Annotated in this window: 59 protein-coding genes (1 of these 59 running past the window's edge); 37 read left to right on the plus strand and 22 right to left on the minus strand. The window is 30.7% G+C overall.

Annotated elements, in window-relative coordinates:
* Nucleotides 1–435: 435 nt before the first annotated feature.
* From FHG05_RS00005 to FHG05_RS00110, 22 genes are all read left to right on the plus strand, one after another.
* Nucleotides 436–891 carry a hypothetical protein gene (locus FHG05_RS00005; protein ID WP_140995965.1) on the plus strand — a complete coding sequence of 152 codons (456 nt, stop codon included), beginning with the start codon at nt 436–438 and terminating at the stop codon, nt 889–891.
* Between the two features lie 191 nt (nt 892–1,082).
* Nucleotides 1,083–1,484 carry an immunity 22 family protein gene (locus tag FHG05_RS00010; protein ID WP_140995966.1) on the plus strand — a complete coding sequence of 134 codons (402 nt, stop codon included), beginning with the start codon at nt 1,083–1,085 and terminating at the stop codon, nt 1,482–1,484.
* Between the two features lie 171 nt (nt 1,485–1,655).
* The gene (locus FHG05_RS00015; protein ID WP_140995967.1) at nt 1,656–1,973 is read left to right on the plus strand and encodes a hypothetical protein; all 318 of its coding nucleotides are present in this window, start codon (nt 1,656–1,658) and stop codon (nt 1,971–1,973) included.
* Between the two features lie 8 nt (nt 1,974–1,981).
* Nucleotides 1,982–2,305, plus strand: a complete 324-nt coding sequence (locus FHG05_RS00020; protein ID WP_140995968.1) for a hypothetical protein — start codon at nt 1,982–1,984, stop codon at nt 2,303–2,305.
* 793 nt (nt 2,306–3,098) lie between these two features.
* Nucleotides 3,099–3,449 carry a hypothetical protein gene (locus FHG05_RS00025; protein WP_140995969.1) on the plus strand — a complete coding sequence of 117 codons (351 nt, stop codon included), beginning with the start codon at nt 3,099–3,101 and terminating at the stop codon, nt 3,447–3,449.
* Between the two features lie 219 nt (nt 3,450–3,668).
* A complete protein-coding gene (locus FHG05_RS00030) occupies nt 3,669–4,619 on the plus strand; it encodes a two-component regulator propeller domain-containing protein (protein WP_140995970.1) in 951 nt (316 codons plus the stop codon).
* Nucleotides 4,620–4,807: 188 nt separating this feature from the next.
* Nucleotides 4,808–5,287, plus strand: coding sequence for a hypothetical protein (locus FHG05_RS00035; RefSeq protein WP_140995971.1), 480 nt, complete (start codon nt 4,808–4,810; stop codon nt 5,285–5,287).
* A gap of 196 nt (nt 5,288–5,483) precedes the next feature.
* Complete coding sequence (locus tag FHG05_RS00040) at nt 5,484–5,948, plus strand: hypothetical protein (protein ID WP_140995972.1); 465 nt, start codon at nt 5,484–5,486, stop codon at nt 5,946–5,948.
* 69 nt (nt 5,949–6,017) lie between these two features.
* On the plus strand, nt 6,018–6,629 hold the full coding sequence (locus FHG05_RS00045; RefSeq protein WP_140995973.1) for a hypothetical protein: 612 nt from the start codon (nt 6,018–6,020) through the stop codon (nt 6,627–6,629).
* A 204-nt stretch (nt 6,630–6,833) separates the two neighbouring features.
* Nucleotides 6,834–7,373, plus strand: coding sequence for a helix-turn-helix domain-containing protein (locus FHG05_RS00050; protein WP_140995974.1), 540 nt, complete (start codon nt 6,834–6,836; stop codon nt 7,371–7,373).
* A gap of 86 nt (nt 7,374–7,459) precedes the next feature.
* Nucleotides 7,460–8,374, plus strand: a complete 915-nt coding sequence (locus tag FHG05_RS00055; protein ID WP_140995975.1) for a hypothetical protein — start codon at nt 7,460–7,462, stop codon at nt 8,372–8,374.
* A 151-nt stretch (nt 8,375–8,525) separates the two neighbouring features.
* Entirely contained in the window at nt 8,526–8,774 is a 249-nt protein-coding gene (locus FHG05_RS00060; protein WP_140995976.1) for a hypothetical protein, read from the plus strand.
* 360 nt (nt 8,775–9,134) lie between these two features.
* A complete protein-coding gene (locus tag FHG05_RS00065; RefSeq protein WP_140995977.1) occupies nt 9,135–9,959 on the plus strand; it encodes a hypothetical protein in 825 nt (274 codons plus the stop codon).
* A 36-nt stretch (nt 9,960–9,995) separates the two neighbouring features.
* The gene (locus FHG05_RS00070; RefSeq protein ID WP_140995978.1) at nt 9,996–10,793 is read left to right on the plus strand and encodes a leucine-rich repeat domain-containing protein; all 798 of its coding nucleotides are present in this window, start codon (nt 9,996–9,998) and stop codon (nt 10,791–10,793) included.
* Nucleotides 10,794–11,122: 329 nt separating this feature from the next.
* Nucleotides 11,123–11,986 (plus strand): DUF5694 domain-containing protein, encoded by an 864-nt coding sequence (locus FHG05_RS00075; protein WP_198172256.1) that lies wholly within the window; start codon nt 11,123–11,125, stop codon nt 11,984–11,986.
* Nucleotides 11,987–12,038: 52 nt separating this feature from the next.
* Nucleotides 12,039–12,737 carry a hypothetical protein gene (locus FHG05_RS00080; protein ID WP_140995979.1) on the plus strand — a complete coding sequence of 233 codons (699 nt, stop codon included), beginning with the start codon at nt 12,039–12,041 and terminating at the stop codon, nt 12,735–12,737.
* A 221-nt stretch (nt 12,738–12,958) separates the two neighbouring features.
* Nucleotides 12,959–13,597, plus strand: coding sequence for a hypothetical protein (locus FHG05_RS00085; protein WP_140995980.1), 639 nt, complete (start codon nt 12,959–12,961; stop codon nt 13,595–13,597).
* Between the two features lie 9 nt (nt 13,598–13,606).
* Complete coding sequence (locus FHG05_RS00090) at nt 13,607–14,137, plus strand: MepB family protein (protein WP_140995981.1); 531 nt, start codon at nt 13,607–13,609, stop codon at nt 14,135–14,137.
* A 53-nt stretch (nt 14,138–14,190) separates the two neighbouring features.
* Complete coding sequence (locus FHG05_RS00095) at nt 14,191–14,679, plus strand: hypothetical protein (protein WP_140995982.1); 489 nt, start codon at nt 14,191–14,193, stop codon at nt 14,677–14,679.
* Between the two features lie 59 nt (nt 14,680–14,738).
* Nucleotides 14,739–16,313, plus strand: a complete 1,575-nt coding sequence (locus FHG05_RS00100) for a hypothetical protein (RefSeq protein ID WP_140995983.1) — start codon at nt 14,739–14,741, stop codon at nt 16,311–16,313.
* A gap of 71 nt (nt 16,314–16,384) precedes the next feature.
* Entirely contained in the window at nt 16,385–17,017 is a 633-nt protein-coding gene (locus tag FHG05_RS00105) for a class I SAM-dependent methyltransferase (protein WP_140995984.1), read from the plus strand.
* Between the two features lie 16 nt (nt 17,018–17,033).
* Complete coding sequence (locus FHG05_RS00110) at nt 17,034–17,585, plus strand: dihydrofolate reductase family protein (protein WP_140995985.1); 552 nt, start codon at nt 17,034–17,036, stop codon at nt 17,583–17,585.
* 29 nt (nt 17,586–17,614) lie between these two features.
* Here FHG05_RS00110 and FHG05_RS00115 read toward each other — a convergent pair whose 3' ends face one another.
* Nucleotides 17,615–18,604, minus strand: a complete 990-nt coding sequence (locus tag FHG05_RS00115) for a GlxA family transcriptional regulator (protein WP_140995986.1) — start codon at nt 18,602–18,604, stop codon at nt 17,615–17,617.
* A gap of 201 nt (nt 18,605–18,805) precedes the next feature.
* Here FHG05_RS00115 and FHG05_RS00120 point away from each other — a divergent pair, with 201 nt between their 5' ends.
* The 6 genes from FHG05_RS00120 (at nt 18,806) to FHG05_RS00145 (ending at nt 22,754) form a co-directional block, all read left to right on the plus strand.
* On the plus strand, nt 18,806–19,294 hold the full coding sequence (locus FHG05_RS00120; RefSeq protein ID WP_140995987.1) for an SRPBCC family protein: 489 nt from the start codon (nt 18,806–18,808) through the stop codon (nt 19,292–19,294).
* 4 nt (nt 19,295–19,298) lie between these two features.
* Nucleotides 19,299–19,727 carry an SRPBCC family protein gene (locus FHG05_RS00125; protein ID WP_140995988.1) on the plus strand — a complete coding sequence of 143 codons (429 nt, stop codon included), beginning with the start codon at nt 19,299–19,301 and terminating at the stop codon, nt 19,725–19,727.
* A 92-nt stretch (nt 19,728–19,819) separates the two neighbouring features.
* A complete protein-coding gene (locus tag FHG05_RS00130) occupies nt 19,820–20,569 on the plus strand; it encodes a class I SAM-dependent methyltransferase (RefSeq protein WP_140995989.1) in 750 nt (249 codons plus the stop codon).
* Between the two features lies 1 nt (nt 20,570).
* Nucleotides 20,571–21,020, plus strand: a complete 450-nt coding sequence (locus FHG05_RS00135) for a hypothetical protein (RefSeq protein ID WP_140995990.1) — start codon at nt 20,571–20,573, stop codon at nt 21,018–21,020.
* Nucleotides 21,021–21,136: 116 nt separating this feature from the next.
* Complete coding sequence (locus FHG05_RS00140) at nt 21,137–21,916, plus strand: ABC transporter ATP-binding protein (RefSeq protein ID WP_140995991.1); 780 nt, start codon at nt 21,137–21,139, stop codon at nt 21,914–21,916.
* A gap of 73 nt (nt 21,917–21,989) precedes the next feature.
* Entirely contained in the window at nt 21,990–22,754 is a 765-nt protein-coding gene (locus FHG05_RS00145; protein WP_140995992.1) for a dienelactone hydrolase family protein, read from the plus strand.
* Nucleotides 22,755–22,817: 63 nt separating this feature from the next.
* On the opposite strand, the gene FHG05_RS00150 is transcribed toward FHG05_RS00145, so the two are convergent.
* Together FHG05_RS00150 and FHG05_RS00155 are read right to left on the minus strand one after the other, a co-directional pair.
* Complete coding sequence (locus FHG05_RS00150; protein WP_140995993.1) at nt 22,818–24,056, minus strand: T9SS-dependent choice-of-anchor J family protein; 1,239 nt, start codon at nt 24,054–24,056, stop codon at nt 22,818–22,820.
* A gap of 151 nt (nt 24,057–24,207) precedes the next feature.
* Nucleotides 24,208–24,777: a pseudouridine synthase gene (locus FHG05_RS00155; RefSeq protein WP_140995994.1), complete on the minus strand. Its 570-nt coding sequence runs from the start codon at nt 24,775–24,777 to the stop codon at nt 24,208–24,210.
* Nucleotides 24,778–24,881: 104 nt separating this feature from the next.
* Between FHG05_RS00155 and rmuC the strand changes: the two genes are divergently transcribed.
* The 3 genes from rmuC to FHG05_RS00170 all read left to right on the plus strand — a co-directional run bounded on the left by rmuC (nt 24,882) and on the right by FHG05_RS00170 (nt 27,279).
* The gene (gene rmuC, locus FHG05_RS00160) at nt 24,882–26,261 is read left to right on the plus strand and encodes a DNA recombination protein RmuC (protein ID WP_140995995.1); all 1,380 of its coding nucleotides are present in this window, start codon (nt 24,882–24,884) and stop codon (nt 26,259–26,261) included.
* Nucleotides 26,262–26,264: 3 nt separating this feature from the next.
* Nucleotides 26,265–26,645 (plus strand): 6-phosphogluconate dehydrogenase, encoded by a 381-nt coding sequence (locus FHG05_RS00165; protein ID WP_235889669.1) that lies wholly within the window; start codon nt 26,265–26,267, stop codon nt 26,643–26,645.
* Nucleotides 26,646–26,724: 79 nt separating this feature from the next.
* Nucleotides 26,725–27,279: an acyl-CoA thioesterase gene (locus tag FHG05_RS00170; protein WP_140995996.1), complete on the plus strand. Its 555-nt coding sequence runs from the start codon at nt 26,725–26,727 to the stop codon at nt 27,277–27,279.
* 4 nt (nt 27,280–27,283) lie between these two features.
* Here FHG05_RS00170 and FHG05_RS00175 read toward each other — a convergent pair whose 3' ends face one another.
* From FHG05_RS00175 to FHG05_RS00200, 7 genes are all read right to left on the minus strand, one after another.
* Nucleotides 27,284–27,952, minus strand: coding sequence for a Crp/Fnr family transcriptional regulator (locus FHG05_RS00175; RefSeq protein WP_140995997.1), 669 nt, complete (start codon nt 27,950–27,952; stop codon nt 27,284–27,286).
* Between the two features lie 119 nt (nt 27,953–28,071).
* Nucleotides 28,072–28,746 (minus strand): hypothetical protein, encoded by a 675-nt coding sequence (locus FHG05_RS00180; protein ID WP_140995998.1) that lies wholly within the window; start codon nt 28,744–28,746, stop codon nt 28,072–28,074.
* 134 nt (nt 28,747–28,880) lie between these two features.
* A complete protein-coding gene (locus FHG05_RS18620; protein WP_262710424.1) occupies nt 28,881–29,003 on the minus strand; it encodes a hypothetical protein in 123 nt (40 codons plus the stop codon).
* Nucleotides 29,004–29,217: 214 nt separating this feature from the next.
* Entirely contained in the window at nt 29,218–31,638 is a 2,421-nt protein-coding gene (locus tag FHG05_RS00185; protein ID WP_140995999.1) for a glycoside hydrolase family 31 protein, read from the minus strand.
* Between the two features lie 48 nt (nt 31,639–31,686).
* Entirely contained in the window at nt 31,687–33,594 is a 1,908-nt protein-coding gene (gene glgB, locus FHG05_RS00190; RefSeq protein WP_140996000.1) for a 1,4-alpha-glucan branching protein GlgB, read from the minus strand.
* A 1-nt stretch (nt 33,595) separates the two neighbouring features.
* Nucleotides 33,596–34,858: a glucose-1-phosphate adenylyltransferase gene (locus FHG05_RS00195; protein WP_140996001.1), complete on the minus strand. Its 1,263-nt coding sequence runs from the start codon at nt 34,856–34,858 to the stop codon at nt 33,596–33,598.
* A 3-nt stretch (nt 34,859–34,861) separates the two neighbouring features.
* Nucleotides 34,862–36,268: a glycogen synthase gene (locus FHG05_RS00200; protein WP_140996002.1), complete on the minus strand. Its 1,407-nt coding sequence runs from the start codon at nt 36,266–36,268 to the stop codon at nt 34,862–34,864.
* Nucleotides 36,269–36,567: 299 nt separating this feature from the next.
* Here FHG05_RS00200 and FHG05_RS00205 point away from each other — a divergent pair, with 299 nt between their 5' ends.
* Entirely contained in the window at nt 36,568–37,233 is a 666-nt protein-coding gene (locus FHG05_RS00205; protein WP_140996003.1) for a C1q-like domain-containing protein, read from the plus strand.
* A gap of 52 nt (nt 37,234–37,285) precedes the next feature.
* Here the strand turns inward: FHG05_RS00205 and FHG05_RS00210 are convergent, their stop codons facing one another.
* Both FHG05_RS00210 and FHG05_RS00215 read right to left on the minus strand, forming a co-directional pair.
* Complete coding sequence (locus FHG05_RS00210; RefSeq protein ID WP_140996004.1) at nt 37,286–39,550, minus strand: aconitate hydratase; 2,265 nt, start codon at nt 39,548–39,550, stop codon at nt 37,286–37,288.
* 315 nt (nt 39,551–39,865) lie between these two features.
* Entirely contained in the window at nt 39,866–40,975 is a 1,110-nt protein-coding gene (locus FHG05_RS00215) for an acyltransferase family protein (protein WP_140996005.1), read from the minus strand.
* A 32-nt stretch (nt 40,976–41,007) separates the two neighbouring features.
* Here FHG05_RS00215 and FHG05_RS00220 point away from each other — a divergent pair, with 32 nt between their 5' ends.
* Complete coding sequence (locus FHG05_RS00220; RefSeq protein ID WP_140996006.1) at nt 41,008–42,153, plus strand: hypothetical protein; 1,146 nt, start codon at nt 41,008–41,010, stop codon at nt 42,151–42,153.
* An 18-nt stretch (nt 42,154–42,171) separates the two neighbouring features.
* Here the strand turns inward: FHG05_RS00220 and FHG05_RS18290 are convergent, their stop codons facing one another.
* The 7 genes from FHG05_RS18290 to FHG05_RS00255 all read right to left on the minus strand — a co-directional run bounded on the left by FHG05_RS18290 (nt 42,172) and on the right by FHG05_RS00255 (nt 50,987).
* Nucleotides 42,172–42,381, minus strand: coding sequence for a DUF4177 domain-containing protein (locus tag FHG05_RS18290; protein WP_181369117.1), 210 nt, complete (start codon nt 42,379–42,381; stop codon nt 42,172–42,174).
* A gap of 88 nt (nt 42,382–42,469) precedes the next feature.
* Complete coding sequence (locus FHG05_RS00230; protein ID WP_140996008.1) at nt 42,470–44,734, minus strand: acyl-CoA dehydrogenase family protein; 2,265 nt, start codon at nt 44,732–44,734, stop codon at nt 42,470–42,472.
* A gap of 149 nt (nt 44,735–44,883) precedes the next feature.
* Nucleotides 44,884–45,573, minus strand: coding sequence for a hypothetical protein (locus FHG05_RS00235; RefSeq protein ID WP_140996009.1), 690 nt, complete (start codon nt 45,571–45,573; stop codon nt 44,884–44,886).
* Nucleotides 45,574–45,710: 137 nt separating this feature from the next.
* Nucleotides 45,711–46,664: an AAA family ATPase gene (locus FHG05_RS00240; RefSeq protein ID WP_140996010.1), complete on the minus strand. Its 954-nt coding sequence runs from the start codon at nt 46,662–46,664 to the stop codon at nt 45,711–45,713.
* A gap of 168 nt (nt 46,665–46,832) precedes the next feature.
* Nucleotides 46,833–48,188, minus strand: a complete 1,356-nt coding sequence (locus tag FHG05_RS00245; RefSeq protein ID WP_140996011.1) for a peptidylprolyl isomerase — start codon at nt 48,186–48,188, stop codon at nt 46,833–46,835.
* Nucleotides 48,172–49,023, minus strand: a complete 852-nt coding sequence (locus FHG05_RS00250) for a hypothetical protein (RefSeq protein ID WP_140996012.1) — start codon at nt 49,021–49,023, stop codon at nt 48,172–48,174. The genes FHG05_RS00245 and FHG05_RS00250 overlap by 17 nt, the downstream gene beginning before the upstream one ends.
* Nucleotides 49,023–50,987 carry a peptidylprolyl isomerase gene (locus FHG05_RS00255; RefSeq protein ID WP_140996013.1) on the minus strand — a complete coding sequence of 655 codons (1,965 nt, stop codon included), beginning with the start codon at nt 50,985–50,987 and terminating at the stop codon, nt 49,023–49,025. Before FHG05_RS00255 ends, FHG05_RS00250 begins: the two co-directional genes overlap by 1 nt.
* Nucleotides 50,988–51,333: 346 nt before the next feature.
* On the opposite strand from FHG05_RS00255, the gene FHG05_RS00260 reads away from it, so the two are divergent.
* Both FHG05_RS00260 and FHG05_RS00265 read left to right on the plus strand, forming a co-directional pair.
* Complete coding sequence (locus FHG05_RS00260) at nt 51,334–52,929, plus strand: peptide chain release factor 3 (protein WP_140996014.1); 1,596 nt, start codon at nt 51,334–51,336, stop codon at nt 52,927–52,929.
* 69 nt (nt 52,930–52,998) lie between these two features.
* Nucleotides 52,999–53,205 carry a hypothetical protein gene (locus FHG05_RS00265; RefSeq protein WP_140996015.1) on the plus strand — a complete coding sequence of 69 codons (207 nt, stop codon included), beginning with the start codon at nt 52,999–53,001 and terminating at the stop codon, nt 53,203–53,205.
* Nucleotides 53,206–53,256: 51 nt separating this feature from the next.
* On the opposite strand, the gene FHG05_RS00270 is transcribed toward FHG05_RS00265, so the two are convergent.
* The 3 genes from FHG05_RS00270 to FHG05_RS00280 form a co-directional block, all read right to left on the minus strand.
* Nucleotides 53,257–54,138, minus strand: a complete 882-nt coding sequence (locus FHG05_RS00270) for a bifunctional 5,10-methylenetetrahydrofolate dehydrogenase/5,10-methenyltetrahydrofolate cyclohydrolase (protein ID WP_140996016.1) — start codon at nt 54,136–54,138, stop codon at nt 53,257–53,259.
* A 62-nt stretch (nt 54,139–54,200) separates the two neighbouring features.
* Entirely contained in the window at nt 54,201–55,538 is a 1,338-nt protein-coding gene (gene ffh / locus FHG05_RS00275) for a signal recognition particle protein (RefSeq protein ID WP_140996017.1), read from the minus strand.
* Between the two features lie 177 nt (nt 55,539–55,715).
* Nucleotides 55,716–56,735: a hypothetical protein gene (locus tag FHG05_RS00280; protein WP_140996018.1), complete on the minus strand. Its 1,020-nt coding sequence runs from the start codon at nt 56,733–56,735 to the stop codon at nt 55,716–55,718.
* A 248-nt stretch (nt 56,736–56,983) separates the two neighbouring features.
* On the opposite strand from FHG05_RS00280, the gene FHG05_RS00285 reads away from it, so the two are divergent.
* Nucleotides 56,984–57,499 (plus strand): RNA polymerase sigma factor, encoded by a 516-nt coding sequence (locus FHG05_RS00285; protein WP_140996019.1) that lies wholly within the window; start codon nt 56,984–56,986, stop codon nt 57,497–57,499.
* A gap of 42 nt (nt 57,500–57,541) precedes the next feature.
* A protein-coding gene (locus FHG05_RS00290) for a FecR family protein (RefSeq protein WP_140996020.1) crosses the window boundary here: on the plus strand, nt 57,542–57,671 show its beginning. It continues 782 nt past the right edge of the window; only the first 130 of its 912 coding nucleotides appear in the window; it begins with the start codon at nt 57,542–57,544; its stop codon lies off the right edge, out of view.

Raw genomic sequence — 57,671 nt, forward strand, 5'->3', positions numbered from 1 at the left:
TACTTCATCAGTTCGCACTCTGTGCTCGGGTCTCCGAAAATTCCACAAGGAGTTTTGTACTTGTAAACTTTTGGTTTAAATTTACGCAACTGCTACAAGCGGCAAACCGTTATATGCTATGGTAGGACAACACACAACAATTAAACGACAATGACGAAAATCTTAACATATTTCTTCGACAAATGGTGGCGACCTGTTCTTGTTTTCGGGTTGACAGCTTTAATTATGGTTTTGTGTGAGTTGACATATATCCGCAAACTACAAGACTACTCTTTTCTGCTATTTGTTCTTGGTTTTTTAGGACTAATCATTTCGACAATATATCAGTTAGTAAAAAAACGCTGGCGTTTTGCAATTTTGACGACAACAATTATTGGAGTTTCATTGGTTGCATTTTTCTTTTACTCAATAGCCTTGTTTTGGAAAGACCAATCAATGCCGGACACATACGCTGACAATTTAAAAATTTCGACAAATCTAAAAATCAATGAGCCACTTGACCAAACTGAACCAACTGACATTGCAGACATTGACTTTTACATTTACAACTCATTTCAACCAGGACTTTATTCATACGCTGTTTGGACAAAAAAAATTGAGAGTGGTTATTGTTATTTAAAAGCATTTGAAGTTACACACAACGACCCTTTATCAGCAGACAGACTTAAAGAAAGAAGCAGAATAAAAGTTTTTAATTCAAGTGATACGACAGCAAAGTTTGAAATGACTGCAAGAGAAGGTTATAGTACAGAAGGTATTTTTACAATTTATGAAGGAGATTGGGGTAAACCTTATGCCGCAAGATTTGAAGTTTGGTTTGTTCCCGACAATGGTAGAAAAGAACGAAAACTAATTGAAAAAAACTTTAAAATTGAAGGATGGCAACGGTGACGGACAAAAGAACCACTGCATATAACAATGTATAACCGCAATTACGGCGGATTCGACTACGTCCGAATCCACTCGGAATTGCTAAAGCCTGTGCTAAACCGAAAATTTTCGTATATTTATCCGTAACTGACGGTTATACTAGTCCGTTAGCGGTAATTCGCCAAACTTGTGCTAAAAATTAACTACAAAATATGAAAAATAAAGTTGTTTGTGTTTGGATTGGAGAGTTTGATTCAAAAGAGAATTTCTATAATAAATACTTTTCATTCAACTACGAAGACGATGATATATCGCAGTTTGTAAAAGATTCAGAACTTGAATATTATGACGAAGATTTTATAGAAAGTTGGTGGTTTGAAAAACTTTCGATTTCTGAACTTAAAGAAAATAAAGAAGTTGTCTTAGATTCTGAATATTTCTTTGACGATTTGATTGTCGAACTTTCGAAGCAGAATATTTCAACTTACAATACGATAACTTTTTTATTTGGAGAAAAGGGAGAAAACGCGTCGAACCAAGATTTGTTTGATTATGAAAGCAGCAACGATCAAAAAACTATAAGGTTTGTTTTCAAGAAAGAATATCAAAAGTAATCATGAACTGCTGCCAACAGCGGTTAGTAGCCATTGCTGGTTTTTCGTAGTTTCACGTTTGTTTTTCACGTAAAAATTCTATCTTAGCTGACAGTACGCAGTTCGCTGGTTTCGCAAAAAGCCACTAGCCGCAAACCGTTGGCAAACAATAGTAGAAACAGTAAATAATTAATGGAATATGTAATCAAAACTTTATTAGCGGATAAAGATTTACTAGTTGAAAAACTAAAAAGTAAAGAAAATACAGATGCTAATATTGAAAGAATAGCACAAATTAAGAAGGCAATAAACTGGTTAAATAAAATCTCTGAATTAAAACTCGAAGAGGTTAACAAATATGAGATGGTAAAACTACCTGATATGAATACTGGTTATTCTGAATATAGACTTATGAATGATTGTGAAACTGATGATAGAATGCAATGGATTGAATTCAAAGATCACATTGGATTGACTACTGGGGATTTTATTATTGGTAAAAAACCTTAATAATAAAAATGAGCAAGTTGCATATAGAAAAAATAAAATCTGAATTAGAAAATTCTAAATGGATTATTAGAACGGATTTATCTACAAATGAGTTTTTGAATATTTGGGAAATTTCAAGACCTAATGGAGATGGAGATTGTTTATTAAAAATAAATTTTTCAATATTCGGAAATGGAAAATATGGTGATTTAATAGGCAATGAAACAATGGATAATGCTAATGGGTGCTCAATCATTGGTCATTCAGAAATTGATATTTATTTTGGAAAGTACTCTGGGCAATTTCAAAAAGATTTGTTTGATTTCATTTCGAAACTTAATAAATTGAAATAACGATTTGCCAACACAGTGTATAAAACATAGCTAATAAATGCTTAATCGAAAGGTTTGTGCATATTTAGATAGTCCGCCAAATTTTTAATTTGGCTTTTAAAAAGTAAAAAATTAAAAACAAAATATAAAAATTTGGCTCACTGTTAATCCGAAAAGTTAGTGTCTTTTTGTACGCTACGTTTCATACACAAGACCGTAAGCAACTAGTACGCGACCAACAATAATTAGATAAAAATGAAAAATACTTTTTTTTGTATTTGCATTAATTTCCGTAAAAAAATTATGGTTAAGATTAATCTTTAATTCATAAAGTTAGATAAAAATTGAGGAGAGAAAATATGAAAAAGTAGAAAGACTACTAAATAGAGTGAAAAAGCAGATTATGGATTTTGAGGAACAGCTCGTATGCAAACAGATATAGAAATTCAAGAGTTGCTATTTTTGTTATATAAAGAAACAAATAACACTACTAAGATAAAACAATTATTAGATTCGATTGAACCAATTTTTGAAGGCTCTAAATACAGTTTAGAAAGAATTAACATTTTATTAAAAAAAAACCAATAGATTCTTTGAAAATCAAAATTGAGAATGCAATCAAAATTATGATTGTAAAAAATAAATTATTGGAATACTTACAATTTAGAAATTGGCAAAAACGAATATTTAAATTTATATATTGATTCAAATAAAGTTTTTAAATTAATGAATGATGGTTTTAATCGCTCAGAAGCTTTTAAAAAATATTATTTTGAATCAGAATATTATAAACTTTTACCAATAAATTAAATTTATGAAAAGTCTTTTAAACAAAAAAAAAATCGTAATTGTAATAATCTTTATTGCACTTTCTTCCAAGTTGTTTTCTCAAAAAAAAAGCAACGAGCAAAACGTTTACTATGAACTTCAAAAAGATAGTATACTTGAAAAAATAACAAAAATAACAGATGGAAAACATATTTTTTATAATAAAAATAGGCAAATTTTAATCCAAGGCACTTTTATAAATGGTATTTTAATAGATGGCTTGGTTTATATTCGAAATAAAAATGGCTTTCTATATTCCATTAGATTTTATGAAAATGGAAAATATTTAAGAAATGTTCATGCAGTAGAAATTCAAGATACACTTTCTCAAAGATAGTAACAATATGAGTATATCAAAAGTTTAACTAACTGCTTATAACAGCAGTTTGTAGCAATTGCTAGGCTTAGCTTTTTTTCGGAATTTTACTTCGTCAGTTCGCACTTTGTGCTCGTGTCTCCGAAAATTCCATAAGGAGTTTTGTACTTGTAATCTTTTGGCTTAAATTTACGCAACTGCTACAAGCGGCCTAACGTTGTAACACATACGAGAAAACGAATGAAATTAAAATTTACTACCATATTTTTTTGTCTAATAGCAATGACTTCTTTCAGTCAAACTGCTGAACTTTTTGACACAGATAATTCCGAGATAACAGATAATGACCTTTGGGAAGTAACGGTTGACAATAACGGAAAGTTATATTTAGGAACTGTGAAATTCGGACTTATAACTTATGAAAACGGAGAATTTAAGAATAACAATAAAGAAAATTCAGCAATCAAAGGAGATGCAGTAACACCAATCTTTAAAGATTCAAAAGGAAACATTTGGCTGAATTATTCTAAACCGAACTCTGAAATTGCCAAATTTGATGGAACTGAATGGACAATTTATACAACTAAAGAAATTCCCGTTTCAAATATTTCAGTTATTGATTTTGCAGAAGATAAAGATGGGAATATATATTTCGGAGGAGGCAACGGAATTTTCAAATTTAATGGAGTTTCTTGGTCTGAAATTGATATTCCAAAAAAAGGAATTACGGTAAGAGCAATGGATATCAATGAAAACGGAGATATCGCTATAGGACACAATAGTGGCTTGATAATTCGCTCAAACGGAGAATGGAAAATTCTTGATGATGAAAACTCTGAATTACAGCTATCAGTTGTTAGAGCAGTAAAGTATATAGATAATAAGCTGTATGTTGGTTATGGTGGAGGATTTGGAAATGGTGGCTTATCAATAATGGAAAATGGAAAATGGACTCATTTCAATAAATCAAACTCGAAAATTCCTGACCATATGGTCAGAGACATTGAAGTGGATAAAAATGGGACAATTTGGATGGCAACAAACAACGGAATGATAAAAATGACTGGGAATGAAATTGAGCCAATATACTTTAGAGAAGGAATGTATAAGAATACAATATTGGATATCGCTACTCAAGAAAATATAGTTTGGGTCGCAACGAATTTTGGACTGATTAAAATAACGCTATAAAAAAAGTACGTGTTACAACAATGGCTATAAGTAATTGCTTGTTCTCGTCTACTTCTGAAAATCCTTGCGGATTTTGCTTACGCCAATTCGCTGAGCTCTTGTCAGTTTGGCGTGTACTTGCAAAGTTACATGCTAAACCACGCAACTACTCATAGCCCAACCGTTAGCTACAATTAAAACATCATCAAGTGAAAAAGACAATTTATTTGATAATTATAATACTTTCGATTTCTTGTAAAAACAATAATTCTGATAATAATTTTAGGAATGAAATTGACCGAATTAAAAATGAAGAACTTCCGAATAAAGAATACGCAGTGACAACTTTTGAATTTGATACTCTAAATGGGAAAAAGTTCTTCAGCGAAATAAAAAATATATCGAATTCTGGAATTAAATCAATTAGAATATCAACTGAATATTTTGAAAATGATAGCCTAATAGGACAAATTGAAATCGGACCATTTAACAACTCTGAATTCTTAAATCAGAAAATAATAAAAGACAGGAACGGAAATGAAAACTTGTATTTCTTACTTGAGAATGAAAATGGAGCCTTTATTTATGAAATAAAATATGAGAAAAGTAATCTGAAGAAAAGCCGAATTGAATCAAATTATTTGAATTGGAATGAGCTAATTGTTGAAATGAATAAAGAAGATGAATAAAATAACTGTAGCCAATAGCCGTTTGTAGCAATTGCTAGGCTTGGCTTGTGTTCGGAATTTTACTTCGTCAGTTCGCACTCTGTGCTCGGGTCTCCGAAAATTCCACGAGGAGTTTTGTACTTGTAAACTTTTAGGCTAAATTTACGCAACTGATACAAGCTGCAAACCGTTGTTTGCAATTTGACAAAACAATCGGATGAACATCAAAAAGTACATAAGAACAGAATATAAGGGTTGGATAATTGCAATCTTTCTGTTTTTGATTTTACTCGCTTTTGGAAAATCATTTGAATACGTAAAATCAATTACGGAACTAAATCCGATTTTTAAAATTGGACAAATAATCTTGATATTAACTTTCGGATTTTCATTTGTTTTTTATGCAATTTATGTAAGCGGACTTGAGCATAACATGGAACTTGAATTTAGAGAATATGAGCCTGAAAACGTGGAAAGATTAATGCGGAATTCAAAAAAGATGCTGATTATCTTTTCTATAAGTTCTGTAATATGGATAATCGGAAACTTAATTATCGGAATTGAATACGGAAATGCTGAAAATTTTAAGTATTTTATTGTAATAATTTCACTTCCAATAATTGTAAACGGAATTATGATTTATATAAAAAACGCAATAAAAACTGCTTACAACAATGTATAATCACAATTACGGCGGATTCGACTACGTCCGAATCTACTATACGAGAACGTTGTACATAATGCTAATAAAATGACAAGCGAAGAAAAAATTGATTTTTTAAAAGCCAATATAGAACCATTATTTGACCAAATCTATGGTAATGGATTCAGAGCTTCTGTTTACTTAACTGATGGAACTTATATTCCTTGTGTTAGATTTCGAAATCCTGAATTAATAACTCAACTTGCCATAAAAAGATTTGAACAAGAAAAAAAAGGAATTAGCATTTTCAAGAGCAGTTCAAAAAATCGTTATAAAGAAATAGTTGAATTATTTGTAACTAATGGAAATAATTTAAATGAATATGATATTGACAGAATTGAAATTAGTCCGTTTGCATTTTCAAAAAACATTCTTGACCAAATAGAAGGAGAAACAACAATGTCTTGGACTGGATTTTGTGTAAAAATGAAAGATGAAAAAGTATTTGCTTTTGGAAGTAGATTTTTATTTGATTTTTTTCAAATGCCAAAAGGTTACAAATCAAATGATATTAAAGAAATAATTAATCACAGTTATATTTCTAAATCCGGAGAAATAAAAAAACATAAAGTCCCATTTCTTGAATGGCCAACTGATTATGACGAAAATGCAGTATATCGTGAAAGACCTTTTTTTGACTGTTATATTAAAGGACTATAAAATAAGAAGTACTATATACAACATTGGTTAGCTGTTATTGTGGTTTCTCGCCTACTTCAGAATTTTACTTTGTCAGTTCGAATACTGACAGGTATCTCCGAAAATATACTAGGAATTTTGTACTTGTAAACATTTAGGCTAAATTTACACAACTGCCAAAGGTGGCAAAACATTATGTGCAATTTGAAAAGTAATCCGTGATCAATGAATAAGGTTAAAATTTTGAGAGAACAAAAAAAACTAACTCAAACTGAACTTGCTGAAAAATCAGGCATTTCTTTAAGAACAATTCAACGCATTGAATCTGGAAGTCGTTTAAAAGGTTATACCCTAAATGTAATAGCAAACGCACTAGAAACTGAACCCCAAAATTTATTTTTCACATCTGAAAAAGAAATATCTATTGAAAGAGCAAAAGAAATTAATCTTTCTGCATTGGCTGGTTTAATAATTCCATTTGGTGGAATAATTCTTCCCTTTATTTTAACTTATAACACTAAAGATGTATACAATAAACAATTAGGAAAAAACATTGTAAGCATTGAAATAATTATTACTACACTTTTTTCAATTGCGCTTATTTTATGTCCGTTTATTCAAAAATATTTTTCTATAAAAACACCATTTTTTCTTTACGTTATTATAATTTTTCTTGTTCTTAAACTCATCATTGTTATTATAAACGGAAAAAGTTTAAACACCAAAAAAAAATTAAATATAAAACTGAAAACCAACTTCTTATAATTAATGACAGTAAATTGACGTAAAAATGTCGCATTGATTTTTAGAAAACACAACAATTATTTTCGGAAAATTGCAGAAAAAAATCAATGAAAATATTTAAAAGAATTATCATCTCATTTTTTATATTAGTTGCATTATCTATTCTAATTGGATATATATACTTTGACAGAAAATTTACACCTGAAAAAAATTACTTGATTGTAAAAAATGAAAGTGGAAACATCAAAATAAAATGGGAAGATGAAAATAAAAGTGCAATACTTTTGCCAATTCATTTTGAAAATGACACGATAAAATATTTTATACAATTTGACACTGGAAGTCCCTATACTTTATTTTATAAAAAAGCCATCGAAAATATTGCATCAATAAAACAAAACAACGAAAAAGGAAAAGCCTCATTTAAAATCGGAAATACAGAAATCGAATCCGAAAATTTCAAAATAATTGACTACGGTAAAAAAGTAAAAAATAATGAGCCAAAAATTATTGGAACATTAGGTTCAGACATTTTAGAGAATAGAAAAACAATCATAAATTTTAAAGAAAATTGGTTGAAATTAAATTTATCCGAAACACCTACTCTTTTTAATGGAAACTTATTTGATTTTAATTTCAAGAAAAGAAAAATCATAATTCCTGCAAAACTGAATAATGAAAATATGAAATTTTTATATGATACAGGAACAAGTGCATACGAACTTTTAACAAGTAAAGAAAATTGGAATCAACTCAAATTACCTAACTCAAAAGTAACTCTTGAAAAATCAAATTCTTGGGGAAGAACTTTGACAACTTTTACGACAAATACAATTTCAAAAATAGATTTTGGAAGCACAAAAATTCCTCTTAATCAAATAACTTATGTGGAAGGATATTCAAAAACCCAATATTATTTGATGAAATTTTCGGGAATGTCTGGAGGAATGCTTGGGAATAAAACATTTTTGAATAACGCTATTTTTATTGACTGTAAAGAATTGAAAATGTGTATTTACTAAAAAACTACAGGTAACATCATATTACCTAAATGAGGGAAAAAGTGCTGGTTTCTTGTAATTTTCAAAAACATCTCTATATTTGGTTTGACTTGGTATTGGTTTAACACCACTACATATAGTCGTAAAACGTTAACTACAGTTAACCAAACGAATGAAGCAATATTCTATAAACAATAGATCCTTAACTCTAAAAGTCAAAAAATCATCTTTCGTAATTAGAGGTCTACTATTTTTCCTTTCATTTACTTCATTACTTTTACCTTTAACTGGAATGATATTTGGAGTTTCCTCTGGAAAAGGATTTCATATCGGATATCATAGGACTGTTTCTATTTGGATATATGGGATTCTATCTGTTGCGTGTTTTATTATGGAATACATACGGAGAAGAAACAATTAAATTAAATATATCAAATATTGAATACGAAGCTAATTATGGCTGGTTTAGGGGCGAAAAAAAAGTATAGAACATAAAAAATTGACTTTCTCAGTTAATCAGATAGGCCTTCAAGAGGATTATACTGGAACTTTAATCATCGAAAATGAAGATAATAGAATTGAATCTGTAGTCAAAATCCCCATAAGCGAACTTGAGCAACTAATTAATGAAATAAAGCTTGGTGGGAACTATTCCGTAAAATGTTTCATTCGCTCTCCTTTTCTGCTCTTGTCTCCAAAAATCCAAAAGTATTTGTATATTTGATAGGACTTGTAATAAAATACCTTAACAGCTGCTAGCCCAAAAAAGTTACCTCAAATTATGAAAAAAACAGTACTGATATTGATAATTTTGTTCTCAAGTCATTTTTTTGCTCAAGAAAATCTTAACAAAAAAATTGATGAAGGTATTGAACTTTATAAAAAGGGAGAAGAAAAAAAAGCTCTAAAAGTTTGGAAAGAGATTGAGAACAAAGCAGAAAAAACTTCATCTACATACGGTGTGACTCTTGGGAATATTCTGCATTACTACATTGAAAATGATGATGAAAAGAATATACTGAAATACTACCAAAAAATCATCGATTCTGACTTAAATGATAAAGATGAAAACCATGAAAATGGAAAACCATATAAAAATTATCGCTATCATGCTACAATGAGACTAGCAAGTTACTATGGTAAAAAAAGAAAATTTGAGAAAGGCTTGAGTTACGTAGAAAAGGCTGATAATGAAATGACATTTGAAACTACTTCGCTAACCTCTTTTATTTATCAAAAAGTGGATTTGGCATTTTGGAAATACCGATTTTTAAATGATTTGGGACAAAAAGAAAAAGCAGTATCGAAATTAATTGAGAGAGCTTTTGAATATGATTATAAATCCATGTATTCCAATTGGACAACTGTTTCACCAAGTAATGATGAAGACGAATTAGCCGAAACCATTTGTTCTGAATTTGAAGATTTGGAAAAACTTAAATTGAACATTGATAACGGAATTGCTAATCTGATTTTTGACAAAGAAAAAAACACAATCAAATTAAATATTAACGGAACTGAATATGATATCAACTTATATTCTAATTTAGAAAATCATGAGCAATGTAAAAAGTATTTACAGAATTCATTTTCTATCAATATTTAACAGAAAAAGCAAAAGTACGTTAGTTAGTTTTTAAATATGGAAAACATAAAAAATAAAACAGACAGATTTAAATTAAGTGAGTTTTACAAAGGAAGTGAATCTGATCCAACATATGTATTTGTCCAACAATTTAACGATAAAAAATTAAATTCAGAAAATATACATATTCATAGTTTATCGTTTTTATACCATACTTTAAATTCCAAAGGGAAGTTAGAAATCGAAAAAAAATGGATGGATATTTTTCCTACACTAAATGAAGTAAAAAGAATGAAAATCACTTTTGGAATTAAACAAGAACTATTTGATTCATTGAGTAAAATACCAAATTTAGAAGAATTAATAATTGATTCATCAAAAATTACTGATTTGTCTCAATTACCCAAACTAAAAAGATTGAAGCGATTTGAAATCGAAAGTTTTACTCAACTTAAAGATATTTCAATTTTAGAAAAAACAAAATTATTTCAACTTAGAATTGAAAACTGTTTCAAAATAGAAAATTATGAAGTAATTGGAAATATTAATAGTTTAATAGGAGTTGCTTTACATGGCTACGTTGTTGGACCAAAAAATTTAAAAATTGAAAGCTTGAAAATTTTTAAAAACCTTAAAAAATTAAAACACTTAGATTTAGGCTGTACTTCACTAGTAGATAAAAATTCTTTTAATTATCTTTTAGAAATTGAAAACTTGGAAAGATTTGATTATTCAGGAAACATAAAGTTTGAAATAGTTGAAAAAATAAAAAAGAATCATCCAAAATTAAAAGCTGGATTTTTTGTTGATTGGGATTATAAAAACGAACAACTATTTGAAGGGAAATTTTGGTAAACTCTTATACAGTTGCCTAATAACGATTTACTTTATTGACTATCTTTTGGATTATCCATACAAAATCTCCAACTAAACAGAATGTTTGTGATATTTACAAGGACATAATTTTGATACAACATCACTAAAATTATGCAGTTGGATAATACTAAAAAAGTTAAATTGGAAATTACATAAAACTGCCTATTAACAACTTTTTAATTTTTTAATTAATCTTTACAATAACTTTCATTTTCCCTCTGAAAAATCTTATCTTAGCAAGAAATCATTCTTCCACGCAGTCACTAACCCATTTTTTAGAGTGTAGTGCTCCATGCAAAAAAAACAAAATGAAAGTAAAAACAGTAATTACCACTTTAATTGTAACGATTCTAATTCATTGTCAAATTTCAGCTCAAAATAAATCTAAAACAGAAATTCTTTTAGTTGGATTTGATCATTTAGGCCAAATGGACAACGGAACTCCTTCTTCCAATATTTTCAGTAAAAAAAAGCAACAAGAAATTAGTAAAATAACTGAAAAACTAAAAGCCTTTTCACCAGACATCATACTAGTTGAAAAAGAACCCAGCGAACAAAATCAGTTGGATAGTTTATATAATGCATACAAAAACAATAATTTAAAACTTTCTGATATCGATTATGGAGCTTCAGAAACCTATCAAGTGGGTTTCCGATTAGCAAAAATTTTAAACTTAAAAAGTGTCTATGGAATTGACCATTATGAATCCACTTCGCAATCCTTATTACAATCTGGAGATAATATAGAGGTCTTTAAAAATGGACTAAAAGAACTAATGCAAACAGCGAGACCGTTGAAACAAAAAGTACAACAAGACAGTTTATCAATTTATGAATATATAAAAATAATGAATCAAGATAAACTTATCGACTTAACCCATAACCTGATTTTTAATGTACCTGCTTATGTGGTAAATGGTGAATTTTCTAAAAATGGAACCAATACAGTAGACATTGGTGCAATTGATACAAAATATATAGGTGCTGAATACATCACTTTATTTTACAACAGAAACCTCAAAATATACTCGAATATTTTAAATACACAGTTAAAACATAATTCTAATAAAATGATACTTATTATGGGACAATTGCATATAGGCGTACTCAAAGGTTTGTTTGAGCATAATCCAAATTATAAAATAGTTGATATATCGGAATATCTAAATTAATAAACACCAAATACAGTACTAGTCCCATTATTAAAACAATCACGATTATTTTATGAAACATTCCGTTTTTATAGCATTCAGTTTTTTTGTTTCATCTTGTGTTACCAAAGAAAATGATCTAGAACTTATTATTTTGAATGAAGAAATCATTTCATGCAATTATAACGAAAAATATAATGAAGATATGAATGCTTCTAATTCAATAAATATCATTAAATACAAACTTATCAATCATTCTGATAACACCTATTATTTCAATAAAAATTATCATGAAATATATAAAAAAGATAGTTATTTAGTAGGCTTATTAGCGAATCAAAACACTGTGTTTATAGATGAAAACAACAATATAGCACAACCTTATTTTTCTTCAATATATTCAACAGACAGTATGGGTACTTACATTAGATTTCGTGATAAACTTCAAAAACAAGAAGCAAAAAACTTAGGTTATAAATCAGGAATACTACCGCTGCAAAATAATTTTGCAATTCATCCAGGTGAAACTTTATATTTTGAATATTTTGTAAATTTATCCAACGACAAATTTGGCAGAAATGAATCAAGAATAACTTTCGATAAAGAAAAAAAATACAAGATGAAAATTCAAATCTATAGCGATTCAAAAAATTATGACCAAACTATTAGTCATTCCGATTTAAAAACAATTGAAATGAATAACTATAAAATTTTTAATGGATTTATAAATTCAAAAAATGAAGTGCCTTTGAAATTTATAAAATGCAACTAAATTCAATTACTAATCTCATCAATAAATTTTAGTATAACTTATGTTTGATTTTTACTGCTTCAATTGCCACTTTGTACTCGAGTCTCTGAAAATTCAATACTTAATGAAATATTTGATTACTTAATAATATCTAATTCTCATGAAGGTAAGTAATGTAGCAAAATGGAATTAGATAAATTGCTATAATTGAAAGTAAAATTCAAAAAAACATACAAAAAACAATGCTTTTATTAATATCTAAAATAAAAATAATAATACTTCTTTTTGTTGTAGTTTCACAATCATTGTATTGCCAAGATACTACAAGAACAAATCCAATCCTCTTTACTGAGTTAGTTTTCGGAGGTGGCGGAAGTTTTGGTGAGTATGGCGGATTTTTATACGGTGGAACAGCAAACTATCAATTCGAAAATAACTTATTTACCATACGTTATATTGAAAACCCTGAATTCAAGTTTAACGCTACTCTTTTAGCACCCACTGTACAATTTCCATATGTAGCATCAAAAATGGGAAATACTGAAATTGCAATTTTGTACGGAAAAAGAATTATCAGAGACTTTGTTTCATACAGTTTTTCAGCAGGATTAGCACATAATAACTTTCAATCAAAATATAGAGATGAAAACAATCAAATCTACAAATATAATAAGGTGCACTATGGATTTTCTTATGAAATCAATATAAAATGGTTCAACTCAAAAAAAGAAAGGTATCGAATTTATATGTTAGTGCCTGTTGGTAAACCAACTTCATTCGGTAGAAGCATCGGATTTAAATTATTAGGTAATATATCAAATCATAGCTATTTAGGTTTTGCAGTAACGTATGGATTTGGATACCACAAAAATTATAATTAATAATCACAAATGATTGATACTAAAACTTTAAACAATAACCTTATTGAGGTTAAAACCAAAGTCTATGACCAATTAGCACTCAATATTTCTAAATTGTACATTGAAATTGAAGGAACCGAATATGATGCTTGTCAATTCGAACTCAACGGAATGAAAATTATTTCGAGAAGTTCAAAAATAACTCCTAAAAAAGTAGGCCAATTTGTAACGTTTTGGAAACGCAATCAAAACGGAGAAACGGCACCTTATTCAGAAAATGATTCATTTGATTTTTATGTAATTCATGCAAAATCAGAAAAGCGTTTTGGACAATTTGTATTTCCAAAATCTGAACTTATAAAAAAAGGGCTTATAACAAATGCAAAAAAAGAAGGAAAACGAGGTTTTAGAGTGTATCCTATTTGGGACAAAACATTAAATAAACAAGCAGAGAAAACTCAAAAATGGCAACTGAATTATTTTTTTGAAATTAATGAAACCCTAGATTTAAAGAAAATAAGTGAGCTGTACAATGTAAATAATTTACATTTGTTTGCATAAACTTTACTCATAAAATAACTGTTAAATCAAATAAGAAGTATCCTAATTTTAAAATGGGAAATAAAAGAAAAGGACAATTAACCTTTGATAAAGAGTGGCACAAGCATCTAAGAAAAATGGGGAAACGTTTTTTTTGGAAAGGAGAACGCTTGGCTGAAAAGAAAATGATTCAAGAAGACGTAATTGAAAGAAAAGAATTAAACGAACTACCTATGCTTACTTTTGAAAAATTATTTGATTTAGTAGAAGAAAATCATTTTAAAAATGAAATCGATCAAAAAATAGCTACTAAAATACTAGAGGCAGAAAATGATTGGCCAACGCCTATTCAAAGTCTTAATGATTTTATATTGATTTTGGAAAAAGAAATTGGAGGTAAGGTGACACAAACTAGTTTAAACTACCTCATTTCAAAATACAACCAAAACCTTAAATATAGTTGGGAAGGAGAAAGTGTATGTACACTTTTAGAGATATTTGAATTAACAGACGCAGTAGAATTGAAAAAAATCTTTAATAACTTGATCGAAAAATCAAAATAAAATTTGAACCTTTTAAATACTTTACATTCCTAATTAAGCCGAAAACACATTCTATTCTAATGAAAAAAATAGCATTTGTAATTGTATCATTCGTGATTCTAAGTTGTGCCCCAAAAATAAGTCCGTATTTTGAACAAAACCATTATATCAGAAATTATAGCATTCATATACAAAACGATTCTTTACAACTCTACTTCAAAACTCCTGCAGATATTTCCTATGTAACCGATACAAAAGAATTAAAAAAGTGTATTCGCAATTCAAAAATTAAACTAACTGATCCTGTTTTAATTTATGGTAAAACCAATGATCCTCCTTACGAATATTTTGTAACGGTTTCAGAAAACAAACTTTCCAACTATTCCAAAGAGCTAGTCGTTTTTGATACTTTAGTAGAGAATCAAACCATTCGTTTCATTGGTAACGCACTTGAAAAAAATGCTAAAAAAACATTGGAAATCGATTTAAAAAATTGTTTTAAAAGCCTAGAAGTTGGACCTACATACAGAAAGCAAATTCAAACCATTTTTGATATTGTACAAAAATACCAGCTTTCCAATAAATTTTATGCAGCTCTTCAAGAAATTAGTGATTTTCCCTCTTATGATAAACAAGAAGAATGGTCAAAGCTTCAAATGCAATTGACTTTTTCTTCGTTCCTAGGAAAAAATAAACTTTATGATACGTATTTAAATCAACTCGAATCTAGATTTAAACCCAACGATACTATTGTTAAAATAGTTAAAGAAAAATCGTTTTATAATGCGCAAGCTTTGGATACCATACTTCAAGAAGCCAAAAAACATCGCATTGTAATGATTAATGAAAATCATTTTTATCCAAATCATAGAATATTGGTTTCAGATGTATTGGAAAAACTGAAAGCCATTGGTTACAACTATTTGGCTTTGGAAGCGTTAAACACTAAACAAGATAGCCTTTTAAATATACCTAACTCCTATCCTACTTTAGAAACTGGTTTTTATACTAGTGAACAAAATTTTTCAAATCTCATTCGAAAAGCAAAAGCATTAGGATTTCAATTTATCGCTTACGAAAATACCGATAACCATAAAAACCGTGAAGTTGGTCAAGCAGAAAACATTTACAACAAAAGCTTTTTAATCGACCCAAATGCTAAAGTTGTCGTTCTTGCAGGAATTGATCATATCTTAGAAAAACCAACTAGCCAAGGAAAAGAATGGATGGCTACTATCTTCAAGAATAAGTACAAAATTGATCCTCTAACCATCAGCCAAACTCATTTAAATGCTTACCGAAATCAAATAGAAGCTAACTATGGAATCATTAATAGCAACCACTTTAAAGATACTCGATGGAATGCTGTGGATTACTTAGTATTAAATAACAATACAAAAGAACCAATTGAATTTCCTTTTAGTGCCTTTGAATACCAAAATACTACAAAGACTGATATTCAAATCGTTTTGTTCTTGGGAAATGAAATTAAAAACCCATACGATTTCAGTAAAAAAATTCCGTATTTTACAACAATAATTCCCTCAAGTAAAAAATTGAAAGTACCTTTAGACCGAAGTAAAGAAACCTTTTTATTGGCCTTTGACAAAAATGGAAACCAAGTGGATAAACAAATCATTTGTGCTAGAAATTAATGAATAATACACTGAAAACAACTTCGTTTTATAAATAAAAATGTATTTTTAAAACAAATACAACGCAACTCATGGACAAATACAAAGAAACCTATCAAACATGGAATAATATTGCAATGCTCTATCAAGATAAGTTTATGGATTTAGACATTTATAACGATACCTATGACTATATCTGTAATGCCATTAAGAATCCTAAATCGAAACTTTTGGAAATAGGTTGTGGTCCGGGAAATATTACGAAATATTTGTTAACCAAAAGACCAGACTTTGCTATTTTTGGAATTGATATTGCTCCTAACATGATTGAATTGGCCAAACAAAACAATCCAACTGCAAAATTTGAAGTTATGGACACCAGAGCAATTTCTACTCTTGAAGAAAAGTTTGATGGTATTGTTGTGGGGTTTTGCTTACCTTATTTGTCACCAAAAGATGCAACCGAACTTATAACTAATGCTTATAATTTATTAAACGAAAAGGGGTTACTCTATTTCAGTTTTGTAGAAGGAGAACCTGAAAAATCAGAATTTAAAGTGGGAAGTGGTGGTCGTGTATTTTTTTATTATCATGATTTGGAAAATCTAAAAATTCAACTTAGCAACTCTAAATTTAATGAAATTACCGTTTTTAAAGTACCGTATAAAATTTCAGAAACCGAATTTGATATCCATACAGTTGTAACTGCTAAGAAGGAAATATAAAAACCATACCGCATTTATGAGGAAAATAATAGGAGCGCTTAATATGACTATCGATGGCATTTGTAATCATACTGCAGGAATTCCAGATGAAGCAATACATGAGCATTATACTGAACTATTACATCAAGGAGATGCTATTTTGTATGGAAGAAAAACCTATGAATTAATGACGTATTGGCAAACTATCTTAGAAAATCCATCCGAAGAAAAATCTATGAATGAATTTGCACTGGCTATTGATACTATTCCAAAAATTGTTTTCTCCAATACACTTAAAGAAATCAATTGGAAAAGTGCTTCCTTAGCACAAAACAATTTAAAAGAAGAAGTCGTTGCGTTAAAAAATCAATCGGGAAAAGCTATTTTTGTTGGAAGTCGCAGTTTGATAATTGCACTTTTACAACTAAATTTAATTGACGAAATCCAACTTTGCATTCACCCAATGGTGGAAGGTAAAGGCTTATCCTTATTTGAAGATATCAGGGAACGTATGGTTTTTAATTTAGTAAAACACAAAACTTTTACAAATGAAGCTATTATTCTTTATTACCAACCTAAAAAACAATAAACCAAAATCAAACAATAGTTTTTACTTTATTATTTTTCAATAAAAGATGCATTTTTATTATAGCGTAACTTATACTCTACTGGCGATAAACCTGTTATCCGACAAAAAACGTCTCTAAAAGCTTTCGCATCGTTATAACCCACTTCATACATCACTTCGGTTACCGTTTTGGGATAATTTTCCAATTGTTTTTTAGCCGCTTCAATTTTAACTCTTTGTAGATAATCTAAAGGTGTAACACCTGTTGCTTTAATGAATCTTCGATCAAAATTTCTTCTTGTAATATGTAATTTTTCAGACAAATAAGCTATCGATATCTTTTCTTGAAAGTTTTGCTCTAAATACTCTTGAGCTTCCAAAACGGCTTCATCTTCATGTTCTTTTTGTCCGTTAAAAATTATAAATTCTGATTGCTGACTTCTATTCATATCTATTTGAAATATTTTGGAACACAATAAAGCGGTTTCTCTATCGTAGAATTTTTCAATTAAATACAAAATTAAGTTTAGAAAAGAATACGCTCCTCCATTGGTATAAATACCATTTTCATCTGTTATCAATTGGTCTGGTTGCAAATTGATATTTGGAAAACGTTGCTTAAAAACAGCTGCTGCAGACCAATGCGTTGCACACATTTTCCCTTCTAACAACCCGGTTGCTGCTAATAAAAAAGCACCTGTACATATACTGGCAACTTCTGCACCTAAATGATATTGTTTGTTGATCCAATCTATAATTTCTTGATTTTCCTGTACTGCACTATCAAAATTATGATTCAAAGAAGGAATGATAATACAATTGGTCTTCTTAATTTCGGATAACTTTTTATGAGGTTGAACCGTAAATAAATCATCATAAAAACCTATTTTTTGGGAGGTTCCAACTAATTCTATTGTAAAAACGGCATTCCTTCCTTTAGCAGTAAAAATAGCATTGGCACGATTAAAAATCTTATACGATCCCACAATACTACTCAAATTGTTTTCTCCATTTGGAACCAATATCGTTAAATGCTTCATGATATCTTTTCTTACAAATATACAAAACACACTTGTCTAAATCAACCCGTTAATATGTCTATATTGCACTACTTTATTCTCTATTAGATTACAGAAATTTGTAAAAAAAAGATGAAATCTCACATTTTCAAACTTGTATTCGTTTTACAAACATTCTTATTTTATGGACAAAATCAATCTACAATTAAAAATCAAAATCATATGAAATCATTCACAACAACCATAGAAGTAAATCAAAATCCTGAACAAGTATTTCAAACCATACAAGATTTTAGAGCGTGGTGGTCGATGGATATTGAAGGTAAAACCAATGTTTTGAACGAAACTTTTTTCTATCATTACAAAGAGGTTCATTTGTGTAAAATTAAACTTATCGAACAAATTGCTAATAAAAAACTAGTCTATCTAGTTACTGAAAATCAATTCAATTTTACCCAAAATCAAAGCGAATGGGTAAATACCAAACTTATTTTTGACATTGAATCACAAGGTTCACAAACAAAAATAACGTTTACTCATGAAGGATTGGTTCCTACTTATGAATGTTATCAAGTTTGCGAAGATGCATGGACAAGTTATATTCAAGGCAGTTTGAAAAGTTTAATTACAACTGGAACTGGAAAACCAAATCCGAAAGAAGGAGGTTTAAATGCTGAATTAGTTGAAAAATGGGGACTTCCAAATAAATAAGAATATGAAACATACGAATTACAACTTTCGTTTTAGCAGTTCGAAATCGGCTGCGACTATTTTCAATATTCTTTTACATCCTGAAAAATGGTGGAAAGGATTATTTGCAGAAGAAATCACGGGAAAAAGCCAACAAATTGGAGACGAATTCTCCTTTCGAGCTGGAAACGGAGCTCATTTTTCAGTTCAAAAGTTAATTGATACTATTCCAAACCAAAAAATTACTTGGTTGGTTACCCAAAGTCATTTATCATTTTTGGATCAAAAAGACGAATGGAATGAAACGCAAATTACTTTTGAATTAGAAGAAACTGAAGATCGAACTCTTGTTACTTTTACTCATAAGGGTCTTGTTCCTGAAATAGAGTGCTATAACCAATGTTCCAATGCTTGGTCGCAGTATCTACAAAATTTAAAAGTTGCCTTAGATTAAGCAAAATATTGTAGTTTTTCCAATGTAATTCCGGTATATTTGTTTTAGGTGTTTTTTGAAATAAAACTTAATTTCAATTTTCTAAAACCAATATGAAAGATAATTTTTCTTCTCAATCAGATCAATATGCAAAATACAGACCGAAATATCCTGCTGAACTTTTTGAATATCTGAATACATTAGTAATTAACAAAGAAAAAGCTTGGGATTGTGGAACTGGAAACGGTCAGGTAGCTCAAGAATTAGTAACCTCCTATACAACTGTTTATGCTACCGATATTAGTCAATCACAAATTGATAATGCTTGGCCGTCAAAACAAATCATTTATTCGGTACAACCTGCTGAAAAAACAAATTTTAAAGACAACTTATTTGATTTAATCATTGTAGCACAAGCGATTCATTGGTTTGATTTTGAAAGATTTTATGCTGAAGTACAACGTACTGCAAAAGAAAAGGCAGTATTTGTGGCTTTAGGTTATGGTCGAATTACTATTTCAGAAGAAATCGATGCACTTATTTCTCATTTTTACACCGATGTAATTGGCGAATATTGGGACAACGAACGAAAATACATTGATGAAAATTACAAGACCATACCTTTCCCTTTTGACGAAATTGCAACGCCACATTTTACGAATACGCAACACTGGAGTTTGGAGCATCTTATTGGTTATTTGAATACTTGGTCTGCTGTAAAACACTACATGAAACAAAATCAGGTTAACCCAATACTTGAATTAGAAACAAAATTAGAAAAAATTTGGGGAACAGAAAAAATGAGAAAAGTTCATTTTCCCATACTTTTGCGTGTCGGTTATGTAAACCAAAAAAGTTTATAAAATGAAGCTATTTCCAGAAAAAGATATCAATATTCCCTTATCAGAAAATCATCATAACCTGATTGTAAACTTGAAAAAAAATACAATCGATAGTAAACAATTTACAGGGTATTGGGAAGATAAAACGTTTGTTGGTGAAATAGTAACCAATACATTTACCATTCAACTATCTAGTTTTTTTGGTAATTTTTGTATCATAAAAGGACAGATATATCCAAACAATTTAGCATTGCATCTTTTTACGGGTATGAAACTAAAAATATACTTTACGCTTTATTCAATAATGGTTGTACTCATATCAATTGACTTGCTAAATAGAAAAGAATTCGGTACAATATTCGCATTTATATTTTTTTTGTTGCTATTTAGAGGCATTATAGAAATAGGATTTCGAGTTGCTTCACCTATAATTTTGAAAAAATTAGTCTACGTTTTGAGAAAGAAATCTTAATGTTACGTACAACCTCTTTTAATCTCAAAATCTTATATAAAAGAATAAAACAATCGTTATACAATATTATTGACTGTAATCTTTTAACTTTGTAACACAACATTTAGTCTCTTTTAATGACATCTACTGTTTTACTTAGCGAAAATTTATCCATCGGTTATAAACATAAAAACGAATCTAAAACGATTATTGAAAGTTGTACCATCAATCTAGAAGCAGGTCAATTGGTAGCGCTCATTGGTGCCAATGGAATTGGTAAATCTACTCTATTAAAAACCCTAACAGGTATTATTCCTCCTTTAAAAGGAGAAATAGTATTACAAGGTAAACCATTAAAAAATTACAATCCCAACTTATTAGCGCAAGAATTAAGCATTGTTTTAACCGAACATTTGCCACCAAGTAATTTAACGGTTTATGAGATTGTGGCTCTTGGGAGACAACCTTATACCAATTGGTTAGGTACTTTAACCAATGAAGACAAAGAAAAAATTGATCATGCCATTGCATTAACTGGAATAGGCAATTTTATAGATAAAAAACATTATGAAATAAGCGATGGTCAATTACAAAAAGCATTAATCACAAGAGCTTTAGCACAAGATACGGCTATCATTATTTTAGACGAACCTACCACACATCTCGATTTATTACATAAAGTTTCCTTAATAAAACTTTTAAAAAAACTAACTCAAGAAACGAATAAAACAATTCTATATTCTACACATGACATTGATTTAGCCATTCAATTGTGTGATGAAATGATTGTTTTAACACCTAATAAGCTCGTAAAAGATCAGCCTTGTAATTTAATTGAACAAAATGTTTTTAACGAATTGTTTCAAAATGAAGCCATTACTTTCGATAAAACCATAGGCAAATTTAAAATCGTTTAACTCTAAAATTATTTTCCCTATTTGGTAACCCAAATAACTAAAGTATTTAGTAATTTTATAAAAAAATTAATCCATGAAAAAATATATAGTTTTTGTAATTTCCCTTATTAGTTTCTCTATGAATGCTCAATTAAAATCAGTTGCCTATACTGATGGCGGTCAAAAATTAGAAGGCTTTTTTGCTAAAGCAACTACGGCTAACCCAAAAAACATCGGAGTTATCATCTTACCTGCTTGGATGGGTATCGATGCACATGCTAAAGAGTCTGCTGAAAATTTAGCTGCATTAGGGTATCATGCTTTTGTAGCAGATATTTATGGTGTAGGTAACACCCCTAGTAATACTACTGAAGCAGGAAAATTAGCTGGGTATTTTAAAAACAGTTATAAAGATTACCAAAAAAGAATTCAATTAGCTATTGATCAATTAGTAAAACAAGGTGCAAATCCTGATGAAATTGCAGTTATTGGGTATTGTTTTGGTGGAACAGGAGCTTTAGAAGCTGCAAGAGGGAATTTAAAAGTAAAAGGAGTAGTTTCTTTTCACGGTGGTTTAGGAAAAGATCCAATGCGTCAAACTGAAGCCATCACTCCAAAAGTATTAGTACTTCATGGAGCTGATGATCCATATGTACCTCAAAAAGAAGTATTAGCTTTTCAAGACGAAATGAAAATTGGAAAAGCAGTATGGCAAATGAATATCTATTCAAATGCGGTTCATGCATTTACGCACAAAGATTTAGACACTGATAATAGTAAAGGTGCAGCTTATAATGAATTAGCCGATAAAAGAAGTTGGCAAGCGATGCAAGATTTTTTTACAGAAATTTTCAATTAATAGAAATACTAAAAAAGGTTCACAGTGGTGAACCTTTTTTAGTATTTCTATTTTTATACTTCACTATTGTTTTACAAATTTTTGAACACTCGTTCCTTCAGGAGAAGCAATCGTAACCATATAAATTCCAGCTACTAAATCAGAAACATTGATTTGAGCTTCAGTAGCATTAACATGGCTTTGTTTAACCATTCTTCCATTAACATCCATTATAGTTATAGTATTCATCTGTGTATTTTCTGAAGAGATTGTTAATTGGTTTACCGCAGGATTAGGATACATACTAAAACCATTTACTGCAAATGCCTTAGAACTTAATGTACTCGTAACCGCTATATCATCTATATTTAATTCATATTGATCCGTAACATCATGATGTCTAAAGGCTACATAGACAGTTTGACCATAAAAAGAAGAAATATCTAATGTTCTAGATACAAAAACTCCATCGCCTCCATTTTGACCAATAATTTCTGTAAAACTAATTGGAGATGCTAAAAAATCTGTAGTGGTATTTGTAGTAGCCACATAAACAGAGTAATTCTCATCTGGATAGTCTGAATCTATACCTCTTGCCAACCAAGACAATTCAATTGTGGTTCCATTAGCATATGATGATAAATCGATTGGATAAGAAATAATCCAGTTATCTGGTGTTAAAGCTCCTGAATTATTATCATAAGAAGCCGAACGCAAACATGGATTCCCATCTGGTGTACCATTTTGATCTAAATCATAATCAGCAACATCCCATGTAACTCCATCTCCATCTTCATCTAACGATTGCCAACAAACATAGGCAACTCCAACATTGGTAAAGTCTTCTGTAAATGGCGGTGCCATAGCTGTAGGACAATTCACAACCGTTTCAGTTATTTCAAAATCGAAACCAGCTGCACTCCATTCGTCAGTCCATTCAAGAAAATAAACTTCTCCAGGTTGTACCACAAAACTTACTTCAGACAAATAATTGCCTGATGCAATGTCATCATTATATGTAATACAGTTTAAGGCTCCACAACTTCCAGAATATACATTGATGTACGTATCATCACTATTAACTACACCATCATTTTGAGATAAATTAGAAGTGATTGTTACAATTCCAGAAATAGTCGATGTATAGGAATACCATTCTGAATACGTAGCTGAACCATTGCCACACACATCTAGAAATGTTCCGTTTATTGCTCCAACAGTAGTAATTCCTGCTGTTGCCGTAACAGCTGTAGCGCAGGTGTTTTGTGAATTAGCTAAAAAAAAGTTTCCTAAAAGAAACGTAGTAAGTAAAATTTTTCTCATTTTGTATTATTTTATTTACAATAAAAATATAAAAACCAATAAAAAGTAAATATATTTTAACATTTATTAACTTTTTTTTATCAATTAAACAGATTTTATATTAAAAAAATAAACTTAAATGAATTTATATTAGATATAAACAACAAACAAACTACAAAACAATTTGTGAAACTTCTTTAACAGACCCAACATCTATTCCTTCCAAATACATTTTTCCTACTCTAACTCGTACCAATCGTAATGTAGGAAAGCCAATAGCCGCTGTCATTTTTCTTACTTGACGAAATTTCCCTTCGGTAACCGTTATGGAAACCCAAGAAGTTGGTCCGTGACGTTCATCTCGTATTTTTTTTCCTGGTCCAATAAAAGAAGGTAGCGTTTCAATTCGTTTCGCTTTACAAGGCAAGGTTTTATATTTTGAACCATTTACACCTATTTCTACTCCTTTTTGCAAGAGTTGCACGGCTTCATCAGTAACAATACCATCCACTTGAGCATAATATTCTTTTTCAACAGTTTTACTTCGCACTTGTTCACTCACTTTGCCATCTGTAGTAAGCAATAACAAACCTTCCGAATCTTCATCGAGCCTACCAATTGCCATAGTACCTTCTGGAAAAGGATACAATTCGCCTAATAACTTCTTTTTTCTTTTCAATTCATAAATAAACTGACTCAAATAGCCATGCGGTTTATGAAGCATAAAATGTTGGTGACTCATTTTTTTTTGGATTTACTGCAAAAATACAGTATTCAATTTATATGAATTCTGATTTTAAAGTTGAATTAATTCCTTAAATTTACAATTGAAATTTCTTAATGTATATGTCACAAATTATTTTAGTATTAGCCGTATTTATTCTCGCTTTAGCCATAGGTTTTTACCTTGGCAAATTGCTTTCTAAAACCCAAGCTCAAGCCGAAAAATCTTCTTTAGAAGAAAGGGTTTCAGGTTTGGTAAACCAAATGGAACAAGTAAAAAATCAATTGCAAGCCGAAAAATTACAATTTGAAAAGACCTTAGCACAAATTGTTACTGAAAAAGAGAATCTTCAAAAAGAGAAAGAAGCATTAGCCATTCATTTGGCCAAAAAAGAAAACGATTTTGACAATTTATTAGAACGCAATAAAGAACAGAAACAAGAAGTAAATGAACTTCAGGAAAAGTTTACCAAAGAATTTGAAAATTTAGCCAATAAAATTTTAGAGGAAAAAACCACAAAGTTTACAGAACAAAATAAAGAAAACTTGAAAATTATCTTGAATCCGTTACAAGAAAAAATTCAATTGTTTGAAAAGAAAGTAGAAGACACTCATAAAGAAAGTATTGATTATCATGCCGCATTGCGTCAGCAAATTTTAGGTTTGAGAGAAATGAATGATAAAATGTCGAAAGAGACCGTTAATTTGACCAAAGCTTTAAAAGGAGATAGCAAAATGCAAGGAAATTGGGGCGAATTGGTATTAGAACGTGTTCTGGAAAAATCAGGTTTAGAAAAAGGACGTGAATACGAAGTACAGCAAAGTTTTACGAGTCAAGAAGGTGGAAGAATCATGCCTGATGTGATTATCAACCTTCCAGATGGTAAAAAAATGGTGATTGACTCTAAAGTTTCTTTAACTGCTTACGAACGTTATGTAAATGAAGAAGACGAAACCGCAAAAAGTATCATTTTAAAAGAACATGTTACTTCAGTAAAAAGACATGTTGACCAATTGAGTGATAAAAACTATCAGGATATTTACCATATGGAAAGTCCCGATTTTGTATTGCTTTTTATTCCAATTGAACCCGCATTTGCATTGGCACTTAATGAAGATAGCACCTTATACAACAAAGCTTTTGAAAAAAACATTGTGATTGTAACACCTGCTACTTTATTAGCAACCCTTCGTACTATTGACAGTATGTGGACCAATCAAAAACAACAAGAAAATGCCATTGAAATTGCACGACAAGCCGGTGCTTTGTATGATAAATTTGAAGGTTTTGTTTCCGATTTAATTAAAATTGGTAAAAAAATGGACGAAGCCAAATCGGAATATGGGAACGCCATGAACAAATTAGTAGAAGGAAAAGGAAACCTTGTGGTAAGCGTAGAAAAACTTAAAAAAATGGGTGCCAAAGCTAAAAAAGCACTTCCAGAAAGTGTTTTAAAAAGAGCTTCTGAAAATGAAATCAATTCCATCATAGAAAACGAATAAATTATGACAGTCTTTAAAAAAATAGTTTTTTTCAGCATCTTAGTAGCGATTCTTACACTCGTTGGTTATATGAGTTACATTTATTATGTTCCTTACAGTGAAGGTGTTCGTTCAGGTGAATTAATAAAAATTAGTAAAAAAGGATACTTTGTTAAAACTTGGGAAGGAGAAATTAGTCAAGGTATTTCAGGAGCGCAAATTTTTAAATTTTCAGTTTTAGACGATCAGCAACCCGTAATTGATAGTTTGAAAAACTTACAAGGAAAGTTTGTAAAAGTGGAATATGTGGAGCGCTTACGAACCTTCTTTTGGTGGGGAGACACTCGTTATTTTATTACCAAAGTTGAAAAAGAAACTTCTCCTTATTTTAATAATGGTGAATAATGAACCTCAATTTTTAAAATAGCATTTAATTGAGTTGCTTTAGATAATAACGGAAATAACCCTTGGAATTTATAAGAGAATGAATAAGAAAAAAGAATCGAATACTGTTGAAGCATCAAAAGTTACGTTAAGCGAATTGATGCTTGCTTCACATACTAATTTTAGTGGTAAAATACATGGTGGCTATTTGTTGCAGTTAATGGATCAAATTGCCTTTGCAAGTGCCTCTAGATATTCCGGTTGTTATTGTGTTACCGCTTCTGTAGATAAAGTGGACTTTTTAAATCCTATCGAGATTGGTGAATTGGTTACTCTAAAAGCTTCTGTAAATTATGTAGGCAACACCTCTATGGTTGTAGGTATTCGCGTGGTTTCAGAAAATATTCAAACGGGTGTTGTAAAACATTGTAATTCGAGTTATTTTACCATGGTGGCCAAAGATGAATCAGGAAAGACCACTTCGGTTCCGCATTTAATTCTATCGGATTTACAAGAAGTAAGACGTTTTTTCGATGCCTTACGACGTATTGAACAAAACAAAAAAAGAATCCATCAAGAAAGTTCTTTTGATTATACATCCAAAGCTGCTTTGGATTTACTAAAAAAATATAATGTAATTATCGATTTACCTTAATGGCTTAATTGTTCTTTTTAAGAATAATTTCTTTTCGGTCAAATTGCAAATAACCTTCTTCTTGAAGTTCGTTAATCAAAATATTTAAAGTGGGTCTAGACGTACCTATTAGAGAAGCAATTTCTCTTTGTGTAAAAGGGTGTTTGATAACGGTATCTCCAGAAACTGTATTTTTATATCCATAATCCAAAGCGAGTTCATTCAAGTATTCTTTCAAACGCGTTTTAGTATCTTTAAACAATAACAATTTCAATCTACGTTCCAATCGTTTTAGTCTAAAACCTATAAACTTATAAATTTTCAAGCTGAGTTCGCGGTTTCCTCTAATTAATTCGAGCATTTCATCGGCAGCAATAGGGCAAATTGTTGTATTATTTTCGAGTGCCAATGCAAATTCGTTCCTTTTTTCTTCACCTAGAATTGCTTTCTCTCCAAAAATTTCTCCTTTTGATAAAATCGCAGATATAATCTCCTCACCTTCTTCGTTGATGTAACCAATTTTTATCTTACCATTACTAACAAGGTATATTTTATCAGCAGTATCGTCTTCTGTATAAATAATATCATTTTTTTTGTAATTTTTAGACGAATGACTGTGCCCTGCATCTTTATATTTATGCGGACACATGATATTAAACAGGTTGACATCTTCAAAATACCAAATGGAACTCATTAGCAATAATTTTTAGTATATCAAAAATACTGATATTATTACAATAAAAAAATGCTCTAGAGATTCTAAAGCACATTTATCATTTTATTAACGAATTCCTATTGAAATTAAAGTCGTTTTTATTTTACACTTTCCAATTTAACGCCATGTATTGGGCAAAAATTCCAATTTCCTTTCATTTCAGCGTGATCCACAGAACATTCTTTGGTTGGCAACAAACTCACTAAAGGTAGTTCATATTTAAACTCTCTATTGGAATGTTTTACTGTAAATTCACCTTTTTGATATTCATTTATAAGATTTAATCCTTTTTTATCTTTTACTTCAAAAACATAAAAATGCATCCCTTCACCCATTTTACCCATCATATTGCTGAATGTTGGTCTAATTCTGTTTAAAAAAGACAACACTTCAGACGATAGTTCTTCCTTTTGTAAAGGTGTATAAATTATCCCATTACTATCTATGATAGAAATTTCTTTTTTTAGATCATCATCACTAGTATAACTTATTGCACCATTAAATTTCACATCCATATTTAAAGCACAAATAATTACAAAATCATCAAACACGGTTTGAATTTGATTAATTGCACCAGGAGTAAACTGTTCATTATCTTGAAAAATTACTTTCCAAAAACTAGTTGGGATCCAAAATGATAATGCCATATTATTTTCATTTTTATCCCATTTTTGAACATCTCTTACATAATCGGTATAATTTACTTTTCTGGCCGATTGCCCATAAACTTGTCCTATTGTAACTAATAGTAGGGCTAGAATTGTTGCTTTCATTTCTTTGTTTTAGATAGATTTACTCAGCAAATGCAAATATAAAGCGAAATATTATAAAAATAGTTTTCGGAATAAACTTATTTTTTATCATTATTTTATATTTCTTAGAAAACTATTTTCTTTATTTATTCTATTTACCAACAATGCTCATTTCTGTTTGTAGGTGACCAAATACCAAAAGATAGTCTTACTTCTGATAATACATTCACAAAAGTGTTTAGATAGTCAGAAACAAATTCTTGATGATTTTCGTTCATTTAATCTATTGTTATGAATTATTCTTTTACACTAAGAGATAAAAGTGTAGTAAACCGTAACTAGTATTTTTTAGCCCCGATAACAACGGCATCCTTTTTATTTGTTTTGCTTTATTGAAAATTTACAAGGAGAAACAAATAAAAAGATACAGTGAATAGCGGGAGATGGTGCTACTGAAAAATCTATCTTGTGCTTCTCAAAAAACTAATTAATTTACTCTTTCAAAGGGATTTCACAGTATTTATTGTAAATTCTAATTTCGGTAAAATCTTTTCGAGCTCTTACTATATTTGATTGAATGGCTGAATAATCGATGATTTCGTTATCGACTTCTACAATTCCTTTTTCAAAGGGCAGACCAATAATATTCAATTCTATAATTTCATAAGAAGTAGTAAATTTCCCCGATTTAAATTGTTGGATAATTAAAACGTCTTCTTTTCCAACCAAATTGAAATTGCGAATGCTATAACGTCCTTTCATGTAATCGTAACCGTCTTGACCATCTTCATATACCATGGAAGATTCTTTACCTAGTTTATAATAGACATCGATTTTTAATTCGGTAATTTCTAATTCTCCTACATATTGTTGGATGGGATATTTTGGAATAATTGCGCCTTCTTTTACAAAAACAGGCAAGGTATCAATATCAGCATCTACCCATTTTTCTTCGCCACCTTCTATTAATTCGTTATTGAAAAAATTATACCATTTGCCATTCGGAAAATACATTCTTCTTCCTTTGGAATTTGGTTCTACGATAGGACAAACTAAGATACTCTCACCATAAATAAATTCGTCATTTCGGAAATAGGTTTGCTGGTCTTCTTGATCATAAACAACCAAAGATTTAATAATAGGCACTCCTTCTTCTATGTATTTCCAAAATGCGGTATATAAATAGGGTAATAATTGGTATCGGATTTCAATAAATTTACGTACAATATCAGTAATATTGGTACCAAAAGCATATGGTTCTTGATCGCCATGATCACCTGAAGAATGAGTTCTACAAAAAGGGTGAAACACCCCAAGTTGAATCCATCTTGCGTACAATTCGCCATTCGGTTGTTCAGCAAAACCACCTATATCGGAACCTACAAATGAAAAACCAGAAAGGCTCATTCGTTGAGCCTGCGCATTGGCAATTTGTAAATGTTCCCAAGTTGCTACATTATCGCCTGTCCAAGTAGAAGTATAACGTTGCGTACCCGAATAAGCAGCACGCGTAATTACAAAAGGCCGTTTTGGATAGGAAAACTTTTTCAATCCGTGATAGGTAGCCCGAGCCATTTGCATCCCATACACGTTGTGTGCTTTTCTGTGACTACAATTCGAACCGTCGTAGTTATGTCTTACATCGTCTGGGAAAGATTTCCCTGGCACATCCATTACAGCTGGCTCATTCATATCGTTCCAAACTCCTTTTACCCCTATTTCTTCAATTAGTTCTTTAAAAAGATCGGCCCACCATTCTCTCACTTTTGGATTGGTAAAATCGGGAAAATAACATTCCCCTGGCCAAACTTTTCCTTTTACATAGGGTCCATCAGCTCTTTTACAAAAATATTTATTTTCCAAGCCTTCTTGGAACACCCAATAATCAGGATCAATTTTTATACCTGGATCTATAATAACAATAGTTTTAAAACCATCATCGGCCAATTCGGCCACCATTCGTTTAGGATCTGGAAAATAGTCTTTATTCCAAGTAAAACAACGAAAACCATCCATATAATCGATATCGAGGTAGATGGCATCGCAAGGAATTTTAAGTTCTCTGAATTTTTGAGTGACTTCCTTTACTTTGGCTTCTGGGAAATAACTCCATTTGCATTGATGATAGCCTAATGCCCATAACGGTGGCAAATGTTTAGGACGACCAGTTAAATCAGTATAATTAGCAATTACATCATTCATTTCAGGACCATAAATAAAGTAGTAATTCATTTCGCCACCCATGGCCCAAAAACTGGTTACACTTCTTCTTTCATGGCAAAAATCGAAATAGGTTTTGAAGGTATTATCAAAGAAAATTCCATAGGATTTTTTTGAATGTAAGCCAATGTAAAACGGAATGGCTTTATAAATTGGATCGGTATCTTTTCCAAACGCATAGGAATCGGTTACCCAATTTTCAAAACGTTTTCCTTTCAAATTATTTTGACAAGGTTTGTCGCCTAAACCGTAAAAACTCTCACTGGTTTCAGAATGTTTCGACATTTTCACAATATCACCGCCTAATTCATAACTTTCTTCCCAGTGAAATCCTAATTCGTCTTGACAAATTAAGGTTTTATCTACAGCATCATACAATACGGTTTTTAAATCTTTTTTAGAAATAACGCAGATTATTTTAGAAGTACTAATTTCATAGCTTTCAGTCGTTTCTGTAATATCCAATTGATTATAACCTCTACTCGCTTGGGATGAAATAGCGTAGGAAAAATCCCTACTAAAAGAACCCACAGTTGTAAATCGGAAACGCAGTACACTATCTCTTATTACGGTTACTTGTAAAACAACATTATTCGCTGTATAAAAGTAAATTTTATCAACATCTTTCTTAAAGGAAACAATTTTGTTTGGAAAAAGATTCCCTTTATGTTCTAACTCTGTATTTAAAATCATGACTTACTTTTTTTACCATCATTTATTACTATCCTCTAAAATAACAAATTATTTATACTTATATACCGAAATCCCCAAAGGAGGCAAAGAAGTTATGAACGAAAACGTTTGATTATGAAAGAAAAAATGTTCTGTAGTTATTTCATGTTCATTTATAACATTACTTCCTCCATATTTAGAAGCGTCACTATTAAAGATTTCTTCTAAAATTCCTTCTTTACAAACTCCTATTCTATACTTTTGGAGTGGATTCGTTGAAAAATTACAAACCACTACTAATCTATCGCTTTCATTATTACCTTTTCTATAATAGGATATCACACTATTTTCAGTATCGTCATAACTAATCCATTCAAAACCATCCTGTGTAAAAGGGATTTCATACAACGCTTTATTTTCTTTGTACAACAAGTTCAAATCAGCTATGTATTGTTGAAAATGAATATGAGGAAAAAAATCCAATAAATTCCAGTCGAGACTCGATTGAAAATTCCATTCTTCATATTGTGCAATTTCATTTCCCATAAATAGCAACTTTGTGCCAGGATGTGTAAACATATACCCATACAAAACTCTTAAATTAGCAAATCGTTGCCATTCATCTCCAGGCATTCTTCCGAGAATTGATTTTTTCCCGTAAACTACTTCATCATGAGATAACGGTAGCATAAAATTTTCACTAAAAGCATAGGTTAAACTAAAAGTGATTTCATTTTGATGGTATTTTCGATATATGGTATCTTTATTAAAATAGTGCAAGGTATCGTGCATCCAACCCATCATCCATTTCATACCAAAACCTAAACCGCCAATTGAAGTAGGTTTAGAAACCATTGGAAAAGCAGTCGATTCCTCAGCAATAGTTTGAACATCGGGGTAATTCAAATATACGGTTTCATTGAGTTCTTTTAAAAAGCTTATCGCTTCTAAATTTTCATTTCCACCAAAAACATTGGGTTCCCATTCTCCTTCTTTTCTAGAATAATTCAAATAGATCATAGAGGCCACAGCATCCACTCGAAGACCGTCTATGTGATATTGGTCTAACCAAAATAAAGCATTGCTAATTAAAAAGGCACGAACTTCATTTCTCCCGTAATTAAAAATAAGGCTTTTCCAATCGGGATGATATCCTTTTTTAAGATCAGGATGTTCATATAAACAAGAACCATCAAATCTACCTAAACCGTGTGCGTCTTCTGGAAAATGAGAAGGTACCCAATCCAGAATTATGCCTATCTCTTCTTTGTGAAAAGCATCTACTAAATATTTAAATTCTTCAGGATACCCTAAACGAGATGTGGGTGCGAAATATCCTGTAATTTGGTAACCCCAAGAAGGGTCATAAGGATATTCCATTATCGGCATGAACTCAACGTGCGTGAAATTCATTTTTTTTACATAGCTGACCAATTCATCAGCCAATTCAAAATAAGACAAGGAACGATTTTCTTCTACTTTTCGTTTCCAAGAAGTTAAATGCACTTCATAAACAGAATAAGGGGCTTGTAAGTTATTTTTACTCGCTCTTTGTTGCATCCAATTAGTATCGTTCCAGACGTAGACATCATCCCAAACGATAGAACCTGTTTTGGGTGGATGTTCACAACGTTTGGCAAACGGATCTGCTTTTTCAATTTTCCCTGAACTAAGTTTGGATCGAATCGCATATTTATAAACAGTTCCTTTACCTACATGAGGAATAAATCCTTCCCAAATACCAGACGAATCCCATCGTACTTGCAACGAATGCTCCCCTTCCATCCAATAATTAAAATCTCCTACAACAGATACACTAGAAGCATTTGGTGCCCAAACTGCAAAATAAGTTCCTTGTTCACCATTTACGTCTATTATGTGAGAACCTAGTTTTTCATACAACCGATAATGTTTACCTGCTTTAAACAAATCGATATCAAATTCAGTAAAGAAACTATGTGCTATAACCATTCCCATATTAAAGTGTAAAGTTCGATGGAATAATCGCACCTTTTTTCACAATAACAATTCCATCTCTAACGGTATAAGTAGGTGTATCGACATCTTCCAAATGGGGTCCTCCTTCAATTTTAACATGATCTCCAATACAACAGTTTTTATCTAAAATTGCATTTTTAATATAACAGTTTTTACCAATACCCATGTTTACAATATTCTCATCCAATATTTCTTCCAAAGCTTGATAAAAATCACTGCCCATCATATAGGTATTTATTACGGTAGAACCACTTTCAATTTTGGATCGAATTCCAATGACAGAATATTCAATTTTTTCCGCATTAATAATACAACCCGAAGCTACAACAGCTTTAAACATTTGTGTCCCTGAAACCTTAGATGTAGGAAGCATTCGAGCATTCGTATAAATTCTTTTTGAGCGGTTATATAAATCAAATTCTGGAAAATCATCAGCTAAGCCTAAATTTGCTTTAAAGAAAGATTCAATATTACCTATATCAGTCCAATATCCTTCAAATTGATAACTCACCACTTTATTGGTATGGATAGATTGTGGAATAATTTCTTTACCAAAATCAATCGTGTCTGGATTTTCCATTAATTTAACCAATAGCTCTCTGTTAAAAATATAAATCCCCATCGAGGCTAAATATTCTCTTCCTTCTGCTTCCATTTCTTTACTTACAGCAGATTTCCAATCGGGAAGCAAATCTTTTCCTGGCTTTTCGATAAAAGAAGTAATACTATTGGTTGCATCTGTTTTCATAATACCAAAACCAGTTGCATCTTTGGCATTCACTGGAATTGTAGCTATGGAAATTTCTGCTTTCTTTTCGATATGGTTGTCCAACATTAATTGGAAATCCATTTGATACAATTGGTCACCAGATAAAATTAAAAAATATTCAAAATCGTGTTTTAAAAAATGATGCATACTTTGTCTGACAGCGTCTGCCGTACCTTGGAACCATTTTTGACTCATTGGAGTTTGTTCCGCAGCTAATACATCAACAAAAGCAGAACTAAAAAAGCTAAAATGATACGTATTTTTTATATGCCTATTTAAGGAAGCCGAATTAAATTGGGTTAAAACGAATATGCGTTTAAAATTGGAATTAATACAATTTGAAATAGGTACATCTACTAATCGATATTCACCAGCTATAGGAACTGCTGGTTTAGACCTGTTGTCTGTTAAAGGATACAATCGGGAACCTTGTCCGCCACCTAAAATAATCGAAACGACTTTTTCTGAAAACATACGTTACTTTTTTAATTTTTTATAGAGTTGTTGGTATTTTTTAGCTGAAGCCAACCAAGAATGGTCAATCTTCATAATTTGATTTCTAATTTGCTTAACAACCAATTGGTTTTGAAAAAGTTGCAAACTCCGATCAATAGCAGTTTCTATCGAAGTAAGACTAACCTCTTCCATTACGATTCCAAAACCGTTAGGCTTGTCATAATCAATAATTGTATCTTTTAAACCACCTACTCTATTTACAATAGGAATTGTTCCATAACGTAAAGAATACATTTGATTTAAACCACAAGGTTCTACTCTAGAAGGCATGAGTAAAAAATCAGCTCCCGCATAAATAATATGAGATAAGGCTTCGTTATAACCAGAAACATAGTGATATTTTCCTTTAAAAGCAGTATTTAATTGGGTTAATTCAGACTCTATTTTAGGGTTCCCAGAACCTAAAACAATAACAGACAACTCCACTTCAGATAAATAGTTGGAAAAAAGTTCAGCAAATAAATCGCAACCTTTATCTTCAACAAATCGTCCTATAAAGGCAATTAAGGGACGCTCTTTGTCTAAATCATAATTTTCACACAACCAATTTTTATTGGCACGTTTCCCTGTTGTCCAACTTGTTTTTTTATAATTCTTTTTCAAATAACTATCCGTTTCTGGATTCCAAATTTCTGTATCTATTCCGTTTAAGATGCCAGAACATTTTGCGGTTTCATGTTGCAATAATTGTTCTAATCCGTTTGCTTTTAATTTTAATTCCTCCATGTATGAAGGAGAAACCGTTGTAACTGCCCAAGCACATTTTATTGCAGCAGCCATTGGATTTATTGTTCCATCCCAATCTAACAAACCCACTTTAGAAAAATCAAATTTGGGAATCCATTCAATATTATCATGGGAAAACCAACCTTGATATTGTGCATTGTGAATGGTAAAAACAGTTGGGATCATTTTTAAACTATCAAACTGATAACATTGCGTCATCATAAAAGGGATTAACCCCGTGTGATGATCGTGAACATGTACTACTTCAGGTTGAGTTTCCCAAGTGGTAATCCATTTTAATGTCGCTATTTGAAAAGCTAGAAAACGAAGCGTATCATTTTGGGAATATACATAATCGGTATATAATAATTCAGGAATGTCTACTAAATAAATAGGAAATCCAATGTCTTTTTTTAACTGTTTAATTGTAAAGAAATATTTTTTCCCGTTTAAAGGTAACTCCTCTTCATAAAGTGTCGTGAATTTATGGTTGTGTAGAAATGGCAAATTATAAAAAGGCATGATTACTTCCGCCTTTTGATTATTTTGATTCTGATATTTGGGTAGTGCACCTACCACATCAGCTAAACCTCCCACTTTAGCAATAGGAAAACATTCAGCTGCCACATGAATTATTGCCATTTTTTTTTGTTAAATTACAATTTTTTATTCAAAATAGAGTTAAGAAAAAGAAAATAAAAAAGGTGTTTTGCAATCAAAAATCAATTTTTAAAGTCTAAATTTTATCAATTTGTTATTATTCAATTAATTTTTAAAATTAACTTCTCTTTAGATATAAAATACTATACAATTCCTAAAGTATTTTACTACAATTTAGCTATTCTCAAAAGACTATAAATTAACATTTTACACAATAAATCTATCAAAGTTTAACAAGTTTGCTTTTTAATTTTACAGGAAACAATCAAAAGCAAAAAATCATGAAAAATTGTATCTTAATTATCCTTTTTTTATTTACTACCTGCATCTATGCACAAGTAGGAATTGAAACCACTAATCCTACCGCTACTTTGGATATTAATGGTGATTTACGAATTAGAAGTACAACTTTAACAACCAATTTGACAGCAGCAAAAGATTCTATAATTGTGGTAGATAATGTAGGTAATTCAAAACGAGTATCCTCAAAAACGGTGGTTAACAGTTACCTTAAAACGGTTATTAAAGGACAATTTTCAAGTGGTGCCCTTGTAAATCTGAATCTCTTATCAAATAGAGTAAAAATTCCGTTTGATTTAATTCAATTTGATGCCAATTCAGAATTTAATACGACAACGAATACTTTCACAGCAAAACAAGATGGCATTTATGCGATAAAAATTCAGATCAAATCCAATTCAACAGTAGGTGTGTCAACAAATTTTGGGGTAGCCATAACCAAAAACGGAACAATTATAAACCGAAACAGCTTTGCTAATATAAGCGTTCTTTCAACGAATGTAACACCACCTGTAAGACAAGTGGAATCTCTTATTGAATTAACGACAGGTGACACCGTTATTTTCGAAATTGTTAGTGATCTAGCTTCTGTTTCTATTTTAGGCACCAGTGAAGATTGCTTTTTTACGATTCAGCAGATACGATAAAAAAAGCTCCAATAAAATTGGAGCTTTTTTAAAATTATAAGAGAACTGAATGTTACGCTTTTCCAGCTGCAATTAAATTTAAAGCAGAACCTGCTTTAAACCATTCAATTTGACCTTCATTATACGTATGATTTGCTAAAATTACATCTTTGGTACCATCAGCGTGAACGAATTCAATTGTTAATGGTTTTCCAGGTGCAAATTCAGTTAAATCTAAGAAGTTAATCGTATCATCTTCTTGAATTTTATCATAATCCGCTTCATTAGCAAATGTTAATCCTAACATACCTTGTTTTTTAAGGTTTGTTTCGTGAATACGAGCGAAAGATTTTACTAAAACCGCCTTAACACCTAAGAAACGTGGTTCCATAGCAGCATGCTCACGAGAAGAACCTTCTCCATAATTGTGATCTCCTACCACAATTGAGGGAACACCAGCAGCTTTATAAGCTCTTTGTACAGCAGGAACTGCATCATAACCTCCTGTCAATTGGTTTTTAACTTTATTCGTTTCTTGATTGTATGCATTTACAGCACCAATTAACATATTATTAGAAATATTATCCAAATGTCCACGGAAACGTAACCAAGGCCCAGCCATTGAAATATGGTCTGTTGTACATTTTCCAAAAGCTTTGATTAACAATTTAGCACCTGTAATATTTTCACCATTCCAAGGAGCAAATGGAGCTAATAATTGTAAACGTTCAGATGTAGGAGAAACAACTACTTCTACATTCGAACCATCTTCAGCAGGAGCCTGAAAACCAGCATCTTCTACATCAAAACCTTTATTTGGTAATTCATCACCTTTTGGAGGGTTTAATTTTACTTCTTCTCCTTTATCGTTTACCAACGTATCCGTTAATGGATTGAAATCTAATCTTCCTGAAATAGCTAATGCAGCAACCATTTCTGGAGAAGTTACAAAAGCATGTGTATTTGGATTACCATCAGCACGTTTAGAGAAGTTTCTATTAAACGAGTGAACAATTGTGTTTTTTTCTTCTTTATCTGCTCCTTCTCTATCCCATTGCCCGATACATGGCCCACAAGCATTGGTAAACACTTTAGTACCCATTTTCTCGAAAGTTGCAATAATACCATCTCTTTCGATAGTGTAACGAATTTGCTCAGAACCTGGATTAATACCAAATTCAGCTTTTGGAGAAATACCATGTGCAACTGCTTGCTCTACAATTGAAGCAGCACGTGTCATATCTTCGTAAGATGAATTGGTACAAGAACCAATTAATCCCCATTCCACTTTTATCGGCCAACCATTTGCAGCAGCTTCTTCTTTCATTTTAGAAACTGGTGTTCCTCTATCTGGAGTAAATGGTCCGTTAATATGTGGTTCTAATTCTGACAAGTTGATTTCAATTAATTGATCGAAATATTGAGCAGGATCAGCATATACTTCTTTATCAGCTGTTAAATATGTCGCAACTTTGTCTGCTGCTTTCACTACATCCTGACGGTCTGTAGCATTTAAATAACGACGCATCGAATCATCATAACCAAAAGTAGAAGTCGTAGCTCCAATTTCTGCTCCCATATTACAGATAGTACCTTTACCTGTACATGACATCGATTCAGCACCTTCTCCAAAATATTCAACAATTGCACCCGTTCCACCTTTAACTGTAAGAATATCTGCTACTTTAAGAATAACATCTTTTGGAGCAGTCCAACCGTTTAATTTACCCGTTAATTTTACTCCAATCAATTTTGGAAATTTCAATTCCCAAGACATTCCAGCCATTACATCTACAGCATCAGCTCCACCCACACCAATTGCTAGCATACCTAATCCTCCAGCGTTTACTGTATGAGAATCTGTACCAATCATCATTCCACCTGGGAAAGCATAATTTTCTAAAACAATTTGGTGAATAATTCCAGAACCTGGTTTCCAAAAACCAATTCCATATTTATTAGAAACGGAAGATAAAAAATCGAAAACTTCACTAGATTGTGATTTTGCTCTTGACAAATCTGCATCAGCACCAACCTTTGCTTGAATTAAGTGATCACAGTGAACTGTTGTTGGAACAGCTACATTTTTTTTACCTGCATGCATGAATTGTAATAAGGCCATTTGCGCAGTCGCATCTTGACAAGCTACTCTATCTGGTGCGAAATCAACATAATCTTTTCCTCTTGTGTATGCTTGTGTAGGCATTTTTTCCCACAAATGCGAATATAAAATTTTCTCAGATAATGTAAGTGGACGACCCACAAGCTCACGTGCTTTATCCACACGTTCTGCCATAGTAGCGTACACTTTTTCAATCATTTCAATATCAAAAGCCATACTATTATAATTATTTTTTGTTAGTTTTTAAAAGTGTCACAAATTTAGTGAATCTTAATGAGATTTAAAAATTTTTAATAAAACCTTAATTTCTACTAAATATTATTCTCAATTACGTATTTTTAATGATGAAAATTCAAAAAAAATAATTTTTTATAGTATTTTTTACTAAATTCTTAATTTAAGAAACAAAAATTATTAAATTATCAAAATTACTAAAACGTTATCGTACTACATTTAAGCAAAAAATAAGAATTTGTATCAATATTTTTTTACTTGCCTTTTAAAAAATACAATTAAAGATTGCTTCTACGATTATTTATCTCTCAATTGCATCATAGGTTTTTCATAAAAACGATATAAAAAATAAGAAAAAACAACAGTTCCAAAAAAATAGAGCAGTACTACAAAAATAGTAGAAAGTACAAGATACTTATCGTAAAGTAATTTTTTTAGAAGTACCGTTATGATACTATAATGCAATAAATACATACTGTAAGATATTTTACTAATACCCGTTATAACTTTAGAAATTTTAGAATTAGACTTTTTCCAGTAAATAAAAACAGGCAAGCCCATAGCAAAGGTAAAAGCACAAAATGTAAAGTAAAAAACTCTAAAATACAAAGGCTGTGTATGAATATCAAAGCCATATACATTAAAAACTACAAATTGTAGAAAATACAAATGTGCCGCAATAATAAACAGATAAACTCTATACTTTTTAAGAAACGAACCATAATAATAATGAATCCAAGCCACTAAAAACCCAATTATTATAGCGTCAATACGATATATTACAATTAATTTCAATTGGGTATTCCATTGGTCCATATCATTTATAGAACTATTTAAATAATAAAAATAGCGCAGTCCATTAAAAAAAAACAACAATAAAAGTGTTATAAGTAAAAAACTTATCTTTCTATTATAATTCCAAATTTTACCAACTATAAACAATACTACTGGAGCCAGAATATAAGTAAATTCTTCAACAGACAAACTCCAAGATTCACTAAAAATAGTAATATGATACGCTGAAAAATTTTGAAGAAAGAAAAAATACCTCCCTATATTTTCAAGAGAATACCCCATATATACTGCCAGTAGTATATTGAGTAATAACACTAGATAATAAGCAGGCAATGTGCGAAACCATCTTCTTTTTAAAAATACAAAAAGGTCTTTTTTTGTAAAACTGCTTTCCACATAATTCTTTAATAAAATGGAACCAATAAGAAAACCGCTTAAAACAAAAAACAACTCTACACCTGTAAAACCTATTAAACCGCTTAAAGCGATAATGGAAGGGTCATTAAGATCAATTAAATAATACACATGAGAAAATAGCACCAAAACAATGGCAAGTGCTCTTACAACATCTAAACCAAAAATTCTTTGCTTGTTTTTCGATTGTATACTCATTTCACTTATTTTTGTTGTTATTCTTTTATAAAATGGTAATAAAATCAAAGATATATAAATATTTAGCCTTTACTTTTATTTTTTCAAGCGTTTTTGGAATTACCGTTTATTCTTTTTTATCTACTCGTCATCAAGCCATACTAAAAACGAAACTGTTATATACTTTTGGGTTGGTTGATAGCAATTGGAAAGTTGAAAAAGAACAGAATGAATACAAAATGCATTCTCCTACTTTTTTAATAGATGCAATTTATAAATCTATGGAAGGTCCGAAATCATCTAGATATATTCAACTAAGCCAAGAGAATGATTTACTTTGGATTACCGGTTTTGAAGTCAGCGCTATTGATGCACAAACCAATGAACCAATTTCTAAAGATTTCATTTGTCATACAAATGTCGATTTAAATGATGTGAACTATTATACCCAATGGCACTTAGAAAATCGTATTGGCAAACAATATCCAAGACTTACATCATTATCCAATGGATTTGAAAAATACAAATATCCAGAAGGCTTTGGAATCCCCATTAAAGGCAATGAATATCTTTTCATCACTTCTCAAGCGTTGAATCATAATTATCCATCCATTTTCAAAAAAATAAAACATGAAATTTTAATTTCACATGAAAAATATGATGGGTCGCAAAAACCACTATTAAGTAAAACCGTCTATATACAATTACCCTACAATAAAAACAATCCTTTTGAAGAACCTTTAGATCCGGGAACTAATCAATGTATTCCTGTAGAAACAAAAAATCACAGTTACATGGATAAAGAAGGGAATATGCTTTCTGGTCATTGGGTCATTCCCAAAGGAAAAAACACGTATCGCAGTAATATATCAGAACAATTAGACTTAAAAGATAGTCTTAGCTTGCACTTTTCTGCTATACATGTACACCCTTTTGCTACTTCTATTGCCTTATATGATAGAACCGCTCAAAAAAATGTATTTCGAAGTCCGATTTCCAATTATAAAAACAAAACGGGGTTACTTGAAGTTACACCTTTTAGTTCCCAAGAAGGAGTATGGCTTTATAAAAATCATGATTACGAACTCGTTTTAGAAGTTGACAACACCTCTGCGACCCAACAAGATATGATGGGAAGCATGTTTTTGTTTTTTTACGATAAAGAATTGGATGAGGCTATCCAACAGAATACTTTATAAAATATAAATATCAAGACGTTACAACTTTTCTCTTTTAAAAACAGCAAAAAAAGATTCAGTTGTAGCACCATGAAAAAACATTCCTCCCGAAGTAATGGATTCCATTTTGATTAATTCCCAACCTTCATTACCCCATTTTTGAAACTTTTCATCTAATTCTATTTGAAATTTTTCTTTTTTTAAATGATTCACATTAATGGTAAGCAATTTATATTCAAATTTTCTCATTATTTCGTTTACTTTTTTTTTAATTCTTCTTTCATCAATCAAATCTAGACTAAATTTTATAATTTTCTTATAAAAAACTACCTTTTCCTTACGAATTAAAAACAATAGGAGCAGCCAAACAACTGTCTGGTATAGCAAAAGCATCAACAAGACCAACAGCATTTGGACGAATTTCCCAACACAATTGATTTACCATTTTTCGAATGGCTTTCGTTTTCACCGATTCCATATATCCTTCCTCTAAATACCAAGCCTTATTTTTCTCAATTACTGAAAGCGCAAACAATTGAGCCAACTGCTTCAGAACTGCTTGTACTGCTTGATCTTGAACTTTAGAAATATTCTCTTGGAATTGTTCCAATAATATTCTTTCCAGATAAGCTTGAGCGACTTCAATCATATGATGTTGTACCACATTAAAAGCATCGTAAGGTTCCAACCCTTCATCAATTAATCTTTTTATACGCTTGGCAGCGGAAGCTAAAATCGTTTTCTCTCGATATTGAAACGCCTGTAAATGAAATTCGAAATCCAATAAATGAGTTGCATCGGTGGTGCGAGTAACAATAGGATTTTTTTCAGTAAGTGCAGTTTTTGCATTTTCAAAAACATAATTAATCATGCCCAAAGAATTCATTTTCCCAAATTCTTTTCTAAATTCTGACAATCGATTTTTAGCCACTAACTGCATTAAAACCGTATTATCACCTTCAAAAGTGGTATAAATTTCCGTATCGTTTTTTAAATTGTCTATTCTATTTTCAGATAAATAGCCTTTACCTCCGCATGCTTCTCTACACTCTTGTAAAGTAGCTGTTGTACTCCAAGTAGAATAGGCTTTTAAACCCGCAGCCAAAGCCTCAATTTCTTGTATTTGTTCTTCGGTTTTTTCTAAAAAAAGACGTGTTAAATATTGCAATCCAAAATGCGTAGCATAAATAGTAGCCAAATGCGGAAATAATCTTCTTTGGTGGATGCGGTAATTCAAAATAGGCACTTCTGATCCTCCATCTGGACCAAATTGTCTTCTCTTATCTGCATATTTAATCGCAATTGTAATTCCTGATTTCGCAGCTGATAAAGCAGATCTTGGAATACCAATACGCCCACCTACCAAAGTCCCTAACATCGTAAAAAAACGTCGGTTATCACTTGGAATAGGACTTTCAAATACTCCATTATCATTTACTGAAGCAAAACGATCTAACATATTTTCTTTGGGTATAACCACTTGATCAAAACGAATCGTTCCATTATCAACTCCATTTAATCCCATTTTGTAACCACAATCGCCAATGGTAACCCCTTTTACCACATTTCCATCACTGTCTCTTAAAGGCACAATAAAAGCATTTACACCATAATCATGATTATCTATTATCAATTTAGCAAATACCGTAGCCATTTGACCGTGTACAGCAGCATTCCCTATATATTCTTTCTGAGCCTTCGGATGTGGTGTATGAATACTAAAAGTCTGATCTTTATGATTATAAGTGGCAGTTGTTTCTAATCCCTTCACATTGGAACCATGATGCGTTTCTGTCATCGCAAAACAACCTGGCAAAGTTAAATCGCCAATATCTTTTAAATATTTTTCATAATGCTTTTTGGTTCCTAACGAATAGACACTCATACCCCACAATCCAAATTGAACTCCAAATTTAATAACCAAACTTAAATCGTGATAACTTAAGGTTTCTATAATCGCAAAATAGGCTTCTATGTCATTACCACCTCCATATTCTTTTGGATAAGCTTTATTTCCAAAATTTTCTTTTGCCAAAATTTTACACCAATCATAAACTCTATTACGGTAAGTAGCAATATCTAGTCCATATTCATAAGCAAATTCAGGCCTTGAAATTACTGCTTTTACTTTGTTGATAACACCTACTTGATTCCCATCGAGAATAGCAGTAAGCTTAGGCACATCAAATTGTGAAAGGGTATTGTTTTTAGAAGTAAAAGTATCTGCTGTTGTTTTAAACGTACTAATTACTTCTTCACTTAAATAGCCCAAATCATTCTCAATTTTCAAAAAATAAGGCTTTAGATCTATGATTTGTGCTTCGTTCTCGGAAAGCATTTTAGCTACATCATAACTGGATGCTATGGATGGATTTTTTAAAATAGCGTTACGAATTTCTTCTTTCCACTTATCTATAATTGCACGTGAAGGCGGATTAGATCGATCGATATTCGATAAAAGATACTCTTTTTCTTCTTGGCTTAACCAATCTTGATTTTTAATAAAAGTAGCAAGGGTTTGAAACTCTTTTAAAGTTAGTAGATCATCAGACCAAACCAAATAAAAAAGAGGTATGAAAGCTTGTAATTTTGGACCAACCATATCTAAAAAAAATTAGAAATTATATGTTACATCTTGTAAATCTCTAATTTACTAAAAATACGAACTAACCCATTTTAATTTTTTATAATATATTGTTAAAAACGATGTAAGACACTTTTAGTAGATTCTTACCATTCAAGGTATTTCAATTAGTAATCAAAGTTATCATATTCTCGAACCATATCTTCTGGACAATGGTTGACTATCAAATTAAAATGAATGACTTTATCCATTGGAATAATATACTTTTCTTCAACAATGGCATCATGATTATATTTCAATTGATAGACATCTTTCATTCCACTAGGTTGAATCGAAAAATGAGATTGAATAACAGTATTCTTATCAGACAAGGTTAGTAAAGTTGCATTAAATATCGTATCATTTGATGTAACAACTCGATGTAACAATGCTGCTTCAGGTTCTAATTGACGGAAAAAATATAAAGCTTCATCAGTAATTACAAAGCTTTCCGTATTTCCATTACAAGGCCGGTAAATTAAAAAGTCACCATTTAACTTTTCAATCGTTATCCATTTTCTTGGAAAATTAGTAATGTCTTGCTTTTGTAAAGGAAACTTTTTAGTAATCTCCTTCAGAAAATAAGAAAAATTTTCATGTTGAAGATTTGGGTTCCAATTGTAATAACTTTGAAAAAATTGCGAAGTCTTTGTCGTATCAATAAACAATTGCTGTTTAGACAAATCCAATCTTATAGGATCGTTTTTTTCTAAAACAGTATCTATTTCCTCGTAGTTTTCATTACTATTAGAGTACTTATCATTCGTTACATAAAGAGTTGCCTTTTCTTTACAAGCCAACAGAACAAGCAATCCCAATAGGATTATATTTTTAAAAAATTTACACGTAATCATGGAATCAATTACATTTCAAGAGTAATACAAAATTATTATCAGAGAAAGAGGCAGGTTAAGATCAGCTAAATTTAAGACTATTCTCTTTTTTTATCCACTATTTAAAATAACTTTTTAATTATTTCTTCGTCTGAGATTCCTTCTGCGTCTGCTTTATAATTTTTAACAATACGATGACGTAAAATACCGGTTGCAACTGCTTGAACATCTTCTATATCGGGAGAGAATTTTCCTTTTAAAGCCGCTTGCGTTTTAGCAGCCAAAATTAAATTTTGAGAGGCTCTTGGACCAGCACCCCAATCGATGTAGGTTTTTACAAAATCATTGGTTAGTGGATTATCAGGTCTGGTTTTGCTTACTAAGATAACGGCATATTCGATAACATTATCAGGAACAGGAATCTTACGTATTACATTTTGAAAATCGATAATCTCTGTTGCTGTGAACAAGGAATTCACTTCTGGTTTAAAATCAGTTGTAGTCGCTTTTACCACATTTACTTCTTCTTCAAATGAAGGGTATTCCAACTTAATAGCAAACATGAAACGATCTAACTGAGCTTCAGGTAGAGGATACGTTCCTTCTTGTTCAATAGGGTTTTGAGTTGCCAAAACGAAATAGGGCAAATCTAATTTATAATTATGCCCTGCTACTGTAACCGCTCTTTCTTGCATGGCTTCTAATAATGCAGCTTGTGTTTTAGGTGGCGTACGATTGATTTCATCTGCCAAAATAATATTTGAAAAAACAGGTCCTTTGATAAATTTAAATTGGCGATTTTCATCTAAAATTTCACTTCCTAAAATATCTGAAGGCATTAAATCGGGTGTAAACTGAATGCGTTTAAAGTCTAGCCCTAATGCTTTCGAAATTGTATTAACCATTAAAGTTTTGGCTAGACCAGGCACTCCTATTAACAAAGCGTGACCTCCTGCAAAAATGCTAAGTACGATTTGATTAATTACTTCATCCTGTCCAACTATAACTTTTGCAATTTCTTGTTTTAACGCTTTTTGTTTTTCTACCAGTTGTTGAATGGTTGCTACATCTGACATATATGGGATACAATTTAAATGTTATCTTATAGGCTACTAAAGTAAGAAAAAATACTTACAATTTTAAAAGACTTTTACAGTTTAGCTTTACTAAAACAAAAGCGAATAGAAGGAAACACTGATGCTTTACCTTTACTATTCGCTTTTATTAAAAATATAGGATTATTTTTATTTCTTTAACCAGTTATTAGTAAACTCACATTGCTTATAATCTTGACTAATTTTTATATAGGTCTCAGCAATTTTTTCTTCTGTCCATTTCCCAATGGTTTTAATCTGTTTGTCACGCAAAGCCAATTCTTTAATTTTAAGATAATCTTGAGCAAAATCAGCTTTATGCTCTTCCATTCTATTATTTACAGTGATGATTTTATAGAACTTACCTATACCTTTTTCTTCAGAAAGAATAGGCTGCGAGATTTCATTATCTTTTAAAGAAGAAATCTGACCGTACAAAACAGGATCCATCTTCGTTAATTCAAAACGAGGTTCTAAAGTTCTTGGATTTAAAAGTACCCCTCCGTTGTTTTTGGTTTCTTTTTCATCTGATGAAGCTTTTGCTGCTTCTGAGAAAGAAATTTCATTATTCATAATTTTTGAACGAATCAATTCAATTTTTTCTTTCGCTTCTTTTAATGCTTCATTGGTATATTTTGGCGAGATCAAAATATGTCTCAATTCTACTTCTTGCCCTTTAATTTTTTCTACCATTATAATATGAAATCCATATATAGTTTCAAAAGGTTCTGAAATTTCGCCTTCATCCAAAGAAAAAGCCACATCTTTAAATTCTTTTACAAATTGAGTTTTCCTATTTATTTTATAAAACCCTCCATTTCCAATAGATGCCTCATCTTCAGAAAACAGTACCGCTTTACTAAAAAAACTGGAACCATCAATCACTTCTTGACGAATTTGTCTTAATTTATCTACTACTTTTTGTTTCTCTTCTTCTGAAACTACTGGCTTTACCACAATTTGAGCTACTTCTACTTCAGCACCAAATGTTGGAATTTCATCTTGAGGTATTTCTTTAAAGAAGTTGCGCACTTCTTCGGGAGTAATTTCTACACCATCAATAATCTTTTTTTGCATTTGTTCCGTTAACTTATTATTCTTGATGATATCAAAAAAATAAGATCTAAAATCATCTACATTTTTCTTGCGATAAAAAGCGATAACTTTATCTAATGAACCCACTTGTTCTACCATAGCATCAATTTGTTGGTCCATAAAACTATTGACTTCTGCATCGGTTACGATAATACTATCTTGAATCGCTTGATGCGCATATAATTTATCTTCCAATTGTTTTCCAAACAATTCACAACGAGTAATTTGATTGGTATCTACTCCTCTAGCCTTTAATTGTATATATTCTAAATCAATATCAGAATCTAAAATTACAAAATCTCCTACCACACCCACAACTCCATCTACTTTCTCTTTTGGTGCCTGTGCAAAAACACTAGTCATTGCCATTAATAAAAGCGCTAATGGTGTATTTCTAGTTATAAACTTCATATTTTTTATTTTTAATCGCATCATTTGTAATATCCTTTTCTATTGACTTTATTAATTCTAATTTTCTATTATTTATAATTACTTGTTTTATTGTAGGTTTTAAAAATTGTAAAGGAGTAGGACTATCTTTCGGTAAAACTTTATTGACTTTTACCAACCAAACGGTTGTAGAATCTGGATACTGGTAATTAATTCCGTCTTCTAGATATTTTCCTTTATTCTCTAAATTTATAAATGGCAATTTTTGAAAAACTTGATTAACATCCACCCAAATGGAATCATTAAAAGCATAACTTTTAAATTGTATCGATAAATCCTCCAAATATTTAATATCTTTTTTGGCAAAGGAAGTAAACTTTGCTCTAATATTATCAAACTTTGGATTTTCTTTAACTAAATTAATATATCGCAACTTAACTAATTCCGTAGGATTTTTAAAAAACTGCTTGTTTTTTTCGTAATATTCTTTTATTTCGGCATCAGTAACAACTGTATCAATTTTTTTAAAAACCAATTGCTCCACATATCCTTTCGTATATAAATCAATTTTATATTGATTTATTAAGGCTTCGTATTCATTGATCTTTTCTTTAGAAAGATTAATTTCTGCTCCATTAAACAACAGTTTTTGCGTTGCCCATCGATCCAAATAACTTTTAACAATAGCAATACTATCTTGCTTAGAAGTTCCTTTAGGTACTAAATTTTGAATATCTTTTTTATATAAATAATCATCTCCTACTCTTGCAACTGCCAAGGGTTCTTTTGGCTTTCGAAAGTATTCACAAGAAGTAGTAGTTAAAAGAACAAGTAGGATTACTCGAAAAAACTTCATTACTTTTTAAGTTGATTTTTAATTTTTGCAAAGACATTTTCATCAACTTTTACATTGAATTCCTTTTTCAATTCGCTTACCCAGTTACTTTCTAAATACTGTTGGTAATCGTTAATTAATTTTCCTTTACATTCTGACAAGGCTTTAGGTTCTGCTGGCTTTACCTCTTTTACTAAAGCTGTAAAATAATATTCTCCTTTAGAAACGATTGGAGTTACCCCTTTCTTTTCAATTTTAAATTCTGGTAGAACATCAAAATCTTCTTCAAAAACTCCAGATTTAACCATGATATTAACTTGGCCTTCTTTATTTAATTTTTCCTTAATATAGTCTAATGATTTTCCATTTTTAAGATAACCTTGTGCTTTTTTGATTATTTTGCCATCAGTAGACGATAATAAATCCACATCTACTCTTTTTTTCCACATATAATCATTTTTATGACTTTGATAAAAAGCTTCTAAACCAACTGTATCTGTTTTTGCTTTAATCCATATTTCTTTTTCCATTAAATCGAACAGCAACAATCCGTCTCTATACTCATCCATCACATATTTAAACTCAGGAAATTCTTTTTCTAAATTTGCATCGTAATAAGCTATTAACTTATCATCTAGCCAATTTTCTAAAAGTTGGCCTACTAATTTTGAAGTAGGCTTAACTTTTACACTTCCTTTTTGTTGAGAAACCATATAGTTTAAAAACTCTTTCGTAGCAATTTTCAAATCATCATTGATGATTACAATAGGCCCCTCAATTTCTTTTGCATTTTCAGGAATAGTCCAAGTTTGCGTATAAAAATCATCTGTAATCCAAGATTTAATTTTGGAAACCATTTTTTCATCAATCTTTATAGGGTATTTTGCTCTTGCTTTTTTAGCCAACGAATTAGTTATAATTAAAGAACGTTCATCTCTACGTATTTTGTTTTCCAAATCATAACGCATTTCATCAAGAGATTGTACCGGATGTTTTTCAATTAATTTTACGATATGCCATCCAAATTTAGATTCAAAAGGAGCCGAAATTTGATTTTTATCTTTTAAAGAAAAAGCAACATCTTCAAATTCCTGAGAAGTTAGTTGCCCTGAACCAAAACGCTGTAAAACACCACCATTTACTGCACTAGACTTGTCTTCTGAGAATTGTTTTGCTAAAGCCTCAAAACTTTCTCCTTGTTGAATTTTTTGATAAATATCTGTAATCGTTTGCTTCGCTTTTTGTTCCTCCGCAGCTGCTTTATTACTAGGTTTTAAAATCATGATATGAGCCACGGTTACTTCACCTCTATTTACCCTTTTATCAGTAACTTTTATAATATGATAGCCAAATCGAGTACGGAAAGGTTTAGAAATAGAACCAACTGGTGTTGAAAAAGCAGCATTTTCAAAAGGATAGACCATTTTAAAAGCTGTGAAATAACCTAAATCTCCCTTGTTCTCTTTTGCTGATGGATCCTCTGAGTATTTTGCAGCAATTGCATCAAACCCTTCAGAACCCTCTGCTCTAGATTTTAAATTCATAATAGCATTATAAGCTTTTAAAGTGTCTTGAGGTGTTGCACTTTCATCTACTAAAACTAAAATATGAGAAGCTCTCACCTCATTTTTAATTCTTTGATACGCTTCTTCAATAAGACCGTTTGTCACTTTAGAATCATTCAAATAATTTTTTGCTAACTGTGTTCTATAAGAATTTAACTCATTGATATACTTACTATCATTTTGCAAACCCAATTTGTTTGCTTTTTGCACCTTTAATTTATATCCTAAAAAAAGGTCTAAATATTTATCTAAATCTTTTTGAGAATCATCTTTTACTAGGTCTAAGTTTTTATTATATACTCGTACAAACTCATCCGTATAAAAAGGTTGATCATCTATTGTAAATAATACCTCTTTTTCTTGAGCATACAAAAAGAAAGAAGAATAAAAGCAAATTAAAATAAATGCAATGTTTCTCATATGATTTTTATGATTTTTTTTTATTTCTAACCCACAAAAATAATAATTCAAATGTATATACCAACAATATGATTCGCTATTAACAAAAAATTATAAACAAAAAAAACTCTCTATTTTTAAGACATTCATAAACAAGTTGATACGTTTTATTTTACACTTGTACCAATAAATTTTCAGGACTTCAAGATTATAATTCAAATTTTACTATTCCATATATATAACTCCAAAAAGAAGAAAAAAGTACATTTATTACATAAATAAAAGCAACAAATAAACTAATTATTAACCCTTAAGATATATCTAAGGTTATTGCAAAAGGTTATATATTTGCAAAAATTTTAAAAGAATGAGTTTTAAAGACGAAATAAAGAAAAGAAGAACCTTTGGAATTATATCCCATCCTGATGCAGGAAAGACCACTTTAACTGAAAAACTATTACTTTTTGGTGGAGCGATACAAGAAGCAGGTGCGGTAAAAAGTAATAAAATAAAAAAAGGAGCTACTTCAGACTTTATGGAAATAGAACGCCAAAGAGGTATTTCTGTTGCAACGTCTGTACTTGCTTTCAATTATAAAGAAAAGAAAATAAACATACTCGATACACCAGGACATAAAGATTTTGCTGAAGATACTTTTAGAACCTTAACCGCTGTAGATAGCGTAATTGTTGTAATTGACGTTGCAAAAGGTGTGGAAGAACAAACGGAAAAATTAGTTGAAGTTTGTCGAATGAGAAACATCCCAATGATTGTTTTCATCAATAAATTAGATCGAGAAGGTAAAGATGCTTTCGACTTAATGGATGAAGTAGAACAAAAATTAAAATTACGAGTTACTCCTTTAAGTTATCCAATTGGAATGGGTTATGACTTTCAGGGAATTTATAATATTTGGGAAAAAAACATTAATTTATTTGAAGGAGATAGCAGAAAAAACATTGAAGAAACAATTGCTTTCTCTGATATTGAGAGTAAAGAACTAGAAAAAATTATCGGTGAAAAACCAGCACAAAAACTTCGTGAAGAATTAGAACTTATTAGTGAAGTATATCCGGATTTTAATGAATCTGAATATTTAGATGGAGAATTACAACCCGTCTTCTTTGGTTCAGCATTGAATAATTTTGGAGTGCGTGAATTATTAGATTGTTTCATTGAAATTGCACCTACTCCAAGAGCAAAAGAATCCGACACTAGATTGGTAGAACCAGATGAAGAAAAATTTAGTGGTTTTGTTTTTAAAATTCATGCGAATATGGATCCAAAACACAGAGACCGATTAGCCTTTGTTAAAATTGTTTCGGGTACCTTTGAAAAAAACAAACCCTATCTACATGTCCGTCATGGTAAAAACATAAAATTTTCAAGTCCGAATGCTTTTTTTGCTGAAAAGAAAGAAATTGTTGACATTTCCTATGCTGGAGATATTGTAGGATTACATGACACGGGAAATTTTAAAATTGGAGACACTTTAACCGAAGGTGAAAAAATGAACTTCAAAGGAATTCCAAGTTTTTCTCCTGAACATTTTAGATACATCAATAATGCAGACCCATTAAAAGCCAAACAATTAGAAAAGGGAATTGATCAATTGATGGACGAAGGAGTTGCCCAATTGTTTACCTTAGAAATGAATGGTAGAAAAGTCATTGGAACAGTAGGAGCCCTTCAATATGAAGTAATTCAATATCGTTTAGAACATGAATATGGAGCTAAGTGTATCTATGAAAATTTCCCTGCACATAAGGCTTGTTGGGTTAAACCCAAAGACCCAAAGAACGAAGAATTTAAAGAATTTAGAAGAGTAAAACAGAAATTCTTAGGACATGACAAATACGGTCAATTGGTATTTTTAGCAGATAGCGAATTTTCTATACAAATGACCAAACAAAAATATCCGTCAGTAGAGTTATTTTTTACCTCAGATTTTCGTATTACATAATTTTTTAATATTATTGCAAGATATTGAATGATATTCAATAGTACTGCTAATATATTAACCTATTACAAAATGAAAGTGAAATTTACTACGTTTTTCTTAACCTTATTAATGAGCTTGTTCAGCTTTGTAGGTTTTGCACAATTAGACCCACCTGCTGATGATGATCCTCCTGCAGCTCCAATTAATTCTAAATTAATTTGGTTAGCTCTTGCAGGAATTGTATTTGCTGTTATTTATTTTAAAAACAATTTTCAAAAAACAAAAACCATTAAATAATAAAAATAAAAAAAGTTGCTTTAGCAACTTTTTTTATTTTTATGAAATTCTTTATTTACTTCTCTTTTGTTCTCTTGCCAATAAAGTATTTTTCAAAAGCATCGCTATAGTCATTGGACCAACACCTCCAGGAACTGGTGTAATATAAGAAGCCTTTTTAGAAACGTTTTCAAAATCTACATCACCTGTAATTTTATACCCTTTTTCAGTTGTTTCGTCAGCAACACGTGTAATACCAACATCTATAATGACAGCATCATCTTTTATCATTTCAGCTTTAAGATAATTCGGAACTCCTAAAGCCGTAATAATAATATCAGCTTGACTCGTAATTTGGTTAATGTTTTTAGTATGACTATGCGTCAATGTTACTGTTGAATTACCTGGAAATCCTTTACGTCCCATAAGAATACTCATAGGCCTTCCCACAATATGACTTCTACCTATAACAACAGTATGTTTTCCTTTAGTCTCTACATTATATCTTTCTAATAATTCTAAAATTCCAAAAGGAGTTGCCGGTATAAAAGTAGTCATATCTAAAGCCATCTTTCCAAAATTTTCAGGATGAAAACCATCCACATCTTTACTGGGATCAATGGCTAAAATAATTTTCTGAGTATCAATTTGTTTGGGTAATGGTAATTGAACAATGAATCCATCAATAGTATCATCCTCATTTAATTCTTTAATCTTTTTTAGCAATTCCGTTTCTGAAGTAGTACTTGGCATTTTAATTAACGTAGATTCAAAACCTACTCTTTCACAAGATTTCACCTTACTTCCTACATAAGTCAAACTTGCTCCATCATTACCTACAATTATAGCTGCCAAATGTGGAACTTTCTCGCCATTTTCTTTCATCTTTAAAACTTCTGCTGCTATTTCATTTTTAATATCATCAGAAACCTTCTTACCGTCTAATAAATTCATTTTGTTGTTGTTAGTAGTTATTTTATATAAAAAAAGAAGACGCGAAAATTCGCGTCTTTATATTATCTCATGCCTTTCATACCACCCATCATCTTCATTAGATTCTTACCTCCGCCTCCTTGCATCATCTTCATCATCTTACTCATTTGATCAAATTGCTTCATCAATTGATTTACTTCTTCAATTTTTCTTCCTGATCCTTTTGCAATTCTAGTTTTACGCTTAACATCTATAAGAGAGGGCTTACTTCTTTCAGCAGGTGTCATCGATTGAATAATAGCTTCAATATGTTTAAAAGCATCATCTTCAATTTCAACATCTTTTAAGGCCTTACCTGCACCAGGAATCATACCTACAAGATCTTTCATACTACCCATCTTTTTTATTTGTTGAATTTGAGATAAGAAATCATCAAAACCAAATTCATTTTTAGCAATTTTCTTTTGTAATTTTCGTGCTTCCTCTTCATCATACTGTTCTTGTGCTCTTTCTACTAAGGAAACCACATCACCCATTCCTAAAATTCGATCAGCCATACGAGAAGGATAGAAAATATCAATAGCATCCATTTTCTCTCCTGTTCCAATGAATTTTATTGGTTTATCTACAACCGATTTAATTGAAATTGCAGCTCCACCACGAGTATCACCGTCTAATTTTGTTAAGATAACACCATCAAAATTCAGTCTATCGTTAAATGCTTTTGCTGTATTTACAGCATCTTGCCCTGTCATAGCATCTACAACAAAAAGGGTCTCCTGAGGTTGTATAGCTTTATGTACATTTGCAATTTCAGTCATCATTTCTTCATCGACCGCTAAACGCCCTGCTGTATCGACAATCACTACATTAAAGCCATTTGCTTTGGCATGTTTAATCGCATTTTGAGCAATTGCAACAGGATTTTTATTTTCTGGTTCCGAATAAACTTCTACTCCAATTTGCTCCCCTACTACATGCAACTGATTAATTGCTGCAGGTCGATAGATATCACACGCCACCAATAACGGTTTCTTACCTTTTTTAGTTTTTAAAAAATTAGCTAATTTACCCGAAAAAGTAGTTTTACCAGAACCTTGTAAACCCGACATTAAAATAACGGATGGGTTTCCTGACAAATTAACTCCTGCCGCTTCGCCACCCATTAATTCTGTTAATTCGTCTTTTACAATTTTAACTAATAATTGACCAGGCTGAAGTGTCGTTAATACATTTTCACCTATTGCTTTATCTTTAACCTTAGATGTAAAATCTTTAGCAATTTTAAAGTTAACATCGGCATCTAAAAGAGCTCTTCTTACTTCTTTTAAAGTATCTGCTACATTAACATCGGTAATTTTTCCGTGTCCTTTTAATATATGAAACGCTTTATCTAATTTATCGGTTAAATTATTAAACATAATAGTATTTGATTTTAATAAGTCGCAAAGATAGTATAAAGTGTAAAAGTTTCAAAGTGAGAAAAGAAACTTGTTTTTATAACTCACAAAATATTCTAAATTAAAAGTATAATAATGAAAAAACCAGTCATAAAGACTGGTTTTCGGGACTTGGGGCAACTAATAAAAAACCAAATTTTAATTCTTCGATAAATACATATAATTATTTCCACCGTTACCTTGACCCACTAACCTTAATTTCACAAAGGTCTCTGAGTATTCAATAACTTTCCATTTTTCTTCTAATTGAATCAGCAAATCACCATCTAATTCTATTTCTAGTTTTCTTTCGCTAGCATTTGAATTGATTTCCCAATCTCCATCTAAATCATTTCCATTACCCGCTACATTCATATCTCCGTTTGCAAAAAAAGTTAAATTATAACCTTCAAAATCTGTAGTTTGATCCTGATTATTTTTGAAAAAATAAGAGATATGCCACATACCATCTGTTATAACAGATTCTAATGTTAAACCTGAAACATTACATTCCATTATCGCTTCTTCAATAACTTCTTCAAACATTTCATTGGAAGTAATCACAATATTTTGACCATTTGAATTTGTAATTGAAATAGGATAATTAATCCCTACATACATGGTATCTTCCAGATTGCTAAAAAACTCAAACAATGCTGTATCACTGTCAATAGTTACCGTTGCTGCAACTTGATTGTTACTGTCATACGTATTAATAGTAATTGGATAATTTATGGTAATGCATTCAATTTCATTGAACTCTTCATCTTCATCACAATCTTCTATTACATCTTCTAAAGCATCAGTATCTTGAATTACTTGTGTTTCAAAATTTTGAAATTGTATCGTAATTGGAAAAATAAAATTAACAATATCATCATCTGTTGTAAATGCATCAATTGCATCTTGCACTAATTGATAATCACTTGGATTATTTACTTGTATTTGTTGACTATTTACAATTACCTCAACTGGCAACATTACTGCAAAGCAACTCGAATTATCAAGCACATTATCTCTTGAAGTAGGATTTTGCGCTACTCTTTCCACTAATTTATATAGTGGAGCATCAGCCGTAAGACTGTTTTTATCGTCTTTAATGATTTCATTTTCTTCATTCTGACAAGAAAAAGTAAGCATCAAAAGACAAAGTAGAGTTAAAAAGTTACTTTTTTTCATATATATCTTCAAATCAGTTTTTTAAAATTAGATTACAAGGTAAACAAATTAAAGATAAGTAGCAAAATCAAACTCCATATCATAGTTTGTATGATTACATAGTTTGCCTTCTTTTCTTCGAATGTTTTTTTATTTATTTGCATGCCCATAATTTAAAAATACTAGTTTATTAAGTTTATTTTCATAAATTTGTTCCTATATAAAACAGCTAAACTAAATTTTACCCTACCTGTTTTTTTATATTTTTAATGAAAGAAAAAAAAAATATTTGTGAGGAAGTAAATTTTACTGCTTTTTTTAGATTACATGCGCAAGCATTACGCAATTATTTAATTTATAAATTTGGAAACGAAGAGTTAGCAGAAGACATTACTCAAGAAGCTTTTGTAAAACTTTGGCAAAATTGTAAAGATGTTCCTGTTGAAAAGGCTAAATCCTATCTTTATACTGTAGCTAATAACGCTTCTTTAAATGTACTATCGCATCAAAAAGTAGTTTTAGAATATTCAAAGAATAATACCAAATTAGATGTTCATAACGAAAGCCCGGAACATCTTTTAGAACAAGAAGAATTTAAACAGAAGCTAATAAAAGCTATTAATAACATAAACGAAACGCAACGAGTAGCATTTTTAATGCATCGAATCGATGGAAAAAAATATGCCGAAATTGCTGAAGAATTGAATATCAGCATTAAAGCAGTTGAAAAAAGAATTCATTTGGCTTTAATAGAAATAAAAAAAGAGATTAAAAATTTTAAGTAGGGTAAAACAACTTTTACTTGTTTCATAATAAAGAATATCCGTATGGAAGATAAATACATTTTAGCGGAATGGATGAACAATGATTTGCCCAAAGAAGAATTGGACCAACTCAAACTCGACCCTGATTACTCTATTTATAATAGTATCAGAGAGCATGCTGCTGAATTGAATA

Origin of the sequence: Flavobacterium profundi (assembly GCF_006491645.1) — a bacterium.
GTDB lineage: Bacteria > Bacteroidota > Bacteroidia > Flavobacteriales > Flavobacteriaceae > Flavobacterium > Flavobacterium profundi.

What these genes read in the sequence shown, in the direction of transcription:
- FHG05_RS00220 (WP_140996006.1), top strand. Translation starts at nt 41,008, where the DNA reads ATGGTAATAAAATCAAAGATATATAAATATTTAGCCTTTACTTTTATT.
- FHG05_RS00230 (WP_140996008.1), bottom strand. Translation starts at nt 44,734, where the DNA reads ATGGTTGGTCCAAAATTACAAGCTTTCATACCTCTTTTTTATTTGGTT.
- FHG05_RS00240 (WP_140996010.1), bottom strand. Translation starts at nt 46,664, where the DNA reads ATGTCAGATGTAGCAACCATTCAACAACTGGTAGAAAAACAAAAAGCG.
- FHG05_RS00010 (WP_140995966.1), top strand. Translation starts at nt 1,083, where the DNA reads ATGAAAAATAAAGTTGTTTGTGTTTGGATTGGAGAGTTTGATTCAAAA.
- FHG05_RS00095 (WP_140995982.1), top strand. Translation starts at nt 14,191, where the DNA reads ATGGGAAATAAAAGAAAAGGACAATTAACCTTTGATAAAGAGTGGCAC.
- FHG05_RS00110 (WP_140995985.1), top strand. Translation starts at nt 17,034, where the DNA reads ATGAGGAAAATAATAGGAGCGCTTAATATGACTATCGATGGCATTTGT.
- FHG05_RS00020 (WP_140995968.1), top strand. Translation starts at nt 1,982, where the DNA reads ATGAGCAAGTTGCATATAGAAAAAATAAAATCTGAATTAGAAAATTCT.
- FHG05_RS00265 (WP_140996015.1), top strand. Translation starts at nt 52,999, where the DNA reads ATGAAAGTGAAATTTACTACGTTTTTCTTAACCTTATTAATGAGCTTG.
- FHG05_RS00250 (WP_140996012.1), bottom strand. Translation starts at nt 49,023, where the DNA reads ATGAAGTTTTTTCGAGTAATCCTACTTGTTCTTTTAACTACTACTTCT.
- rmuC (WP_140995995.1), top strand. Translation starts at nt 24,882, where the DNA reads ATGTCACAAATTATTTTAGTATTAGCCGTATTTATTCTCGCTTTAGCC.
- FHG05_RS00120 (WP_140995987.1), top strand. Translation starts at nt 18,806, where the DNA reads ATGAAATCATTCACAACAACCATAGAAGTAAATCAAAATCCTGAACAA.
- FHG05_RS00245 (WP_140996011.1), bottom strand. Translation starts at nt 48,188, where the DNA reads ATGAAGTTTATAACTAGAAATACACCATTAGCGCTTTTATTAATGGCA.
- FHG05_RS00005 (WP_140995965.1), top strand. Translation starts at nt 436, where the DNA reads ATGCCGGACACATACGCTGACAATTTAAAAATTTCGACAAATCTAAAA.
- FHG05_RS00090 (WP_140995981.1), top strand. Translation starts at nt 13,607, where the DNA reads ATGATTGATACTAAAACTTTAAACAATAACCTTATTGAGGTTAAAACC.
- FHG05_RS00150 (WP_140995993.1), bottom strand. Translation starts at nt 24,056, where the DNA reads ATGAGAAAAATTTTACTTACTACGTTTCTTTTAGGAAACTTTTTTTTA.
- FHG05_RS00170 (WP_140995996.1), top strand. Translation starts at nt 26,725, where the DNA reads ATGAATAAGAAAAAAGAATCGAATACTGTTGAAGCATCAAAAGTTACG.
- FHG05_RS00165 (WP_235889669.1), top strand. Translation starts at nt 26,265, where the DNA reads ATGACAGTCTTTAAAAAAATAGTTTTTTTCAGCATCTTAGTAGCGATT.
- FHG05_RS00085 (WP_140995980.1), top strand. Translation starts at nt 12,959, where the DNA reads ATGCTTTTATTAATATCTAAAATAAAAATAATAATACTTCTTTTTGTT.
- FHG05_RS00070 (WP_140995978.1), top strand. Translation starts at nt 9,996, where the DNA reads ATGGAAAACATAAAAAATAAAACAGACAGATTTAAATTAAGTGAGTTT.
- FHG05_RS18620 (WP_262710424.1), bottom strand. Translation starts at nt 29,003, where the DNA reads ATGAACGAAAATCATCAAGAATTTGTTTCTGACTATCTAAACACTTTT.
- FHG05_RS00270 (WP_140996016.1), bottom strand. Translation starts at nt 54,138, where the DNA reads ATGAATTTATTAGACGGTAAGAAGGTTTCTGATGATATTAAAAATGAA.
- FHG05_RS00215 (WP_140996005.1), bottom strand. Translation starts at nt 40,975, where the DNA reads ATGAGTATACAATCGAAAAACAAGCAAAGAATTTTTGGTTTAGATGTT.
- FHG05_RS00135 (WP_140995990.1), top strand. Translation starts at nt 20,571, where the DNA reads ATGAAGCTATTTCCAGAAAAAGATATCAATATTCCCTTATCAGAAAAT.
- FHG05_RS00100 (WP_140995983.1), top strand. Translation starts at nt 14,739, where the DNA reads ATGAAAAAAATAGCATTTGTAATTGTATCATTCGTGATTCTAAGTTGT.
- ffh (WP_140996017.1), bottom strand. Translation starts at nt 55,538, where the DNA reads ATGTTTAATAATTTAACCGATAAATTAGATAAAGCGTTTCATATATTA.
- FHG05_RS00185 (WP_140995999.1), bottom strand. Translation starts at nt 31,638, where the DNA reads ATGATTTTAAATACAGAGTTAGAACATAAAGGGAATCTTTTTCCAAAC.
- FHG05_RS00040 (WP_140995972.1), top strand. Translation starts at nt 5,484, where the DNA reads ATGAACATCAAAAAGTACATAAGAACAGAATATAAGGGTTGGATAATT.
- FHG05_RS00255 (WP_140996013.1), bottom strand. Translation starts at nt 50,987, where the DNA reads ATGAGAAACATTGCATTTATTTTAATTTGCTTTTATTCTTCTTTCTTT.
- FHG05_RS00125 (WP_140995988.1), top strand. Translation starts at nt 19,299, where the DNA reads ATGAAACATACGAATTACAACTTTCGTTTTAGCAGTTCGAAATCGGCT.
- glgB (WP_140996000.1), bottom strand. Translation starts at nt 33,594, where the DNA reads ATGGGAATGGTTATAGCACATAGTTTCTTTACTGAATTTGATATCGAT.
- FHG05_RS00180 (WP_140995998.1), bottom strand. Translation starts at nt 28,746, where the DNA reads ATGAAAGCAACAATTCTAGCCCTACTATTAGTTACAATAGGACAAGTT.
- FHG05_RS00130 (WP_140995989.1), top strand. Translation starts at nt 19,820, where the DNA reads ATGAAAGATAATTTTTCTTCTCAATCAGATCAATATGCAAAATACAGA.
- FHG05_RS00260 (WP_140996014.1), top strand. Translation starts at nt 51,334, where the DNA reads ATGAGTTTTAAAGACGAAATAAAGAAAAGAAGAACCTTTGGAATTATA.
- FHG05_RS00060 (WP_140995976.1), top strand. Translation starts at nt 8,526, where the DNA reads ATGAAGCAATATTCTATAAACAATAGATCCTTAACTCTAAAAGTCAAA.
- FHG05_RS00055 (WP_140995975.1), top strand. Translation starts at nt 7,460, where the DNA reads ATGAAAATATTTAAAAGAATTATCATCTCATTTTTTATATTAGTTGCA.
- FHG05_RS00140 (WP_140995991.1), top strand. Translation starts at nt 21,137, where the DNA reads ATGACATCTACTGTTTTACTTAGCGAAAATTTATCCATCGGTTATAAA.
- FHG05_RS00200 (WP_140996002.1), bottom strand. Translation starts at nt 36,268, where the DNA reads ATGGCAATAATTCATGTGGCAGCTGAATGTTTTCCTATTGCTAAAGTG.
- FHG05_RS00195 (WP_140996001.1), bottom strand. Translation starts at nt 34,858, where the DNA reads ATGTTTTCAGAAAAAGTCGTTTCGATTATTTTAGGTGGCGGACAAGGT.
- FHG05_RS00080 (WP_140995979.1), top strand. Translation starts at nt 12,039, where the DNA reads ATGAAACATTCCGTTTTTATAGCATTCAGTTTTTTTGTTTCATCTTGT.
- FHG05_RS00030 (WP_140995970.1), top strand. Translation starts at nt 3,669, where the DNA reads ATGAAATTAAAATTTACTACCATATTTTTTTGTCTAATAGCAATGACT.
- FHG05_RS00045 (WP_140995973.1), top strand. Translation starts at nt 6,018, where the DNA reads ATGACAAGCGAAGAAAAAATTGATTTTTTAAAAGCCAATATAGAACCA.
- FHG05_RS00050 (WP_140995974.1), top strand. Translation starts at nt 6,834, where the DNA reads ATGAATAAGGTTAAAATTTTGAGAGAACAAAAAAAACTAACTCAAACT.
- FHG05_RS00285 (WP_140996019.1), top strand. Translation starts at nt 56,984, where the DNA reads ATGAAAGAAAAAAAAAATATTTGTGAGGAAGTAAATTTTACTGCTTTT.
- FHG05_RS00015 (WP_140995967.1), top strand. Translation starts at nt 1,656, where the DNA reads ATGGAATATGTAATCAAAACTTTATTAGCGGATAAAGATTTACTAGTT.
- FHG05_RS00210 (WP_140996004.1), bottom strand. Translation starts at nt 39,550, where the DNA reads ATGGCTTTTGATATTGAAATGATTGAAAAAGTGTACGCTACTATGGCA.
- FHG05_RS00065 (WP_140995977.1), top strand. Translation starts at nt 9,135, where the DNA reads ATGAAAAAAACAGTACTGATATTGATAATTTTGTTCTCAAGTCATTTT.
- FHG05_RS00105 (WP_140995984.1), top strand. Translation starts at nt 16,385, where the DNA reads ATGGACAAATACAAAGAAACCTATCAAACATGGAATAATATTGCAATG.
- FHG05_RS00205 (WP_140996003.1), top strand. Translation starts at nt 36,568, where the DNA reads ATGAAAAATTGTATCTTAATTATCCTTTTTTTATTTACTACCTGCATC.
- FHG05_RS18290 (WP_181369117.1), bottom strand. Translation starts at nt 42,381, where the DNA reads ATGAGAAAATTTGAATATAAATTGCTTACCATTAATGTGAATCATTTA.
- FHG05_RS00075 (WP_198172256.1), top strand. Translation starts at nt 11,123, where the DNA reads ATGAAAGTAAAAACAGTAATTACCACTTTAATTGTAACGATTCTAATT.
- FHG05_RS00175 (WP_140995997.1), bottom strand. Translation starts at nt 27,952, where the DNA reads ATGAGTTCCATTTGGTATTTTGAAGATGTCAACCTGTTTAATATCATG.
- FHG05_RS00155 (WP_140995994.1), bottom strand. Translation starts at nt 24,777, where the DNA reads ATGAGTCACCAACATTTTATGCTTCATAAACCGCATGGCTATTTGAGT.
- FHG05_RS00145 (WP_140995992.1), top strand. Translation starts at nt 21,990, where the DNA reads ATGAAAAAATATATAGTTTTTGTAATTTCCCTTATTAGTTTCTCTATG.
- FHG05_RS00025 (WP_140995969.1), top strand. Translation starts at nt 3,099, where the DNA reads ATGAAAAGTCTTTTAAACAAAAAAAAAATCGTAATTGTAATAATCTTT.
- FHG05_RS00280 (WP_140996018.1), bottom strand. Translation starts at nt 56,735, where the DNA reads ATGAAAAAAAGTAACTTTTTAACTCTACTTTGTCTTTTGATGCTTACT.
- FHG05_RS00115 (WP_140995986.1), bottom strand. Translation starts at nt 18,604, where the DNA reads ATGAAGCATTTAACGATATTGGTTCCAAATGGAGAAAACAATTTGAGT.